This window comes from Yinghuangia seranimata, assembly GCF_029953285.1.
Classification (GTDB): Bacteria; Actinomycetota; Actinomycetes; order Streptomycetales; family Streptomycetaceae; genus Yinghuangia; species Yinghuangia seranimata.
This window is the reverse complement of sequence record NZ_JASAOI010000060.1, coordinates 1-56882: the sequence shown is the minus strand read 5'-3', so window position 1 is coordinate 56882 and position 56882 is coordinate 1. Positions and strand designations below refer to the sequence as shown.

53 protein-coding genes, 1 tRNA gene, 1 other RNA gene, 1 pseudogene and 1 riboswitch (1 of these 57 running past the window's edge) are annotated in these 56882 nt (G+C 73.0%); of the genes and pseudogenes, 44 read left to right on the top strand and 12 right to left on the bottom strand.

Translation table 11 applies throughout. The features are described 5' to 3' along the window. The 4 genes from QI554_RS35315 to ssrA form a co-directional block, all read left to right on the top strand. Window positions 1–1165, top strand: the 3' portion of a protein-coding gene (locus QI554_RS35315) for a murein hydrolase activator EnvC family protein (RefSeq protein WP_281476171.1). 83 nt of this gene lie to the left of the window's left edge; 1165 of the gene's 1248 nt are visible here — the last part of the coding sequence; the start codon falls outside the window, past its left edge; its stop codon occupies window positions 1163–1165. A gap of 158 nt (window positions 1166–1323) precedes the next feature. After that, on the top strand, window positions 1324–2511 hold the full coding sequence (locus QI554_RS35310) for a S41 family peptidase (protein ID WP_281476169.1): 1188 nt from the start codon (window positions 1324–1326) through the stop codon (window positions 2509–2511). 63 nt (window positions 2512–2574) lie between these two features. Next, on the top strand, window positions 2575–3114 hold the full coding sequence (gene smpB, locus QI554_RS35305; protein ID WP_281476167.1) for an SsrA-binding protein SmpB: 540 nt from the start codon (window positions 2575–2577) through the stop codon (window positions 3112–3114). A gap of 124 nt (window positions 3115–3238) precedes the next feature. Next, window positions 3239–3606, top strand: a transfer-messenger RNA (tmRNA) gene (gene ssrA / locus QI554_RS35300). Window positions 3607–4088: 482 nt separating this feature from the next. Here ssrA and QI554_RS35295 read toward each other — a convergent pair. Both QI554_RS35295 and QI554_RS35290 read right to left on the bottom strand, forming a co-directional pair. Then, complete coding sequence (locus tag QI554_RS35295) at window positions 4089–5069, bottom strand: carbohydrate kinase family protein (protein WP_281476165.1); 981 nt, start codon at window positions 5067–5069, stop codon at window positions 4089–4091. Continuing rightward, window positions 5066–6325 (bottom strand): AGE family epimerase/isomerase, encoded by a 1260-nt coding sequence (locus tag QI554_RS35290; protein WP_281476163.1) that lies wholly within the window; start codon window positions 6323–6325, stop codon window positions 5066–5068. Before QI554_RS35290 ends, QI554_RS35295 begins: the two co-directional genes overlap by 4 nt. A gap of 399 nt (window positions 6326–6724) precedes the next feature. Between QI554_RS35290 and QI554_RS35285 the strand changes: the two genes are divergently transcribed. Beyond that, window positions 6725–8128 (top strand): NAD-dependent malic enzyme, encoded by a 1404-nt coding sequence (locus tag QI554_RS35285; RefSeq protein WP_281476161.1) that lies wholly within the window; start codon window positions 6725–6727, stop codon window positions 8126–8128. 333 nt (window positions 8129–8461) lie between these two features. Next, a complete protein-coding gene (locus QI554_RS35280) occupies window positions 8462–8743 on the top strand; it encodes an HU family DNA-binding protein (protein ID WP_235057057.1) in 282 nt (93 codons plus the stop codon). 206 nt (window positions 8744–8949) lie between these two features. Here the strand turns inward: QI554_RS35280 and murA are convergent, their stop codons facing one another. Further along, entirely contained in the window at window positions 8950–10293 is a 1344-nt protein-coding gene (gene murA / locus QI554_RS35275) for a UDP-N-acetylglucosamine 1-carboxyvinyltransferase (protein WP_281476157.1), read from the bottom strand. 275 nt (window positions 10294–10568) lie between these two features. Between murA and QI554_RS35270 the strand changes: the two genes are divergently transcribed. The 6 genes from QI554_RS35270 to QI554_RS35245 all read left to right on the top strand — a co-directional run bounded on the left by QI554_RS35270 (window position 10569) and on the right by QI554_RS35245 (window position 18652). Next, window positions 10569–11126, top strand: coding sequence for a YqgE/AlgH family protein (locus QI554_RS35270; protein ID WP_281476155.1), 558 nt, complete (start codon window positions 10569–10571; stop codon window positions 11124–11126). A gap of 98 nt (window positions 11127–11224) precedes the next feature. After that, window positions 11225–11515, top strand: a complete 291-nt coding sequence (locus QI554_RS35265; protein WP_281476153.1) for a DUF3039 domain-containing protein — start codon at window positions 11225–11227, stop codon at window positions 11513–11515. Between the two features lie 144 nt (window positions 11516–11659). Continuing rightward, window positions 11660–12490 (top strand): FAD binding domain-containing protein, encoded by an 831-nt coding sequence (locus QI554_RS35260; RefSeq protein WP_281476151.1) that lies wholly within the window; start codon window positions 11660–11662, stop codon window positions 12488–12490. Next, the gene (locus tag QI554_RS35255) at window positions 12487–14730 is read left to right on the top strand and encodes a (2Fe-2S)-binding protein (protein WP_281476149.1); all 2244 of its coding nucleotides are present in this window, start codon (window positions 12487–12489) and stop codon (window positions 14728–14730) included. The genes QI554_RS35260 and QI554_RS35255 overlap by 4 nt, the downstream gene beginning before the upstream one ends. Further along, entirely contained in the window at window positions 14727–16967 is a 2241-nt protein-coding gene (locus tag QI554_RS35250; RefSeq protein ID WP_281476147.1) for a xanthine dehydrogenase family protein molybdopterin-binding subunit, read from the top strand. The genes QI554_RS35255 and QI554_RS35250 overlap by 4 nt, the downstream gene beginning before the upstream one ends. Window positions 16968–17218: 251 nt before the next feature. Further along, complete coding sequence (locus tag QI554_RS35245) at window positions 17219–18652, top strand: MFS transporter (RefSeq protein WP_281476145.1); 1434 nt, start codon at window positions 17219–17221, stop codon at window positions 18650–18652. 4 nt (window positions 18653–18656) lie between these two features. Here QI554_RS35245 and QI554_RS35240 read toward each other — a convergent pair whose 3' ends face one another. Further along, window positions 18657–19328 (bottom strand): NADPH-dependent F420 reductase, encoded by a 672-nt coding sequence (locus QI554_RS35240; protein ID WP_281476143.1) that lies wholly within the window; start codon window positions 19326–19328, stop codon window positions 18657–18659. Between the two features lie 119 nt (window positions 19329–19447). Here QI554_RS35240 and QI554_RS35235 point away from each other — a divergent pair, with 119 nt between their 5' ends. From QI554_RS35235 to QI554_RS35215, 5 genes are all read left to right on the top strand, one after another. Further along, on the top strand, window positions 19448–19852 hold the full coding sequence (locus QI554_RS35235) for a winged helix-turn-helix transcriptional regulator (protein ID WP_281476141.1): 405 nt from the start codon (window positions 19448–19450) through the stop codon (window positions 19850–19852). Window positions 19853–20057: 205 nt separating this feature from the next. Continuing rightward, the gene (locus QI554_RS35230; protein WP_281476139.1) at window positions 20058–21161 is read left to right on the top strand and encodes an outer membrane protein assembly factor BamB family protein; all 1104 of its coding nucleotides are present in this window, start codon (window positions 20058–20060) and stop codon (window positions 21159–21161) included. A gap of 115 nt (window positions 21162–21276) precedes the next feature. Further along, complete coding sequence (locus tag QI554_RS35225; protein WP_281476137.1) at window positions 21277–23058, top strand: DEAD/DEAH box helicase; 1782 nt, start codon at window positions 21277–21279, stop codon at window positions 23056–23058. 436 nt (window positions 23059–23494) lie between these two features. Continuing rightward, the gene (locus QI554_RS35220) at window positions 23495–24208 is read left to right on the top strand and encodes an IclR family transcriptional regulator (protein WP_281476135.1); all 714 of its coding nucleotides are present in this window, start codon (window positions 23495–23497) and stop codon (window positions 24206–24208) included. 7 nt (window positions 24209–24215) lie between these two features. After that, window positions 24216–25001: a S16 family serine protease gene (locus QI554_RS35215; protein ID WP_281476133.1), complete on the top strand. Its 786-nt coding sequence runs from the start codon at window positions 24216–24218 to the stop codon at window positions 24999–25001. 31 nt (window positions 25002–25032) lie between these two features. Here the strand turns inward: QI554_RS35215 and QI554_RS35210 are convergent, their stop codons facing one another. Then, window positions 25033–25470, bottom strand: coding sequence for an SgcJ/EcaC family oxidoreductase (locus QI554_RS35210; protein WP_281476131.1), 438 nt, complete (start codon window positions 25468–25470; stop codon window positions 25033–25035). A 41-nt stretch (window positions 25471–25511) separates the two neighbouring features. Here QI554_RS35210 and QI554_RS35205 point away from each other — a divergent pair, with 41 nt between their 5' ends. Continuing rightward, on the top strand, window positions 25512–26510 hold the full coding sequence (locus tag QI554_RS35205; protein ID WP_281476129.1) for a sigma-70 family RNA polymerase sigma factor: 999 nt from the start codon (window positions 25512–25514) through the stop codon (window positions 26508–26510). On the opposite strand, the gene QI554_RS35200 is transcribed toward QI554_RS35205, so the two are convergent. Next, window positions 26489–26980, bottom strand: coding sequence for an Lrp/AsnC family transcriptional regulator (locus QI554_RS35200; protein WP_281476127.1), 492 nt, complete (start codon window positions 26978–26980; stop codon window positions 26489–26491). The genes QI554_RS35205 and QI554_RS35200 overlap by 22 nt on opposite strands. Window positions 26981–27162: 182 nt before the next feature. Here QI554_RS35200 and hppD point away from each other — a divergent pair, with 182 nt between their 5' ends. The 5 genes from hppD to QI554_RS35175 all read left to right on the top strand — a co-directional run bounded on the left by hppD (window position 27163) and on the right by QI554_RS35175 (window position 34277). Next, window positions 27163–28296, top strand: coding sequence for a 4-hydroxyphenylpyruvate dioxygenase (gene hppD / locus QI554_RS35195; protein WP_281476126.1), 1134 nt, complete (start codon window positions 27163–27165; stop codon window positions 28294–28296). Window positions 28297–28447: 151 nt separating this feature from the next. Next, window positions 28448–29869 carry an FAD-binding oxidoreductase gene (locus QI554_RS35190; protein ID WP_281476124.1) on the top strand — a complete coding sequence of 474 codons (1422 nt, stop codon included), beginning with the start codon at window positions 28448–28450 and terminating at the stop codon, window positions 29867–29869. A 57-nt stretch (window positions 29870–29926) separates the two neighbouring features. Then, a complete protein-coding gene (locus tag QI554_RS35185; RefSeq protein ID WP_281476122.1) occupies window positions 29927–30841 on the top strand; it encodes an RDD family protein in 915 nt (304 codons plus the stop codon). Window positions 30842–30946: 105 nt separating this feature from the next. Then, on the top strand, window positions 30947–31642 hold the full coding sequence (locus QI554_RS35180; protein ID WP_281476120.1) for an RDD family protein: 696 nt from the start codon (window positions 30947–30949) through the stop codon (window positions 31640–31642). Between the two features lie 673 nt (window positions 31643–32315). After that, window positions 32316–34277 (top strand): immune inhibitor A domain-containing protein, encoded by a 1962-nt coding sequence (locus QI554_RS35175; RefSeq protein ID WP_281476118.1) that lies wholly within the window; start codon window positions 32316–32318, stop codon window positions 34275–34277. A gap of 52 nt (window positions 34278–34329) precedes the next feature. On the opposite strand, the gene QI554_RS35170 is transcribed toward QI554_RS35175, so the two are convergent. After that, window positions 34330–34965 (bottom strand): isochorismatase family protein, encoded by a 636-nt coding sequence (locus QI554_RS35170; protein ID WP_281476116.1) that lies wholly within the window; start codon window positions 34963–34965, stop codon window positions 34330–34332. Window positions 34966–34985: 20 nt separating this feature from the next. Continuing rightward, the gene (locus tag QI554_RS35165) at window positions 34986–36290 is read right to left on the bottom strand and encodes a nicotinate phosphoribosyltransferase (protein ID WP_281476114.1); all 1305 of its coding nucleotides are present in this window, start codon (window positions 36288–36290) and stop codon (window positions 34986–34988) included. 171 nt (window positions 36291–36461) lie between these two features. Between QI554_RS35165 and clpS the strand changes: the two genes are divergently transcribed. The 12 genes from clpS (at window position 36462) to QI554_RS35105 (ending at window position 45069) form a co-directional block, all read left to right on the top strand. Then, complete coding sequence (gene clpS / locus QI554_RS35160; RefSeq protein ID WP_425528112.1) at window positions 36462–36752, top strand: ATP-dependent Clp protease adapter ClpS; 291 nt, start codon at window positions 36462–36464, stop codon at window positions 36750–36752. 10 nt (window positions 36753–36762) lie between these two features. Next, window positions 36763–37359 (top strand): DUF2017 domain-containing protein, encoded by a 597-nt coding sequence (locus QI554_RS35155; RefSeq protein ID WP_281476110.1) that lies wholly within the window; start codon window positions 36763–36765, stop codon window positions 37357–37359. Window positions 37360–37474: 115 nt separating this feature from the next. Continuing rightward, complete coding sequence (locus QI554_RS35150; protein ID WP_281476108.1) at window positions 37475–37900, top strand: M67 family metallopeptidase; 426 nt, start codon at window positions 37475–37477, stop codon at window positions 37898–37900. A 135-nt stretch (window positions 37901–38035) separates the two neighbouring features. Then, window positions 38036–38146, top strand: a complete 111-nt coding sequence (locus tag QI554_RS35145; protein WP_343230845.1) for a putative leader peptide — start codon at window positions 38036–38038, stop codon at window positions 38144–38146. Between the two features lie 142 nt (window positions 38147–38288). Then, window positions 38289–38567 (top strand): MoaD family protein, encoded by a 279-nt coding sequence (locus QI554_RS35140; protein ID WP_281476106.1) that lies wholly within the window; start codon window positions 38289–38291, stop codon window positions 38565–38567. Window position 38568: 1 nt separating this feature from the next. Beyond that, window positions 38569–39519: a PLP-dependent cysteine synthase family protein gene (locus QI554_RS35135; protein ID WP_281476105.1), complete on the top strand. Its 951-nt coding sequence runs from the start codon at window positions 38569–38571 to the stop codon at window positions 39517–39519. Between the two features lie 176 nt (window positions 39520–39695). Beyond that, window positions 39696–40508: a glutamate racemase gene (gene murI, locus QI554_RS35130; protein ID WP_281476103.1), complete on the top strand. Its 813-nt coding sequence runs from the start codon at window positions 39696–39698 to the stop codon at window positions 40506–40508. Then, window positions 40505–41251, top strand: a complete 747-nt coding sequence (locus QI554_RS35125) for an MBL fold metallo-hydrolase (protein WP_281476102.1) — start codon at window positions 40505–40507, stop codon at window positions 41249–41251. The genes murI and QI554_RS35125 overlap by 4 nt, the downstream gene beginning before the upstream one ends. A gap of 63 nt (window positions 41252–41314) precedes the next feature. Further along, window positions 41315–42046, top strand: coding sequence for a ribonuclease PH (gene rph / locus QI554_RS35120; RefSeq protein ID WP_281476101.1), 732 nt, complete (start codon window positions 41315–41317; stop codon window positions 42044–42046). A gap of 163 nt (window positions 42047–42209) precedes the next feature. Further along, a complete protein-coding gene (locus QI554_RS35115; RefSeq protein WP_281476099.1) occupies window positions 42210–42596 on the top strand; it encodes a hypothetical protein in 387 nt (128 codons plus the stop codon). 54 nt (window positions 42597–42650) lie between these two features. After that, on the top strand, window positions 42651–43259 hold the full coding sequence (rdgB, locus tag QI554_RS35110) for an RdgB/HAM1 family non-canonical purine NTP pyrophosphatase (RefSeq protein WP_281476097.1): 609 nt from the start codon (window positions 42651–42653) through the stop codon (window positions 43257–43259). 145 nt (window positions 43260–43404) lie between these two features. Further along, window positions 43405–45069: a molybdopterin-dependent oxidoreductase gene (locus QI554_RS35105; protein ID WP_281476096.1), complete on the top strand. Its 1665-nt coding sequence runs from the start codon at window positions 43405–43407 to the stop codon at window positions 45067–45069. Window positions 45070–45196: 127 nt separating this feature from the next. Here the strand turns inward: QI554_RS35105 and QI554_RS35100 are convergent. Together QI554_RS35100 and bcp are read right to left on the bottom strand one after the other, a co-directional pair. Continuing rightward, window positions 45197–45271, bottom strand: a tRNA-Leu gene (locus tag QI554_RS35100). Between the two features lie 88 nt (window positions 45272–45359). After that, window positions 45360–45833 carry a thioredoxin-dependent thiol peroxidase gene (bcp, locus tag QI554_RS35095; RefSeq protein ID WP_281476094.1) on the bottom strand — a complete coding sequence of 158 codons (474 nt, stop codon included), beginning with the start codon at window positions 45831–45833 and terminating at the stop codon, window positions 45360–45362. Window positions 45834–46042: 209 nt separating this feature from the next. Here bcp and QI554_RS35090 point away from each other — a divergent pair. The 8 genes and pseudogenes from QI554_RS35090 to QI554_RS35055 all read left to right on the top strand — a co-directional run bounded on the left by QI554_RS35090 (window position 46043) and on the right by QI554_RS35055 (window position 52633). Beyond that, a pseudogene (locus QI554_RS35090) lies at window positions 46043–47227 on the top strand (energy-coupling factor ABC transporter permease). A gap of 34 nt (window positions 47228–47261) precedes the next feature. Further along, window positions 47262–48029, top strand: a complete 768-nt coding sequence (gene cbiQ / locus QI554_RS35085) for a cobalt ECF transporter T component CbiQ (protein ID WP_281476092.1) — start codon at window positions 47262–47264, stop codon at window positions 48027–48029. A 164-nt stretch (window positions 48030–48193) separates the two neighbouring features. After that, window positions 48194–49015, top strand: a complete 822-nt coding sequence (locus QI554_RS35080) for an energy-coupling factor ABC transporter ATP-binding protein (protein WP_281476090.1) — start codon at window positions 48194–48196, stop codon at window positions 49013–49015. A 150-nt stretch (window positions 49016–49165) separates the two neighbouring features. Further along, window positions 49166–49570: a DUF3618 domain-containing protein gene (locus QI554_RS35075; protein ID WP_343230844.1), complete on the top strand. Its 405-nt coding sequence runs from the start codon at window positions 49166–49168 to the stop codon at window positions 49568–49570. Window positions 49571–49725: 155 nt separating this feature from the next. Further along, window positions 49726–50028 carry a GroES family chaperonin gene (locus QI554_RS35070; RefSeq protein ID WP_281476230.1) on the top strand — a complete coding sequence of 101 codons (303 nt, stop codon included), beginning with the start codon at window positions 49726–49728 and terminating at the stop codon, window positions 50026–50028. 228 nt (window positions 50029–50256) lie between these two features. Continuing rightward, a riboswitch (guanidine-III (ykkC-III) riboswitch) is annotated at window positions 50257–50323 on the top strand. A 14-nt stretch (window positions 50324–50337) separates the two neighbouring features. Beyond that, window positions 50338–50664: a DMT family transporter gene (locus QI554_RS35065; protein ID WP_281476088.1), complete on the top strand. Its 327-nt coding sequence runs from the start codon at window positions 50338–50340 to the stop codon at window positions 50662–50664. A 159-nt stretch (window positions 50665–50823) separates the two neighbouring features. Beyond that, window positions 50824–51492, top strand: coding sequence for an RICIN domain-containing protein (locus tag QI554_RS35060; RefSeq protein ID WP_281476086.1), 669 nt, complete (start codon window positions 50824–50826; stop codon window positions 51490–51492). A 493-nt stretch (window positions 51493–51985) separates the two neighbouring features. Further along, complete coding sequence (locus tag QI554_RS35055; protein ID WP_281476084.1) at window positions 51986–52633, top strand: LysE family transporter; 648 nt, start codon at window positions 51986–51988, stop codon at window positions 52631–52633. Window positions 52634–52652: 19 nt separating this feature from the next. Here QI554_RS35055 and QI554_RS35050 read toward each other — a convergent pair whose 3' ends face one another. Both QI554_RS35050 and QI554_RS35045 read right to left on the bottom strand, forming a co-directional pair. Continuing rightward, window positions 52653–53603: a S1C family serine protease gene (locus QI554_RS35050; RefSeq protein WP_281476082.1), complete on the bottom strand. Its 951-nt coding sequence runs from the start codon at window positions 53601–53603 to the stop codon at window positions 52653–52655. Between the two features lie 109 nt (window positions 53604–53712). Then, a complete protein-coding gene (locus tag QI554_RS35045; RefSeq protein ID WP_281476081.1) occupies window positions 53713–54159 on the bottom strand; it encodes a Fur family transcriptional regulator in 447 nt (148 codons plus the stop codon). 329 nt (window positions 54160–54488) lie between these two features. Here QI554_RS35045 and QI554_RS35040 point away from each other — a divergent pair, with 329 nt between their 5' ends. After that, window positions 54489–55544 carry an LLM class flavin-dependent oxidoreductase gene (locus QI554_RS35040; RefSeq protein ID WP_281476079.1) on the top strand — a complete coding sequence of 352 codons (1056 nt, stop codon included), beginning with the start codon at window positions 54489–54491 and terminating at the stop codon, window positions 55542–55544. The last annotated feature ends 1338 nt before the right edge of the window (window positions 55545–56882 follow it).

Genomic DNA, 56882 nt, shown 5'->3' with positions numbered 1-56882 from the left:
CGCCGACGACGACCCGCGGACCGAGAAGACCAAGGTCGAGGGGCAGGTCCGGGACGTCCGCGCGGACCTGGACGGCGCCGTCCGCCGGCTCGCCGACGCCGAGAACGCGTACGCCGACGCCGACGCGCGCCTGCCCGGCGCCCAGGCCGCCCTCGCGACGGCCCGCGACCGGCTCGCGGCCGCGCAGACGAAGGACGCCGACCTGCGGCGCCGCCTCGACATCGCGGTCGGCGACGAGGCCGCGGCGCAGCAGCAGGTCCGCGACCTGGACGGGGCGCTCGCGCAGGCCCGCGACGCGCTCGGCACGGTCGCGCGGCACGCGTACGAGCACGGCGACCTGGCGGCGCTGTCCGTCGTCATGCAGGCCGAGACGCCCGCCCAGCTGCTCAGCCGCCTGGAGGGCTACCACTCGCTGATGCGCGCCGACGACGCCGTGCTCAGCCGGCTGCGGCAGATCCGCCAGGAAGCCGACGGCCGCCAGAAGGCCCTCGCCGCCGCGCGCGACCAGGTCCGCGCCGACCGCGAGGCCGCCGCGGCGCAGCTGACCGAGGTCCAGGCCCTGGAGACCGCCGCGCGCACCGCGTCCGACGAGGTCGAGCGCCTCGTCGCGCAGCGCCGCGGAGCGCTGGAGACCGCGCGCCAGGAGAAGTCCGCCGACCAGCAGCGCTACGAGTCCCTGCTGGCCGAACAGCGGCGGCTCACCGAACTGGTCAACCGGCTCAACGCGCCCTCCCCAGGCCGCCGCCCGGGCGCCGAGGCCCGCGGCCAGGACGGCGCGCTGTCCTACCCGCTCGACGGGCCGGTCACCTCGCCGTTCGGCATGCGGTTCCACCCCGTACTCGAGTACGTGAAGCTGCACACCGGAACCGACTTCGGCGCCGTCGAGGGCACCCCGGTGCACGCCGCCCGCGAGGGCACGGTCATCTCGGCGGGCTACAACCCGGCGTACGGGTACCGCGTCGTGGTCTCGCACGGCCAGGTCGGCGGCGTCGCGCTGACGACGACGTACAACCACCTGTCGCGCATCGACGTCGGCGAGGGCCGGCGCGTCAAGCGCGGCGGCACCGTCGGCCTGGTCGGCAACACCGGCTACTCGACGGGCGCGCACCTGCACTTCGAGGTCCTGGTGGACGGCGAGTTCGCGGACCCGCTGACGTGGCTGTGACGCCGGGCGGGCGCCGGGGCCTCGTCGCTTAGCCGTTCGGGGCGTCGGCGGTGGGGGCCTCGCCGCCCGCGCCCCGCGGCCGATGCGATCAGCACACCGATCGCGGCGCCCGGCCCAACCGGAACCCCCGCCTCACGGCGCTGCCCTATGCTCGCGCCATGAGCTCGGGTCGAGTGCGCCGAAGAGCCGCGCTGGCCCTGGTGTTCGGCGCCGCGCTGACCACCGGGGCGGCGACGGGTGCGTGGCACGACCCGCCGGGCCCCGGGGACCGGCCGCCCGAGGTGCGGCCGCGCTTACCGCAGCCCGTCGGGCCCGCCGCCGGAGTCCCGCTGCCCGCACCGCGTACCGGAGGGTCCGGCGTCCCCGACGGCACCGCGCTCGACGCCGCCGCCGCACGCGACCTCCTGTCGGTGCTCGACGACCGGTGGGCCGCCTACTACCCGCCCGAGACCGCCGGCGAGTACCGCGAGACCGTCGACGGGGCCTACCCCGGCGTCGGGCTGACGGTCAGTCAGGCATCGGGCGCGATGCGCGCCACCTACGTCTCGCCGAACGGGCCCGCCGCCCGCGCCGGCATCGCCGCGGGCGACGCCCTCGTCTCCGTGGACGGCGCCCCGACCGACGAACTCGGCACGGCCGGCGTCGTCGCCCGGCTCCGCGGCCCCGCCGGGACCCGCACCGAGCTGGTCGTCGTCCGCGACGGCGTGCCGCACACCGTCGGCCTCGTCCGCGAGGTCCTGACCGGCGCCGACGTCACCGCCGAACCCGTCGGACCGGCCGCCGCCCGGCTGCTGTGCGTCCGTGTCACCGGCTTCGGCCGCGGCACCGCCGACCAGGTGCGCGCCGCCCTCGCCACCAAACCCGCGGGCGTCCTCCTCGACCTGCGCGGCAACCCCGGCGGACGCATCGACGAGGCCGCCGCCGTCGCCTCCGCGTTCCTCCCCGGCGGAGTCGTCGTCAGCTACGACGACGGCACCGGAGGCCGCCGCCAGATCACCGTGACCGGCCGGCCCGGCGACGCCGCCACCCCCGTTGTCGTGCTCGTCGACGGCGCCACCGCGAGCGCGGCCGAGGTCGTCGCGGCGGCACTCGGCGACCGGGGCCGCGCCGTCGTCGTCGGCGCCACCACGTACGGCAAGGGCTCGGTGCAGGCGCCGACCACCCTCGCCGACGGCGGCATCCTCAAACTCACCGTCGGCCGCTGGTACACCCCCGACGGGCGCAACCTCGAAGGCCGCGGCATCGACCCCGACATCCCCGTCCCCCCTGGCACCGACCCGGACGCCGCCGCCGCACGGGCCCGCGACGTCCTCGCCGGCCTCGTCGACGCCGGCACGGACGCCTGACCGCGGCGGCCGCCGGGAACCCCGTGGCCCGACGCCCCGCCGATGGGCGAGAATGCAGAGATCATGGCGAAGCGACCAACCATCGTGCAGATCCCGGGCAAGCCGACCAAGTCCAAGAAGGCGCAGGCGGCCCCCAAGCGCAAGCTCATCGCGCAGAACAAGAAGGCCCGGCACGACTACCACATCGACGACACGCTCGAATGCGGCGTCGTGCTGACCGGCCCCGAGGTCAAGTCGCTCCGGCAGGGCAGGGCGTCCCTCGTCGACGGCTTCGCGACCATCGACAACGGTGAGGTGTGGCTGCGCAACGCGCACATCCCCGAATACCTCGAGGCGACGTGGAACAACTCCGCGCCGCGCCGGCCCCGCAAGCTGCTGCTGCACCGGCTGGAGATCGCCAAGCTCATGAACAGGCTGAACGACTCCGGCACCACGCTCGTCCCGCTGAGCATCTACTTCAACGAGGACGGCCGCGTGAAGGTGGAACTCGCGCTCGCCCGCGGCAAGAAGCTGTACGACAAGCGGCAGGCCCTCATGGAGGCCCAGGGCAAGCGCGAGGCCGACCGCGCCATGAGCGCCGCCATCCGCAGGCAGACGCGCTGACGGCGGAATGAAGTGGACCCCTCCGGGGGTTGAACCGTACGATGACACCGGCGGTCATCCGGTCAGGCATGTTCCGGACGGCGGCCGTCAAGCGGCAGCTTGTACGACGCTTGAAAACTCAATAGGGGGTGATCGGTTTCGACTGGAGATGTCGGAGCAGAGGAAGCGAGCCGAGGAAGCGGCAATGATCTCGTTAACCATATGCCGAAACCTATAATCGCCGATAACAAGCGCGATTCCTTCGCCCTCGCCGCCTGAGCGAGCTTCGAAGGTGTCAGACCGGGCGCGTCCCCGTCCCGGATCCTGGCATAATCAAGGGGACTCCACCGTCCTACCCGGTTACGGGGTAGTCCGGAACATTTAACAGTAACTGAGCCCGTCGGCGACTTGTCCGCGTGATTGCCGGGGCTGAGAAAAGCACAGCGGACTGCGCTCGGAGAAGCTCTGGTCTCGCACTTCAGGACGCGGGTTCAATTCCCGCCACCTCCACCCCTTTATTAGCGAAAACCCCGTCCGCAAAAAGCGCGGACGGGGTTTTCGCTTGTGCGGCTCCGCCGCGGCGGGGGCTACGCCACCCCGCAACAAAGCCCGCACCGCACCCCAAGCGAACCGCGCCCGGCAGCGCGACGAAGCCGAGCAACGAACCCGCACCGCTTTCCATGATCATCAGAACCAGATGGACACCAGGTGTCCATCTGGTTCTGATGATCATGGATATCCACCACACGCGCACGGCAGCCCGGCGGGAAAACGCGACGAAGCGCGTCCACACCCCGCGCCCCTCCCGCTAGGTGCGAGGTAGTTAGCGCGGACGGCTCGCGGGTCAAGGCGCCTCCCGAACCCCGGGACAGGTCACCTGAGCCGCGTCAGAGACATCGCGCCTTGACGCGCGAGCCGTCCGCGCGAAAAGCAAAAAGCGGGAGGGGCGTCAGGCCGCTGCCGAAAGCCAGGTCGGGAACGGTGCAGGCCGAGAGTCAGGCCACTGCGGTGATCCAGGCGTCGAGTTCGGTGCCGGTCGGGGGGTCGGCGCCTGGGCGGGTGCAGGTGTAGGAGGCGGCTGCGGCGGCGTATTCGAGGATGCGGCTCAGGTCGTCGGGGGCGATGGTGCGGAGGGCGCCTACGCGTTCACCGCCCAGGAGGTTGCGGGTGTCCAGGCCGTGGAGGAGGGCGCCCATGAAGGCGTCGCCGGCGCCTACGGTGTCGGCGACGGGGACGTCGGGGGCGGCGACGGCGACGGCCTGGTGTTCGAGGACGGCGGTGGCGCCGTGCGGGCCCTGGGTGACGACGACGAGCGCGGGGCCCGAGTCGCGCCAGAGGCGGGCGGCCTCGACCGGGGGGAGGTCGGGGTAGAGGTGGGTGAGGTCGTCCTCGCTGGCCTTGACGACGTCGCACAGCGGGACGAGGGCTTCGAGGCGGCGGAGGACGGCGGCGAGGTCGCCGGCGATGTCCGGGCGGATGTTGGGGTCCAGTGTGAGGGTGACCGCGCCGCGGGCGTGTTCGCGCAGGATCATGCGGAGCAGGGCCGTGCCGCCGGGTTCGAGGTGGAGGGCGACGGAGCCGACGTGCAGCGCGAGGACGTCCGGGTCGAGCGGGTCGGGGAGTTCGCTGCCGGACCATTGCGCGTCCGCAGTGCCGGTGAACCAGAAGTCGTAGGACGCGCGCCGGTGTTCGTCGAAGTCGAGGACGGCCAGGCTGGAGGGTTCGCGGGCGTCGACGAGATAGCGCGGGGAGACTCCGTCGGCGGCGAGCCGCTCGCGGACGCGACGGCCGAAGGCGTCGGCGCCGATGCGGGCGATGAGCGCGGCGGGGGTGCCGAGGCGGGCCGCGGCGATGGCGGTGTTGGCGGGGCTGCCGCCGGGGACGGCGCGGTAGGTGTCGGGTGCGTCAGGGGTCGGGACGAGGTCGACGACGTTCTCGCCGGCGACGGCGACGCGGGCCCGGTCGGTCCCGGTCACGCGGGGCCGTCCAGGCGGGCCCGCAGGGCCGCGGCGGGGCCGGGGGCGAGCGGCAGCTGCGGGAGCAGGGTGGCCTGGTAGGCGTGGTAGACGTCCGGTTGGCCGGCCCAGACGGTGGCGGACGGCCGGTTGTCGGGGCCGAGTTCGTGGTGCCAGCCGCCCGCGGGGTCGACGACGTGCTGCGCGGTGTAGTCCCACCACAGTCGGTACCAGTGCTCGTAGACGAGGTCGCCGGTGCGCTGGTGGAGTGCGGCGGCGGCCGCGATCGCCTCGGCGGCGACCCAGTGCATGCGGGCGCGCACGACGGGTTTGTCGTCGGCGTCGACGGTGTAGACGAAGCCGGGCCCGCCGTCGGCGTTCCAGCCCTGGCCGACGGCGGCGACGAACAGCCGGCCGGCCGCGTCGGCGAGCCAGTCGGGCGGATCGGGCAGCGTCGCCTCGAGGTTGAGGAGGAGCCGGGCCCATTCGAACGAGTGCCCGGGCGTGGTGCCGTAGGGCCGGAAGGGGTCGGCCTTGGCGTCGGCGTTGTAGTCCGGCAGCGGGAACCCGTCGGGGGTGAAGTGCTCGGGGACCCGCCACCCCTGGCCGCGGGCGATGTGGTGGACGAAGAAGTCCGCGACGCGCAGCGCGCGTTGCCGCCACACGGGGTCGCCGGTGGCGTCGGCGACGGCGAGGAACGCCTCGACGGTGTGCATGTTGGCGTTCGCGCCGAGGTACGCCTCGGGCTCGGTCCACGCTCGGTCCCACGACTCGCGGGCCCAGCCGTGCTTGTCGTCCCAGAAGCGTTCCTCGAAGACCGCCGTCGCGTCGGCGAGGAGCGTTTTCGCGCCGGGCCGCCGGGCCTGGACGAGGGTGGCGGCGGCCAGGAGGACGAACGCGTGCCCGTAGGCCTCCTTGCGCGTGCCCTGGGGGCCCGTGTGCGGCCCGGGGACGGCCGGATACCAGCCCCCGTCGGCGGGGTCGCGCAGCGGGCCGCAGAGGGCCGCCAGGCCGTGGTCCGCGAGCGGCGCCGCCCCCGGTACGCCGCGCAGCGCGGCCAGACCGAACACGTGGGTCATCCGGGTGGTGATCCACAGCTGCGTCCCGCGGGCCGGATCCGGCGACCCGGCGGCGTCGAGCCACCCGAAGCCGCCCTCGGGCAGGCGCGCGCCGGCCGCGAAGCGCAGCAGCCGGTCGGCCTCGGTGTCCAGCCATGCGCGGTGCGTGTCCAGCGCGACCCAGGAGCCGGCGCGTGACCCGTGGTGTGAGGCGTTCATCGCCCTCATGGTCCCACCGCGGGGGCACGAATCCGGGCACGCGACGCACCGCGACACGAGGGGGAGGACCCGGGGGAATCAGGCGGAAAACGAACCGGCGGCCCCGAAGGGCCGCCGGTTCCGACGCTTACGACACCGACCCGCCAATGCTCGCCTCTCGGCAAGTGGTCCCTCGTAGGGACTAATGGTTGGGCCCGGGGGCTTGGATCGAGCCGGTGCCATGAACAGAGTAACCGACCGCGCGGGAAGCGGAAGGGACGCGGATCACAGTTTGCGCGGCGCCGCCGCGGACGTAGCGCGGGCCCTTGAGGGGTGGGTGTGGCGCCGTCCGCCGGACCGAAGTGAGACGATCGGTGCGGTGCCGTGCCATGGCACCGAGCCTGTTGAGGAGACTGCTTCATGCCCGCAGCGCCGAGCGCTTCGTACTCGATCACCGCACGCCTCGAGGTCCCCGCAGGGGGCCGGGTCGTCAGCCAGCTCACCAACGCCGTGGAGTCCGCGGGCGGTTCGGTGACCGGCTTGGACGTCACCGCGTCGGGGCACGAGCGGCTCAGGGTGGACGTGACCATCGCGGCGTCGTCCACCGACCACGCGGACGCGCTCGTGGACGCGCTGCGCGGCATCGAGGGCGTCGCCCTCGGCAAGGTGTCGGACCGCACGTTCCTGATGCACCTCGGCGGCAAGATCGAGATGCAGGCCAAGCACCCGATCCGCAACCGCGACGACCTGTCGATGATCTACACCCCGGGTGTGGCGCGCGTCTGCCTGGCGATCGCGGAGAACCCGGACGACGCGCGCCGCCTGACGATCAAGCGCAACACGGTCGCGGTGGTCACGGACGGTTCCGCCGTGCTCGGCCTCGGCAACATCGGGCCGAAGGCCGCGCTGCCGGTCATGGAGGGCAAGGCGGCGCTGTTCAAGCGCTTCGCCGGCATCGACGCGTGGCCGATCTGCCTGGACACGCAGGACCCGGACGAGATCGTCCGCGCGGTCCAGATGATGGCGCCGGGATTCGCCGGCATCAACCTCGAGGACATCTCGGCGCCGCGCTGCTTCGAGATCGAGCGGCGGCTGCGCGAGACGCTCGACATCCCGGTCTTCCACGACGACCAGCACGGCACGGCGATCGTCGTGCTCGCCGCGCTGACCAACGCGCTGCGCGTGGTCAACAAGAAGATCTCCGACGTGCGCGTGGTCATGTCCGGTGCGGGCGCGGCCGGCACGGCGATCCTCAAGCTGCTGCTCGCGGCCGGTGTCGCGCACGCGGTCGTCGCGGACGTGCACGGTGTCGTGCACGCCGGCCGCGACGACCTGGGCGAGGACCTGCGCTGGGTCGCGGAGCACACCAACTCCCAGGGCCTGACCGGCACTTTGAAGGAAGCGGTGGTCGGCGCCGACGTCTTCGTCGGAGTGTCCGCGCCGAACGTCATCGACGGCGACGACGTCGCCCGGATGGCCGACGACGCGATCGTGTTCGCGCTGGCGAACCCCGAGCCGGAGATCTACCCGGCGGTCGCGCAGGAGCACGCGGCCGTCGTGGCGTCCGGGCGCAGCGACTTCCCCAACCAGATCAACAACGTGCTGGTGTTCCCGGGGGTGTTCCGCGGCCTGGTCGACGCGCAGAGCCGGCACATCACGACCGACATGCTGCTCGCCGCGGCGCGCGCGTTGGCGTCGGTCGTGACCGACGAGGAGCTGAACGCGAGCTACATCATTCCGAGTGTGTTCCACCCGGAGGTGTCGAACGTGGTGGCGGCGGCGGTGCGTGACGCGGTGGTCGCCGACCGCCAGGCCGGAATGTGACCATCCGGTTGTACGTCCGTCAGGCCGGGGGCGGTGCAGCGGCAGCGCCACGATGGGGCGAAGATACGTGAAGATGGGGGCCGGGAACGGTGCGCGACACCGGGCCCGCGGGCTCGCCGCGCGGTGTGACGAACGTACGTGATGGTCGTCGTATGGTCGGTGCGTGGCGGGGCGTGCGGGGCCCGGTTGGGGCCCGTAATCTGCCACGAACCGCCAAATCACGGGGCTTTCCGCGTGATTCGGCGTGTCCCTGATTAGGTTCCGGGCCCGGATACGTGCAGGATTCGTCCCCGGGGCAAGAACAGCGAGTTGGAAAGACCACGGGAGATACACATGAACCGCAGTGAGCTGGTGGCCGCCCTCGCGGAGCGGGCCGACGTCACGCGCAAGGACGCTGACGCCGTGCTGAACGCCTTCGCCGAGGTGGTCGGGGAGATCGTCAGCAAGGGCGACGAGAAGATCACCATCCCTGGCTTCCTCTCCTTCGAGCGGACCCACCGCTCGGCGCGCACCGCGCGCAACCCGCAGACCGGCGAGCCGATCGAGATCCCGGCCGGCTACAGCGTCAAGGTCTCCGCGGGTTCGAAGCTCAAGGAAGCCGCCAAGGGCAAGTGAGCCCCACACCCGCGCGGGTGAGGGAGCAGGACGACCGTGGTGCCGTGCCCGGCACGACGGATGACTCGTTCGAGCGAACTTGCCGGTGCGGGCGGCCCCGCCGGTGACCGGCCGGGCCACCGCAGTGAACGCCGAAGGGCGGTTCCCCTCTTCCGGGGGAACCGCCCTTCGGCGTCGCTGCGACCGCCGGGGCCGCGCGGAGCGTGTCAGGCCACCACGGACTGGGCTTCGGCCGGGAGTTCGACGTGCGCGCCGAGCGCCTCGAGCTTCCCGAAGAAGCCCTCGTAGCCGCGGTTGATCAGGTCGATGCCGTGCACGCGCGAGGTGCCCTCGGCTGCCAGGGCCGCGATCAGGTACGAGAAACCGCCGCGCAGGTCGGGGATCACCAGGTCCGCGCCGTGCAGCTTCGCCGGACCCGAGATGACCGCCGAGTGCTGGAAGTTGCGCTGCCCGAACCGGCACGGCGTACCGCCCAGGCACTCGCTGTAGAGCTGGATCGTGGCGCCCATCTGGTTCAGCGCCGAGGTGAAGCCCAGCCGGCTCTCGTACACCGTCTCGTGCACGATCGACAGGCCCGACGCCTGCGTCAGCGCGACCACCAGCGGCTGCTGCCAGTCCGTCTGGAAGCCCGGGTGCACGTCCGTCTCCAGCGCGATCGCGCGCAGCCGCCCGCCGGGGTGCCAGAACCGGATGCCGTCGTCGTCGACGCTGAACGCGCCGCCGACCTGCCGGAAGACGTTCAGGAACGTCATCATGTCCAGCTGCCGCGCGCCGCGCACGTACACGTCGCCCTGCGTGGCCAGTGCGGCACACGCCCACGACGCGCCCTCCAGGCGGTCCGGCAGGGCGCGGTGCGTGTAGCCGCCCAGCCGGTCCACACCGGTGATCCTGATCACCCGGTCGGTCGCCACGGAGATGATCGCGCCCATCTTCTGCAGCACGCAGATGAGGTCTATGATCTCCGGCTCCACGGCCGCGTTGCGCAGCTCGGTGGTGCCCTCGGCGCGCACCGCGGTCAGCAGCACCTGCTCGGTCGCGCCGACGCTCGGGTACGGCAGTTCGATCTTGGTGCCGCGCAGCCCGTTCGGGGCCTCCAGGTAGAGCCCCTCGGGCCGCTTGTCGACGGTCGCGCCGAACTCGCGCAGCACGTTCAGGTGGAAGTCGATCGGCCGGTCGCCGATCCGGCAGCCGCCCAGGTCGGGGATGAACGCGCGGCCGATCCGGTGCAGCAGCGGGCCGCACAGCAGGATCGGGATACGGCTCGACCCGGCGTGCGCGTCGATGTCCGCGACGTTCGCCAGCTCCACCGACGACGGGTCCATGACCAGCTCGTCGGGCTCGTCGCCCTGGTACACGGCGACGCCGTGCAGCTGCAGCAGGCCGCGCACGATGTGCACGTCGCGGATGCCCGGCACGTTGCGGAGCCGGCTCGGCTCCTCGCCGAGCAGTGCGGCGACCATCGCCTTCGGCACCAGGTTCTTGGCGCCCTTGACGCGGACCTCGCCCTCGAGAGGGGAACCACCATGAACGGACAACACGTCGTCTTGCATATATCTCGCGATCTCGCGTTCTCGGACGGGGGGTCGGGGGAGAACCTGCGGGACCCGCGCTGTCTGGGCTGCTGAGCGCGGGCAACAGCGACCCACGGTACGCGCTCCCCGGCGCGGAACACGCATCGTCCGCGCGGGGGAGGGGAACAGGATCTTGGACGGGCGCGTCCGCCCGCGAAAGGGGGGTGGTGCGTGATGACCGGATCCATGAGGGCGCACCACGGGGATCGGGCCGAGCCCCGGACAGCGCCGTCGGCATGCAGGATCATGGGCCCATGACCGAGGTCTCGCTCACCGGACGCCTGCTCGTGGCGACGCCCGCGCTGACCGACCCGAACTTCGACCGGTGCGTGGTGCTCGTGCTCGACCACGACGAGGAGGGCGCGCACGGCGTCGTCCTCAACCGGCCCACGCCCGTCGACGTCCACGACGTGCTGGTCGGCTGGTCCAAGGCGGTGACCGCGCCCGCCGTGGTGTTCCAGGGCGGGCCGGTGTCGATGGACTCGGCGCTCGCGATCGCGTCCGTTCCGGGCGGCGGGGAGCCGGTCGGCTGGCGGCGGGTCTTCGGCGGGCTGGGACTGGTCGACCTGGACGCGCCGCCGGAGCTCGTGGCGTCGGAGTTCGGCTCCATGCGGGTGTTCGCCGGCTACTCGGGGTGGGGCCCCGGGCAGCTGGAGGCCGAGCTCGCGGAGGGCGCCTGGTACGTCGTCGAGAGCGAGCCGGGGGACGCGTTCAGCGCCGAGCCGGAACGGCTGTGGCGGGCGGTGCTGCGGAGGCAGCGGGGCGAGCTGGCGATGGTCGCGACGTACCCCGAGGACCCGTCGCTGAACTGAGTACAAGAGGCGGGAGCGAAGCGACTCGAACATGGGCGGTGGGGGGCGACGGGCGGGCCGAACGGGTGGCTTGCCCGGCCCCGCTTAGAATCGGACACATGACCACTCCGCAGGACTACCCGGAGCCCGAGCGCGGTACCGGCACCGGGACGCTCATCGAGGAGACCCCGCAGGTCTCCCACGGCGACGGCGACCACGAGCGCTTCGCGCATTACGTCCAGAAGGACAAGATCATGGAGAGTGCCCTGTCCGGCACCCCGGTGATCGCGCTGTGCGGGAAGGTCTGGGTGCCGGGCCGCGACCCCAAGAAGTATCCCGTCTGCCCCATGTGCAAGGAGATCTACGAGACCATGGGCCCGGGCGGCGGCGACAAGGGCGGCGACAAGTAGCCCCACCGCACGCCACGCGGGTCCGGGAGGCGCCGGGGAACACGGTTCCCCGGCGCCTTCGGCGTTCCCCGCGGGCACCCCGCCCGGGTTCGTATGGCAACTCGGCCGCGCGTCCCCCGGGTGGCGCAGTAGCGTTGTCCCGCTGTGAACGATGCGATCTTGCTGCCGCACTCGCTCGACGAGGCCGTGGACGCGCTGGCCCGCGAGCCCGCCGCGCTGCCCGTAGCGGGCGGCACCGACCTGATGCCGCGCGTGAACGCCGGAATGCTCCGGCCGCGCGCGCTCCTCGGCCTGGCCGGGATCGGCGAGCTGCGCCAGTGGCAGTTCGAGGGCCGGCACGCGCTGATCGGCGCCTGCGTCACGTGGGCGCGGCTGGCCGGCCCCGACCTTGCCGCGCTGGTGCCCGCGCTGGCGACCGCCGCCCGGCAGGTCGGGACGCCGCAGATCCGCATGATGGGCACGCTCGGCGGCAACCTGGTCGCCCGCACCCGGGAGGCCGACGCGGTGCCCGTGCTGGCCGCCCTGGAGGCGACCGTGCTGGTGCGCTCCGCGGGCGGGGTGCGTGAGTTCGTGTGCGACGGCGAGCCCGGTGCGCAGCTGCGCGCCGGCGAGCTGATCACGGGTGTGCGGGTGCCGGTGCTGCACGGGCCGCAGGAGTTCCTGAAGGCGCGGGTGTCGGCCGGCTTCCATGCGACGCTGGCGCTCGTCGTCGACCCGGGCGCGCGTACGGTGCGCTGCGCGGTCGGCGGGATCCGCCCCGGGGCTGAGCGGCCGACCGCCGCGGAGCGGTGGCTGAGCGGGCGCCTGGACCCGGCGTCGGGCCACCCAGTGGACGCGCGGGACGCCGCCACGTTCGGGGCGATGGTCGCCGACGGCCTGTCGGCGGGAGACGGCCCGCGCCCGGCGCGGGCCCATGAACAGCGCGTCGTCGCCGCACTGGCGCGGCGTGCGGCGGAGAGGGCGTTCGCGGCGTGAGCGTGGAGGACGGGGGGTCGCCCCCGAAAGGGACGTGGCCACCGGGGTTCACCCGGGACGAGGGCCATGAGGAAGCGCGCCCCGAGGGGTATCCGGCGCGGCCGGGTGCCGGCGGTGCGCCCGGCACGCCGGGGGTGCCGCCGGACGCCGGGGGCGTCGTCAGCCTCGGTTCGGCCGGCCTCGGCGAGGCCGCGCCGCTGCCGGACGCGCTCCCGTACGGGTTCGGCGACGCGTCGGCGTACGGCAACGAGTCCGGGTTCATCGCCGCCGTGCGGGCGGACGCGCTGCCGCCGACGAGCGGGGGATGGCCGCCTCAGCCGCCGGTCGTGCCGCCCGTCATCCCGCCTGTTGTCCCGCCCGTGGTGCCTCAGCAGCAGCCCGGCCTCCCCGTCGACCTCGAAGGACTGCCCGTCACGGGCCCCGGGGACGTCTACGCGCCGGTGCACAGCCACGGCCACGGGCCCGCGGACGCGCCCGTATTGGTACCCGGGGGCGGCTACCCCCAGGGGCCGCTGAACGCGCCTGTGGTGCCCCACCAGGCGCCGCCCGGCGGGCCTGAGGCGTGGGGGTACCCCGCGCACGAGGCCGCCCCGGCGCAGGCGCCCGAGGCGTTCCAGTCGGGGTTCTTCTCGGCGGTGCTGCCCGAGGCGCCGCACGCCCCCGACCCCGACCCGGCGCCGATGCCGACGCCCGCGTCCGGGACACCGATCGGACGGCTGCCGATCGGGCTCGGGCAGCCCGTGCCCGGCCCGCCGCCGGTGTTCGACGACGTCGTGCCGCCGGTGGAGGCCCATCCCGCGTTCCACGCACCGTTCCCGGCCGACGGGGGCGATGCCGGGGGCTACGTGAACTTCGTTCCGGCGGACGTCGATCCGGCGCCCCCGGCCCCGGCCCCGGACCCGTTGACGGATCCGATCCCGGCCCCGCCGCCGTTCGCCGAGCCCGCCCGGCACCCCGAGGCCGCGCCCGAACCGCCGCCGTTCGCCTCGGGGTTCTACGCGGCGGTGCTGCCGGAGCAGGTCGCCGAGCCGCGGCCCGACGCGTTCGCGCAGCGGTGGGCCGAGCCCGCGGCGGAGCCTTTCGCGGGACCGGCTGTCGAGCCGTTTGCCGAGCCGGTCCCGGAGCCGGTCCCGGAGCAGTTCCCCGAGTACGTCCGCGAGCCGTACGCCGAGCCGGTCGCGCAGGAGACCTACGCCGAGCCCGTCGCGCCGGAGGCGTCGTACGCCCCGCCCGCGCCGGAGACGTACGCCGAACCCGTCGCGGCCGGCGAACCGGCGGCCCCGCCCGCGCCCCGCGCGACGGCCTCGGTCTCCGACACCGGCATGCTCTCGATCGCCGGTGCGACGCTCGGCGAGTTCGCCGTGGCCGCCTCGCAGGCCGCCGAGGTGCAGGCGCGTGTGGAGGAAACCCCGTCGGCTGACGGGGAGTTCGCGCCCGAGCCGGCGGTCGTCGACCCCAGGTCCGCGTACCGCCGCGCTGCGGAACCGTTCCCGCAGCCGGCCGACCCGTACTTCGACGCCCCGCCCGCCCGGGACCCCGCCGCCGATCCCGGCCCGCCGCGGCCGCCGGTCGTCTCCGTCGAGGCCCTGCCCGCGCCCGGTCCCGCGACCGACCCGGCGCCGTTCGGCATCCCGGGAACTCCCCTGGGGGAGACGGCCTTCGGTCCTCCGGACGTCCCCGCCCCCGCCGGGCCGGACGTTCCGGTCGTCACGTACCCCATGCGCGTCAACGGCGTCGTGCAGGTCGTCGAGAGCGCCTGGATCGGCGAGAGCCTCCTGTACGTGCTGCGGGAACGCCTCGGCCTCCCCGGTGCGAAAGAGGGCTGCGGGCAAGGCGTTTGCGGCGCCTGCACGGTGCTGGTCGACGGCGCCCCGGCGGCCGCGTGCCTGGTGCCGGCCGCGACGGTCGGCGGCCGCGACGTCACGACCGTCGAGGGCCTGGCCGAGCACGGCGTGCCCACCGCGATCCAGCGGGCGCTGGCCGAACACGGCGCCGTGCAGTGCGGGTTCTGCATCCCCGGCGTCGTCGTGAGCGCGCAGGCGCTGCTTGCGCGCATACCGCACCCGGACGAGGCGACGGTGCGCCGCGCGCTCGCCGGGCACCCCTGCCGCTGCGCGGGTCCGAACCGCATGGTGGCCGCGGTGTGCGCGGTCGCGGCGGAGCGTCCGGCGGACGTGGTCGACGCGGCGGGCTCGGTGTTCGAGCCTGCGCCGCACGCGGGTGCGGAGGGCCGGCCGTGACGGTGGTCGAGGGGGCCTCGGTGCCCGAGGCGCGGCGCTCCCGTGTCGAGCGGCCGGACGCGTTGGCCAAGGCGCAGGGCCGGTTCACGTACACGGCCGACCTGTGGGCGCCCGGCATGCTGTGGTGCGTGCTGGTGCGTTCGCCGCACGCACACGCGCGTGTGCTGGGCATAGAAACGTCGGCGGCGTACGCCGTGCCGGGCGTGCACGCGGTGCTGACGGCCGCGGACCTGCCCGGCGACGCCTACCACGGCTCGGTCGTCGCCGACCGGCCCGTGCTCGCCTCCGACGTCGTGCGGTTCGCCGGCGAGGCGGTGGTCGCGATCGCCGCCGAGACCCCGCACGCGGCCCGGCGCGCGGCCGAAGCGGTGCGCGTCGACTACGAGCCGCTCGACGCCCGCCTCGACCCCGAACACGCCTTCGCGAGCGCGCCGTTGCACCCCGACGGCAACGTCTTCCGGCACATCGCGCTGCGGCACGGCCGCCCGGTGCAGCGCCGCCCCGACGGAACTCCGGTGCAGGAGATCGTCGTCGAGGGGCTGTACGAGATCGCCGCGCAGGACCAGGCGAACCCCGCGACCGACGCCGTGCTCGCGCTGCCGTGCGCCGACGGCGGCGTCGAACTGCACGTCGCCACGCAGTGGCCGCACTCCGACCGCGACCAGGTCGCCCAGTGCATCGGGTTGGCGCCGGGCGCGCTGCGGCTCATGCCCGCGGGTGTGGGCGGATCGTCGGGCACACGCGAGGACATCGGGCTGCTGGCGGTGGTGGCGTGGCTTGCCGCGCGTACCGGACGGCCCGTCAAGTCCGTTGTGGAGCGCGCCGACGCGCTCACCGGCGGCGGGCACCGGCACGCGGCGCGGCTGAAGTACACGCACCGGGCCGACAGCAACGGGCGGTTGCTCGCCGTCGAGGCCCAGATCCTGCTCGACGGCGGTGCGTACGCGACGAGTTCGCCCGAGGTCGTGGGGCGGCTCGCGGGCTGCGCGACCGGGCCGTACATGGTGCAGCACGCCGCCGTGGACGTGTGGGCGGTGCGCACCAACAACCCGCCGGCCGGCACGATGCGCGGGCCGGGCGCGACGCAGGTGTGCTTCGCGTACGAGGCCCAGATGGACAAGCTGGCGGCCGCGCTCGGCATGAACCCCGTCGAGCTGCGGCTGCGCAACGCGCTCAGCACCGGGACCATGCTGACCACCGGCCAGATCCTGGACGGGCCCGCGCCCGCGGGGGAGTTGCTGCGCGCGGTGGCCGAGGCGTCGGAGCCGCCCGAGCCGCCCGCGCCGGGTCTTCGGCGGGGTGTCGGGTACGCGGTCGGGCTGGTGCCGCTGCTGGGCATCGAGGGCGCGGACGAGGCGTCGACGGCGACGGTGCGGCTCGACCACGGCGTCGTCACCGTGACCTGCGCGGCGGTCGAGGTCGGGCAGGGCTTCACGCTGCTGGCCCGGCAGATCGTCGAGCGGGCGCTCGGTATCCCGGACGCCATCGTCCTGCCGGCCGGCACCGCGCTGCCGAGTGCCGGACCGCCCGGGCTCGGCCGGCACACGATGCTGACCGCGGGCGCCGTCCACCAGGCGGTGCGGGAGATCCGGACGCGGCTGCTGGCGCCGATCGCCGCCCGGTACGGCATGACGGCGGCGCTGCTCGACGTGCGCGACGGCCGCATCGTGTCGTACGACGGCCTGGTCGACCTGCCGGCCTCGGTCATGACCGAGGGCCAGGAGGTCGCCGCCACCGCCGGCGCGGCGCGCGCCCGGCACACCGAACCGCTGGACGACGCGGGCCAGGGCGACGCCTACCCGGTCCTCGCCTTCGCGGCCTGCCGCGTGGTGGCCGACGTCGACCCGGACACCGGCGCGGTCCGGATCGCCGACGTGACCGGCGCCTACGACGCGGGCCGTGTCCTGGACCCGGTCCAGGCGCTGTCCCGGGTCGAGGGCGCCGTCGCCCTCGGGGTCGGCCTGGCGCTCGTCGAGGACCTCGGCGCGGCCCGCCTCCACGGCCCGGTCGCGTGGGCCCAGCCCGGAGCCCTCGACCTCCCGCCGGTCCGCGTCGCCGCCTGGCACGAGGACCCCCAGCCCGACGTCGACCTGGGCGCCAAGGGCCTCTCGGACGCCGCCGCCGTCCCGGTCCCCGCCGCCATCGCCGCCGCCGTCCGCGCCGCCACCGGAGCCGAACTCCCGACCCTCCCCCTCCGCCCCCGCGACGTCGCCGCAGGAGCAGCCCCGACGAACTGACGCGAGCGGCGCGGCTGAACTACTGCTCACCCGGTCGGCCAAGGCGCTCGACGCGTCGTCGGCGATCGACCTGGACGGCGACGACGCGACCTTCGTCTTCACGGCGCACAGCCCTGATGCCGGGGGTGACGCCGCCGAGGGCGGGCGTAGCTCCGTCGCCTGAGCGCGCGGGCTCGGGCGATGCCGGTGATCGAGAATGATCGATCTCTGACCGGTTAAATCCGGTTGCGGGGCGCACTTAGGCTGTCCGGGTGACTTTGCTGGACAAGGGTGAGGAATCCACAGGCGCCGCCGCCTCCGTCGACGCGTCCGCCGGCGCGACCCCGTCCGGCGCGGCGGCGCCCGGGGTGCTCACTCCGCCGTACCGGGCGCTCACCCTCGGCATCGTCTGCGTCGTGCTGCTCATCGCGTTCGAGGCGATGGCCGTCGGCACGGCGATGCCCGACGCGGTCAAGGCGCTCGACGGGGTGTCGCTCTACGGGCTGGCCTTCTCGTCGTACTTCACCACCAGCCTCGTCGCGATGGTGTTCTCCGGGCTGTGGTGCGACGCGCGCGGGCCCCGGGTGCCGCTGCTCGGGGGGATCGGCGCGTTCGCGGCCGGGCTCGTGGTCTCCGGCACGGCGCAGAGCATGTGGCCGTTCGTGCTCGGGCGCGCGGTTCAGGGCTTCGGCGGGGGGCTGGTCATCGTCGCGCTGTACGTCGTCGCGGGCCGCGCCTACCCGGACTCGATACGCCCGAAGGTCTTCTCGGCGTTCGCGTCCGCGTGGGTGCTGCCGTCGATCGTCGGGCCGCCCGTCGCCGGCGTCGTGACCGACAACCTGGGCTGGCGCTGGGTGTTCCTCGCGATCCCGGCGCTCGTCGTGCTGCCGCTGGCGGCGATCGTCCCGCAGCTGGGTCGCCTCGAGGCCCCGGACGCCGACGGCCCCAAGCGCCTCGACCGCGGCCGCCTGCTCGCCGCCACCGCCGCCGCGGCCGGTGCGGGACTCCTCCAGTACGGCGGCCAGCACCTGACCGTCCTCGGCGGCGTCCTCCTCGCGGCGGGCCTCGCGATCATGATCCCGACCGTCCCGAAGCTGCTGCCCCGCGGCACTCTGCGCGCCGCCCGCGGCCTGCCCGCCGTGATCCTGTCGCGCGGCGTGCTGGCCGGGGCGTTCTTCGCGACCGAGTCGTTCGTCCCTCTCATGCTCGTGAACGAGCACGGCTTCTCGTTGACGAAGGCCGGTGTCACGCTGACGACCGGGGCGCTGTCCTGGGCGACCGGGTCGTGGCTGCAGGGCCGCACGTCGGCGGCCCGCCGCCCGTACCTGGTCACCGTCGGGTTCGTGCTGGTGGCGTGCGGGATCGGCGGGGCGACACTCGCCGTGGTGCCGGGCGTCACCCCGTACATCGTGATGCCCGCCTGGCTGGTCGGCGGCCTCGGCATGGGCCTGGCGATGTCGGCCGTCGGCACGCTGACGCTCGAGTTGTCCGCCCCCGAGGAGGCGGGCGGGAACTCGTCGGCGCTCCAGGTCTGCGACGCGCTCGGCAACATCGTCCTCACCTCGCTCGGCGCCGCGTTGTTCGCGGCGCTCCGGCACGGTGAGGGGCACGACTCCCGGGCGTTCGCCGTCATCTACCTGACGATGCTCGGCGTCGCGCTGCTCGGCCTGTTCGTCGGGCCGCGCGTGCGCCCGAAGGCGGCGTAGCCGCTCAGTCGACCTCGGCGAACGCCGCCTCCAGCGGCGGGAAGGCCGCCCGCGCGTCGTGCCCGCCGAACCACAGGCCGACCACGAACACCGACGTCGCCTCGAGGTACTTCGCGCGGGCCAGCCCGCCCGCCGGCAGCGGGTCGAGGCCCAGGTCGCGGGCCAGGCCCGCGACCCTCGACACGGCGTCCGGGGCGTCGCCGCACAGCGGCACGGCGAGCGCCCGGCCCTCGAAGTCCCGTCGCGGGCCCGCCCACACCTCGGCCGCGCACAGGTTGAACGCCTTCACCACGTCGGCGCCCGGCACCAGCCGGGCGACCCGCTCGGCCACCGCGTCCTCCGACAGCACGAACGACACCGGCCCGCCCTCCGCCGCGGCCTCGTCCGGCACGAACGCGTTCGTGCAATCGACGACCGTGCGGCCGTCCAGCACGCCGTCGGCCGCGCCCGCCGCGGCCAGCACGTCCGCTGTCGCCGATGTCGGGACCGCCAGCAGCACGACGTCGCCGAACCCGGCGGCCTCCCGCAGCGTCCCGGCCCGCGCCCCGACGCCCGCCGCGAGCTCCGCGGCCCGCTCGGCGTCCCGCGCGCCGATGAGCACCTCGTGGCCCGCCTTCACCCAACCGCCGCCGAGCGCCTCCGCCATCGCGCCCGCGCCGAGGATTCCCACTCGCATGATGTCCACTCCGTACGTCCGTTCCGCGCACGGCGGTTGCCCCGCCGCGCCTCGCAGAGCACGGTAGGAAAGCCGACAGGCACCCCAAGGTGCGCAACGGGAGAGGCAGAGTGGGACGCATGGACGACGAACCCGCGCCGCGGCCCACGGAGCCGGCCCCCTACGGCGACTTCGAGGCCGACTGCCCCGCCCGGCTCGGCACCGACCTGTTCGCCAACCGCTGGCTGCCGGTCGTCGTCTACATGCTGCGCGACGGCCCTATGCGCCCCGGCGACCTGCGCGTCCGGATCGGCGGCGTCAGCCAGAAGATGCTCACCCAGACCCTGCGCCGGATGGAGGGCATGGCCCTGGTCGAGCGCCGCCGCTACGCCGAGGCCCCGCCCCGCGTCGAGTACGGGCTGACCGAGGCGGGACGGGACCTGCTGGTCCCGATCCTCGCCCTCGGCGACTGGGTCGACCGCCACGGCGCCGCCGTCGCGGCCGCGATGGACGAGGCGGAGGCGCGGGCCGGCCGTTCGGCGTGAGCGCCGGCGCAGACTGTCCGGTTGACGCGGAGCCCGCCCCACGCCGCAACCGCCCCGCGCCCCGACCCCGTCTGATACTTCGTCAGGTCCGCGAGGCGCCGTGCCACGGCATTTCGGCGAAACGGCGGTGCGCCTCCCGGCTGTTTGGAAGCATCAGTGGCGAGCGGCCGGGCTGTCCGCCGGGTCGCAACCGGGGGAGGCCTGGGTGACCAGTGGGGTGGGGCGGCGGCTTCTGCTGAAGGGCGCGCTGGGGGTCCTCGCGGCGGACCTCGTGGTGACGTCGTGCGGGGACAGCCGGGAGACGAAGCGCACGGCGCCCGCGGCGTGGTTCTACGCCGACGGGGTCGCGTGGGTGTCACCGGTCGTGGTGGGCGGTGTCCTGTACTACGGCAGCAGCGACTACAACATCTACGCCGTGGACGCGGTGACCGCGAAGGAGCGGTGGCACCAGGAGACGCTCGGCGTGGTCTACGGCGCGCCCGCGGTCGCCGACGGCGGCGTGTACATCGGCAGCGACGACGGCAACCTGTGGGCGCTGGACGCCGCGAGCGGCGGCGTGAAGTGGCAGTTCGACACCGACCGGTGGATCGACGCCTCGCCCGCCGTCGCCGGGGGAGCGGTGTTCTTCGGCAGCCGCGACGCGAACGTCTACGCCGTCGACGCGGCGACCGGCCGGCAGCGGTGGCGGTTCGGCGTGTCGGGCGAGGTCCGCGCCACGCCGACGGTCGTCGACGGCGTGCTCTACGTGGGCGGCGTCGACGGAACCCTGTACGCCCTCGACGCGGCCTCCGGCACGCCCCGCTGGCGCGCCCAGCCCGGCGGCGCGCTGCGGGCGTCCCCGACCGTCGTCGACGGGACCGTGTACGTCGGCGGCGACAACCAGGTCCTGGCGCTGCGCGCCGACACCGGTGCCCAGAAGTGGGCCTACCCCCTTCCGAACGCGAGCGGCTCGTCCCCGGCCGTCGCCGACGGCACGGTCTACGCCTGCAGCCGCACCGAGGGTCTGCACGCCGTCGACGCCGCCACCGGCGCCGCGAAGTGGCACTTCGCCGGGTCGGGCTGGATCGACGCGTCGCCGCGCGTGGCAGGCGGCACGGCGTTCGTCGGCACGTCCGAGCACCTCCACGCCGTCAACACCACGACCGGCAAGGAGCGCTGGCGCTTTCCGCAGGCCGCGGAGGAAACCGCCGACCAGGCCGTCGCGTTCCGCTCGCCCGTGCTCGTCGACACGCGGGTCTACGCCGGCACGAACGCCGGTGCCCTGTACGTCGTCGAGGCCGCCACCGGAAAGGCCGTGCACCGTGTGTGACGGCCGTCCGGGGGCGGGCCGGGGGGACGCGTCGTGCCCGGGATCCGGATGAGGCTCGGGTAGGCTCGGGGGTTCGTGCCTGTCCCGACGTACGACCCGGAGCTCTTGTCTCGCAGTGAGTACTTCAGCCGCGTCTCATCTGTCCCCGGCCTTCCCCGCCCGTGCCCCCTGGGGTACCGCGGGCAAGCTGCGCGCTTGGCAACAGGCAGCGCTCGACGAGTACTTGGGGCGGCAGCCGCGTGACTTCCTCGCGGTGGCGACCCCGGGCGCGGGGAAGACGACGTTCGCGCTGCGGATCGCCAGCGAGCTGCTGCAGCGCCACATAGTCCAGCAGCTCACGATCGTGGCGCCGACCGAGCACCTGAAGAAGCAGTGGGCGGAGGCGGCGGCACGGATAGGCATCCGGATCGACCCCGAGTACTCGGGGTCGTCCGGGCCGGTCAACCGCGAGTACCACGGTGTCGCGGTGACGTACGCGGGCGTCGGGGTGCACCCGATGCTGCACCGCAGGCGCGTGGAGAACCGCAAGACGCTGGTGATCCTCGACGAGATCCACCACGCGGGCGACTCGAAGTCGTGGGGTGACGCGGTCTTCGAGGCGTTCGAGCCCGCGACCCGCCGGTTGGCGCTCACCGGGACGCCGTTCCGCTCGGACACCAACCCGATCCCGTTCGTGTCGTACGTGGCCGGCTCCGACGGGATCCGGCGCAGCGCCGCGGACTACACCTACGGCTACGGCCACGCGCTGGCCGACCACGTCGTCCGGCCCGTGATCTTCCTGTCGTACTCGGGCGACATGCGCTGGCGCACCAAGGCGGGGGACGAGGTCGCGGCGACGCTCGGCGAGCCGATGACCAAGGACGCCATCAACCAGGCCTGGCGCACCGCCCTCGACCCGCAGGGCTCGTGGATGCCGCAGGTGCTGCGGGCGGCCGACAAGCGGCTGACCGAGGTGCGCAAGGCGATCCCCGACGCGGGCGCGCTGGTGATCGCGACCGACCACGAGTCGGCGCGCGCCTACGCCCGGATGATCCGGGAGATCAGCGGCACCGGCGCGACGATAGTGCTGTCCGACGACACGGGGGCGTCGAAGAAGATCGAGGACTTCAGCGCGGGCGACTCGCGCTGGATGGTCGCCGTGCGCATGGTGTCCGAGGGCGTGGACGTGCCGCGCCTGGCGGTCGGCGTGTTCGCCACCACGATCTCGACGCCGCTGTTCTTCGCGCAGGCGGTCGGCCGCTTCGTGCGCGTGCGGCGGCGCGGCGAGGTCGCGTCGGTGTTCCTGCCGAGTGTGCCGACGCTGCTGCAGCACGCGAACGAGATGGAGGTCGAGCGCGACCACGTGCTCGACCGGCAGAAGAAGGGCGAGGGCCTCTACGACTCCGAGGACGCCCTCATCGCGCAGGCCAACCAGGAGAAGGACACCCCCGGCGAGCAGGAGCAGTTCTCGTTCGAGGCGCTGGAGAGCGAGGCGCGCTTCGACCGGGTGCTGTACGACGGGGCCGAGTTCGGCCTCCAGGCGCACACCGGCAGCGAGGAGGAAGAGGAGTACCTCGGCATCCCCGGCCTGCTGGAGCCCGACCAGGTGCAGATGCTGCTGCAGAACCGGCAGGCCCGGCAGCTGGCGCGCAGCCGCCGGAAGCCCGACGCGGAGGCCGACCTGTCGGAGAAGCCGGCGGCGCAGCGGCCGGTCGTGACGCACCGGGAGTTGTCCGGATTGCGCAAGGAGCTCAACACGCTGGTGGCCGCGTGGCACCATCGCAGCGGTCAGCCGCACGGAGTCATCCACAACGAGCTGCGCCGGGTGTGCGGCGGCCCGGCGACCGCACAGGCGTCGGCGGGGCAGTTGCAGGACCGGATCAGCAAGATCCAGCAGTGGGCGACGTCGGCGCGCTGAGCCCGCGCCGCTCCGGATACCGGACAAAAAGGGGGCCTCGCCGCACAGGGGGCGTCCGTATACCGAGATCAACAATTCATGTTGCACGTGTCACGGTGTGAGATCTTGTCCGTTTTGGCCAGATTCATAGGCATTTGGAGCTGGGATCTTGCTGGGAATCCGTCCACATTCCGGAAACTTGCTTACTAGCAGGCCTGCCCCTCATTACCGTTATTGACATCGGAAGGCCAGGACAAGAGCCTAGCCCTTCGACTGACTGCCCGATCCTGTCCTCGGGCAGCTCAAGACGAGTTGTACGCGCAACCACGACCTGGCGCCGCGCAGCAGCATCGTGACCCCGGCGTCCGCCACCAGGCCGCGCTCGGAGTCGCGCCTGTAGGGGGACCGGGGATGTGTTTCCCGGGAATGCAGAGCACGCGTGCAAGGGAGGCTTCTCGTGGCCGCGGAGACATCACAGACCCTGGACCGAGGGCTCAAGGTCCTTGAACAACTCGCCGACGCCCCCGAGGGCTTGACCGTGCCGGAGATCTCCGCGGCACTCGGCGTGAACCGAACCGTCGTGTACCGGATCCTGGCGACGCTGGAGCAGCACGGGCTGATCCGCCGCGACGCCGGCGGCCGGACCCGGCTGGGCCTCGGCGCCCTGCAGCTCGCCCGCCGCGCGCACCCGCTGGTGCGCGACGCCGCGGTGCCGTGCCTGCGCCGCCTGGCCGAGGAGACCGGCGCCACCGCACACCTGACCATCGTCGACGGACTCGACGCGCTGGCCGTAGCGGTCGCCGAGCCGACCTGGACCGACTACCACGTCGCGTACCGCGTCGGCTCGCGCCACCCGCTCGAACAGGGCGCCGCCGGCCTCGCCATCCTCACCGCCCGCCGGGTGCGGGCCGGCCTGGACCCGGCCGTGCCGTACGTGCACGTACCCGGCGACGGCCACCGCTCCGCGCCGGGGATCGCCGCCGCGGTGCCCGCGCTGGCCGGGGTCGAGGCCAGCGTCGGCGTCGTGTCGTTCAGCGAGCTGGACAGCGAGCGGTTCGGCCCGCGGGTCGCGGAGGCCGCGCTGGAGCTGGCCGAGACGCTGGGCGGCGGACCCAAGGTGCCGAGCCCCCGGGAGAGTGTGCGCGAGGAGGAAGGCGCCGCACTGCTTTAATCCTGGGGTGGCCCGTTCCAAGCGCACCCTCGTCGTGTCCGTCCTGCTCGTCGTGATCCTCGGCGTGCTCGGCTTCACGGTTCCGCTGCCGTACACGGTCATCACGCCGGGGGACACCGCCGACACGTTGGGCACGGTGAACGGGCAGCCGGTCATCGCCGTCGAGGGGGCCGTGCCGCAGCCGACCAACGGCGAGCTGCTGCTGACCACGATCCGCGCGGTCGACCCGGACCAGAAGCTCTACCTGACCGACCTGCTCGACTCGTGGTTCAACGACGACGAGGCGGTGCGGCCGAAGCAGGCCGTCTACCCCGCGGACAAGTCCAAGAAGCAGATCGAGGCCGAGGTCACGAAGCAGATGGCCGAGTCGCAGTCCAGCGCGGTGACGGCGGCGATGGCCTACCTCAACGCGCACTACGACGACAAGTACAAGAAGGAACCGGTCACGGTCACCCTGCACCTGGACGACGTCGGCGGTCCGAGCGCGGGCCTGATGTTCTCGCTCGGCATCGTCGACAAGCTGGGCACCGTCAACCTCACCGGCGGCAAGGTCGTCGCCGGCACCGGGGCGATCAAGGACAACGGCGAGGTCGGCGAGATCGGCGGCGTCGAGATGAAGGTGAAGGCCGCCAAGCGGGACGGCGCCACGGTGTTCCTGCTGCCCAAGCAGGAGTGCAAGGCGGCCGACCCGGCGGCCCCCGAAGGCCTCCGACTGGTGCCCGTGGAGAGCCTGACCCAGGCCGTCGACGCCCTCACGGCGCTCCAGAACGGCGGTAAGGTGCCGTCCTGCTGACGGTGGATCAGGCCCTCCGCGGGCGGTCCGGTCAGCGACCCGGCGCGATCTCCGGGCAGTTGTGGTACGACGCGGCCAGCCAGCGCCCGTCGCGGCGCACCAGCGTCCACGTCGCCAGGATGTAGCGGGAGTCGGGCACCTCGGTCTCGCCCGCGAACAGGATCGCGCCGCGCGCGGTCACCACGGCGGTGTCCGGGGCCGGGAAGCGCACGTCGCGGACCTCGTCCACGACCGTCGACCCCTTGAGCACCCCCTCGAAGCCCACCGCCATGTGGTGGCGGATCTCCGAGCGGTCGCCCCGGTAGGAGCCCGGCAGCGTCGAGACCGCGTCCTCGGTGAACGACGCGACGAACGCGTCGGCGTCGTTCGCCGCCCACGCGACGTACACGTCGGTCAGCACCTGCTTGACCTCCTTGACCGCCGCCTCGGTCCCGGCCTGCGTCGACGATTCGTTGGTGTTTGTCAGCATTTCTCTGCCCTTTCGGCGCGTGCGTGTGTACGGTCGTCGGTATGTACTCGGCCGAGACCACGGATTCATCGGTCGGCGCGGAATTCGCCGCCCGCGTCGAACCGCACCGCCGCGAACTCCTCGCGTACTGCTACCGCATGCTCGGTTCGACGCACGACGCCGAGGACCTCGTGCAGGAGACCGTGGTGCGCGCGTGGCGGGCCCGCGACCGCTACGACGCGTCGCGCGCGAGCCTGCGCACGTGGCTCTACCGGATCGCCACCAACGCGTGCCTGACCGCGCTCGACGCACGCGCCAGGCGCCCGCTCCCGGCCGAGATCGTCGCGGTCGGGACCGACCCCGGGGAGCCGTTCCGGCCGGGCTTCGAGGTCCCGTGGCTCGAACCGTTCCCGGACGCCCGCCCGCACGACCCCGAGGCGGCCGCGCTCGCCGGCAGCGGCCTGCGCCTGGCGTTCGTGGCCGCCATGCAGGTGCTGCCCGCGCGGCAGCGCGCCGTGCTGATCCTGCGCGAGGTCCTCGAACTCCCCGCCGCCGAGGTCGCGGAGACCCTGGAGATGACCCCGGCCGGGGTCAACAGCGCCCTGCAGCGCGCCCGCGCGCGGCTCGGCCCGGACGGCGTCGCCGAGGACGCCGTCGACGAACCCTCGGACGCGGAGCTGCGGTTGCTCCTCGACCGCTACGTCAAGGCCTTCGAGAAGGCCGACGTCCCGGAGCTGAAGCGGCTGTTGGCGCACGACGTCGTCATGGAGATGCCGCCGTTCCTCAACTGGTACGTCGGCACCGACCACTACGGCCGGTTCATGGAGCGGGTGTTCGCGATGAACGGCACCGACTGGAGGATCCGCGCGACGACCGCGAACGGCGGGCAGCCGGCGCTCGCGGCGTACCTGCGCGCGCCGGGCGAGGCGGACTACAAGGCCCACACCTTCCAGATCTTCGAGGCGTCCCGCGACGGCATCACCCGCAACACCGTGTTCCCCCTGGACGCCGCGCTGCTGGCCGGCTTCGGGCTGCCGGCTCAGCTCTCCGCGGACGGCTGAGCCGGGTCCTCGACCGCGGCGTCGACCAGCGGCAGCACCCGGTACGGCACCGGGTTCTCCAGCGCGATCGTGGTCGACGCCCGCACGATGCCCTGGAACGCGACGACGCGGTCGATGACCCGCTGCAGGTCGGCGTTCGACCGCGCGACCAGCCGGCACAGCATGTCGCCGCGGCCGGTGATGGTGTGCAGCTCGAGGACCTCCGGGATGGACGCCAGGTGCGCGCGCACGTCCGGGCCGTTGCCCTGGCGGATCTCCAGCGTCGCGAACGCCGTCACGCCGTACCCGAGCGCACCCGGGTCCAGGTGCGGTCCGAAGCCGCGCACCACGCCGCGCGCGTGCAGCCGGTCGAGCCGGGCCTGCACCGTGCCGCGGGCGACGCCGAGGCGCCGCGAGCACTCCAGGACGCCGAGCCGCGGCTCCTCGTCGAGCAGCCGGATGAGCGCTGCGTCCAGACGGTCGATCGCCACGGCGTAAATCCTCATGTGGTGAAGGCGGCGGGGAACGCTGGGCAGGCTGCCCAGCAGGGCGGTCATATCGTCCCCCTGGTTGTGCAGATTGTCCACCTGAAACCGGACCTGTTGCACAACCTGTCGGTCAGAGTGAGGCTTCGCTTATCGAACCGACCAAGTGAGCGCCCCCGGGAGTCGTCATGACCGACATGCTGCACCGCGCCGACGCCGACACCCCGGCGCACGACCCGTTCCCCGTCCTCGGCATGGACGCCGTCGTCTTCGCGGTCGGCAACGCCCGCCAGGCCGCGCACTGGTACTCCACCGCCTTCGGCTTCCGCTGCGTCGCCTACTCGGGCCCGGAGACCGGCAACCGCGACAGCGCGTCCTACGTGCTCGAGTCCGGCACCGCCCGCTTCGTGGTGACCGCCCCGATGCGCCCGGGCACCGCGCTCGCGAAGCACATCGCCGAGCACGGCGACGGCGTCGTCGACCTGGCGATCGCCGTCCCGGACGCGCGCGCCGCCTACACCTTCGCCACCGCGCACGGCGCCCCCGGCCTCGAGGAGCCCACCGAGCTGCGCGACGACAACGGCGTCGTGGTCCGCTCGGCGATCGGCACGTACGGCGTGACCCGCCACTCGCTGGTCGACCGGCACGACTACACCGGACCGTACCTGCCCGGCTACGTCGCCCGCGGCCCGCTCGCGCCGGCCCCCGAGAAGCAGTGGATCACCGCGATCGACCACTGCGTCGGCAACGTCGAGCTCGGCAAGATGAACGAGTGGGTCGAGTTCTACCACCGCGTCATGGGCTTCACGAACATGCGCGAGTTCGTCGGCGACGACATCGCCACCGACTACTCGGCGCTGATGTCCAAGGTCGTCGCGGACGGCACCCGCAAGGTGAAGTTCCCGATCAACGAGCCGGCGATCGCGAAGAAGAAGTCGCAGATCGACGAGTACCTCGAGTTCTACGGCGGCCCGGGCGTGCAGCACATCGCGCTCAACACCGACGACATCGTCGCCACCGTGCGCGCGATGCGCGAGGCCGGCGTCGAGTTCCTGGCCACCCCGGACACCTACTACGACACCCTCGGTGAGTGGGTCGGCGAGACCCATGTCCCGGTCGAGACGCTGCGCGAGCTGAAGATCCTCGCCGACCGCGACGAGGACGGCTACCTCCTGCAGATCTTCACCAAGCCGGTCCAGGACCGCCCGACGGTGTTCTTCGAGATCATCGAGCGGCACGGCTCGCAGGGCTTCGGCCTCGGCAACTTCAAGGCGCTGTTCGAGGCGATCGAGCGCGAGCAGGAGAAGCGCGGCAACCTCTGACGGTCGCCGGCTGACAGACCACCACCCGTATGACGGTGACGGCCCCGGGTCCCCAACGACGTGGACCCGGGGCCGTCGTCGTGTCCGGACGCCGGAAAATCGGCCGGTCAAGGCCCTGATCACCGCACCCGGCCGGGGATACCCTGCGCATATGAGTGAAGCGGGCGCCCCCACCGCCGAACACGACGCCGCACGCGCCGACCGCGTCGTCGCCGAGCTGCGCGCGGTCCTGCCCGCCCGGACGGTCGTCGCGGACCCCGACGTCGCCGCCGCGTACGCGCACGACATGGCCGCGCTGTGCGCCGCCGGGCGGCCCGCGGCCGTGGTGCTCGCCGAGGACGTCGACCAGGTGCGGGACGTCATGCGCGTCGCCACCCGGCTGCGTGTGCCCGTCGTGCCGCAGGGCGCCCGCACCGGCCTGTCCGGGGCCGCGAACGCCATAGACGGCTGCATCGTGCTGTCCCTGACCCGCATGGACCGCATCCTGGAGATCAACCCGGTCGACCGCGTGGCCGTCGTCGAACCGGGCGTCGTCAACGCCGACCTCTCCAAAGCGGCCGCCGAGTTCGGGCTCGCCTACCCGCCGGACCCGTCCAGCTGGGAGACCTGCACGATCGGCGGCAACATCGGCACCGGCGCGGGCGGGCTGTGCTGCGTCAAGTACGGCGTGACCGCCGAGTACGTGCTCGGCCTCGACGTCGTCCTGGCCGACGGCGAGCTGCTGCGCACCGGGCGGCGCACCGCAAAGGGCGTCGCCGGCTACGACCTGACCCGGCTGTTCGTGGGCGCCGAGGGCACGCTCGGCGTGGTCGTCCGCGCGACCCTCGCGCTGCGCCCGGCGCCGCTGCCCGCGCTCGTCCTGGCCGCACAGTTCGGCAGCACGGCCGCGGTCGGGCGCGCCGTCGCCTCGATCATCGAGGCGGGGCACGTGCCGTCGCTGATGGAGCTCATGGACGCCACGACGGTGCGCGCCGTCAACGACATGGCGAAGATGGGCCTGCCGGAGGAGACCGCCGCACTGCTGCTGGTCGCCCTGGACACCCCCGACCCGCGCGCCGAGCTCGCCGCGATCGGCGAACTGTGCGCCGCGGCGGGCGCGTTCGAGGTCCTGGCGGCCGAGGACTCCGAGCAGTCCGCGATGTTCCTGACCGCGCGCCGGCTCGCGCTGCCCGCGCTGGAGCGGCTCGGCACGTGCATGATCGACGACGTCGCGGTCCCGCGCTCGCGGCTGGCCGACATGCTCGACGGCGTCGCGGAGATCTCGACCGCGTACGACACGGCCGTCGGCGTCTGCGCGCACGCGGGGGACGGCAACACCCACCCGATCGTCATCTTCGACGCCGCGGACGCCGGGGCCACCGAGCGGGCCCGCGCCGCGTTCGAGGCGATCATGGCCCTCGGCCTGGAGCTCGGCGGCACCATCACCGGCGAGCACGGCGTCGGGACGCTCAAGCGCGACATGCTCGCGCGCGAGCTCGGCGACATCGGCCTGCGCACGCACCGCGCGGTGAAGGCCGCGCTGGACCCGCTGAACATCCTCAACCCCGGCAAGGTGTTCGAGCCGGGGCGGTAGGCCGCCAAGTGTGGGGGAGCGCCGACGGCCGGGCGCGGCGTACGGCAAGATTCGGGCATGTCCTCGAACGCGTCGATTCCCGTTCCCGGGTGGTATCCGGATCCGGAGTACCCCGGGTATGTCCGTTACTGGGACGGTGCCGCCTGGGTGGCGGACTCCAGTCGTCCCTCAGGGGAGTTCGAGCAGCCCTCGGCGACGCCCGGCGACCCCCGGGGGCACGCGGGCGGCACGGCCGACGCCGGCGGCGGGGACCCGTCGTTCCAGGCCCAGGGGCGGGTCATCCAGGGCGAGGTGATCGCCGCGCAGTCGGTGCCGATCGACCCGAACGCGCCCGCTCCCGGGTTCCCCGGGCAGCCGGCGGCCGAGCCGGCGTGGGACCCGCGGGTCAGCGCCGCGGCGGCCGCCGCCTCGGGCGCGCCGGCCGCGGCCAAGCCGGCGGACGCGTTCATCCCGCCGCCCCGCAACGACCTGTTCGCGACGGCGTCGCGCTCCCCGGCGCCGCTCGTGCGCCGGCTGCTCGCGCGGATCGCCGACCTGCTGGTCCCGATCGCGGTGGGTGTCGGCGTCGCCATCGTCATGGTGCCGCCCGCGATCGACCATCTGCGCGACCGCGTGCACCGCATCCGCTACGAGGGCCGCACCGAGACCGTGTGGCTGCTCGACGGCCGCACCGCGCTGGCGGGCGGGGCCGTGGTCGGCTCGGTCCTGCTGGCCATGCTGGTGTACGAGGCGCTGCCGACGTGGCGGTGGGGCCGCTCGCTCGGCAAGACGCTGTTCGGCCTGCGCGTCGTGGACATCGACAGCCACGACCTGCCCGGGTTCCGGCAGTCGCTGATGCGGTGGCTGGTGTTCAGCGTGCCGGGGCTGCTGGTGGTCGGCGTCATCGGGATGGTGCGGGCCGCGTTCGACAAGCCGTGGCGGCAGGGGTGGCACGACAAGGCGGCGCGGACGTTCGTCGCGGGGGACGGCTGACCTTCGGCGGAATGGCTGACGGCGCGTCACCCGTGGCCCGGCGCGCCATGCCCTCTTTCGGACCAATACCGATAAAAGTACTAAAGCTCACTTTTACTGTGCGGTATGAGCAGCAGCGAACCGCCTCCGCCCGACCCGTTCGGGAAGCCGCAGGAGCCGGGGCGGCAGCCGCCGTACGGCGGTGAGCAGCCGCCTTCCTACGGCCAGCCGCCACCGGGCCAGGAGCCGCCCCCGGGCGGACCGCAGCCGCCGTACGGCCAGCCGCCGCCCGGCGGTGCGCCTCCGCCCGGCGGCCAGCCTCCTTACGGCGGCGGCCCCTACGGCCAGATGCCGCCCCCGCCCGGCGACTACAGCCAGTACCAGGCCGGGCCGACCCTCGCGGGCAGCGGCAAGCGGTTCGTCGCGCGGCTGGTCGACTTCGTCGTGTTCTTCGTGATCGAAGTGGCGGTCTTCTTCGCGTTCGTCGGCAGCGACACCGACAACGTGAGCTTCGGCAAGGAGATCGGCGCGGGCACCGTGGCCCTGCTCCTGTACTTCCTGTACGAGGGCTCGATGCTCAACTACAACGGCCAGACGCTCGGCAAGATCGTGATGCACATCCGCGTCGTGCGGGTCGCCGACGGCGGCTCCATCCACGGCTCGCCCGCCTGGACCCGCGCCGCGGTGTACTCGCTGCCGCCCATCGTGCCGTGCGCGGGCATCGTGTTCTGGATCGTCGACCAGCTGTGGCACACGTGGGACCAGCCGTGGCAGCAGTGCCTGCACGACAAGGCCGCGAACACGACGGTCATCCGGATCTGACGGGGGAGGAGCCCGTGGGTCCGACCGGAAAACGACCCTCGTGGGCCCGGGAACGCGGTGTGCCGGACCGCTGGGCGGCCCGGCACACCGGTCGAAACCCAGGGCGCGACGCGCCCGGTGACACTAGCGCCGGCGGTCCGGCGGCGCAGCGTCCCGGTTGCGAAGGGTCCTGGGGCGCACCGGAGTCCGTGTCCGGCGCAGGGTAGTGAGCGTCCCGAGGACGATGCCCAGCGCGGCCGCCGCGGCGGCACCGCCCGTGGACCTCGTCCCGGAAAGCACTAGGAAGAGTGCGGTCGCGGTAATCGCAACCAACGCTCCGAACGACAGATGGGTGATGTCGAGTCGGTTCACGGCCGGCCCACCTCCCCGCCTCGGCCGGGTCCTCGTCGCCCGGGCCCTCGGGCCACGGTACTGCGCACGCACGCGAGGCGCGTCCCACGGGAGGAGTACGCGCCAACTCCGCCGGGTGGCGGCGGGAGCGGGGCGCCGCCCGTGGATCCGGCCGGGATCCGTGGTGATCGGGCGGACGGTTGTCCGCTTGCCGTAGGCGTTCCCCACCGCGGCGCAGAACGAACACGGAGGCGACATGGGCTCCTTGGGCAGAGACCCGGGACAACCCCCCGACGGCGGACGGCGCCCGCGGCGGCGCGGCCGACGGCGGACGGCGCGCGCCGTGGCCGTGGCGGCGGTCGCGGGACTCGCCTGCTGCCTGCTGGCGGTGCCGGGCCTGGAGTCCGACGACGACGTGCGCGCCACCAGCGGCCAGGACGGCGGGGACCTGCCGGGCGTCGTGCAGGGCTCGCGCGGGTACTGGGACGCACGGGCCCGCGAGGCGGCGCCCGTCCCGCAGCCGGGGCCGAGGACGCCCGCCGCGGCCGCCGGACCCGGTACCCCCGGCGACGACCTGCCGGGCCCGTTCACCGACCGCCGCAAGGCCCGGCGCGCCGCGGCGGTCAACTCCGTCATGCAGTCGTCCCAGAGCCGGGGCGCCGGACCCCACACGGCCCCGGACGTCGTCACCCTGCCGGGCGGGCCCAAGGTGGAGCTGCGGCCGCCGACGCGGGCCAAGGTGTTCGTGATCCTGGTGGAGTTCGGCGACCGCGTCGACGGCAACACCACCAACGCCTCCGACGGCTCGGACGGGTCCTCCGCGGGCCGCGGCGGCCAGGCCACCTACGGCGGCGTGCCGGGGCCGCGGCACGACACCATCCCCGCGCCCGACCGCAGCGTCGACCACAACACCGTGTGGACGCGGCACTTCGACCGCGACTACTTCCGCAACGTGTTCTTCGGGGACGGCTCGAAAGGGCCCTCGCTCGTCACCCATTACCGGGCCCAGTCGTCCGGGCGTATGGAGGTCGAGGGCAATCTCACCGACTGGGTCCGCGTGCAGTGGAACGAGGCCCGCTACGGCAGCAACTACTGCGGCGCCGTGGTGTGCACCAACGCCTGGGACCTCGTCCGCGACGCGATGAACCAGTGGTACGCCGACCGCGTCGCCGAGGGGCTGACGGACAAGCAGATCGCCGACGCCCTGGCGCCCTACGACGTATGGGACCGCGACGACCACAACCACAACGGCAAGTTCGACGAACCCGACGGGTACATCGACCACCTGGAGATCGTGAAGGCCGGTGTCGACGAGGCCGCGGGCGGCGGCGCGCAGGGCACCAACGCGCTCTGGTCACACCGCTGGTACGCGTACGGCGACCAGGCCGGCCGCGCCGGTCCGCCCGGAAACCTCGCGGGCGGCACCCGCGTCGGCAACAGCAACATGTGGGCCGGCGACTACACCCTCCAGGCCGAGAACGGCGGACTCGGCGTCATCGCCCACGAGTTCGGCCACGACCTCGGCCTGCCCGACCTCTACGACCGCAAGGACACCTCAAGTGGCTCCCCGGTCGCGTTCTGGTCCCTCATGGGTCTGTCCGGCTACCTCAGCGACGGCAAGTCGGGCCTGGGCACGGCCCCGGGCTCGCTGTCGGCGTGGGACCGGCTGCAACTGGGCTGGCTCGACTGGATGATCGCCGACCCGACCGCGACCACGTCGATAATGCTGGCCCCGTTGCAGTCGACCGGCGACCCGCAGGCGATCGTGATCCCGCTCCCGGGCCGCAAGGACTCGGCGAAGGCCCGCTGGTACGTCGTCGAGAACCGCCAGTACCTGGGCACCGACGCGTCCCTGCGCACCGGCCCCTACGACGGCCAGGCGTCGACCCCGGAATCGGGCTACTTCCCGTACGGCAGCGGCGTCCTCGTGTGGCTGTGGGACACCTCCTACGAGGACAACGACGTCGCCGACCACCCGGGCGAGGGCCTGATCCTGCCGGTCGACGCCCACTCCGAACCGCTCCTCGTGGACGACGCCGCCGCCCGGGCCCGCCTCGCGCTCTTCGACGCCCCGTTCACAGCCGCCACCGACAGGACCGACCCGATCCTCCTGAACCAGGCCGGCGGCCAGGCGCCCCTCCCGGCCCGCCCCGGCAACCCGGTCTTCGACGACCGCACCCCGTACTGGTCCCCCCGAGCCCCCCTCGCCGGCGTCAAGGTCGCCGAGGCCGGCATCCACATGACCGTCGACACCCCGGCCCGCACCGGCGACGCGGTGAGACTGACGATCGGCCCGAGCCACTGACCCGACGAGCGCGGGCCCGACGACGCGCCCGCGCCGTCGGGCCCGGACCGGGTCAGGCGGTCGGGACGACGGGGTCGCCCGTCAGAGCGACGCCTGCTGCCCGGAGTTCCTCCAGGGCGCGGGTCGTGGACTCGGCCGCGACACCCGCGGTCAGGTCGAGCAGCACGCGGGTCGCGAAGCCCTCCCGGGCCGCGTCCAAGGCGGTGGCGCGGACGCAGTGATCCGTGGCGATGCCCACGACGTCGACGTCCGTCACGCCGCGGGCGCGGAGCCACGTCGTGAGCCCCGTGCCGTCGTCGGTCGCCCCCTCGAAGCCGCTGTAAGCGGCCGCGTGGGCGCCCTTGGAGAACACGGCCTCGATGTGGCCGTCCTCGACCGCCGGGGCGAACTCCGGGTGGAACTCGGCGCCTTCGGTGCCCGCCACGCAGTGCGGCGGCCAGGTGTCCACGTAGTCAGGCGCCGCGGAGAAGTGCGAACCCGGGTCGAGGTGGTGGTCGCGCGTCGCGACGATGTGGGCGTACGCCGGCGCGTCGGGCCGCTGGTGGACCGGGTCCGGCGGCTGCTCGGCCGCGTTCCCCGCAACGTGCGCGCGGATCGCCGCGGCGACGGCCGCGCCTCCTTCGACCGCCAGGCTGCCGCCCTCGCAGAAGTCGTTCTGCACGTCGACGACGATCAGTGCTCGGGTCATGCCGTCCACTCCTCGTTCCGTCACTCGTAGATGGTCGGGATCACCGCGTCGCCGCGGGACAACTGGGTAGCGGACAGCGGAAGTTCCGCACGCACCCGCTCGTGCCGGTCGCGGGCCTCGTCGAGCGGCTCGCGGCCCACGACCTCGCCGCCGACGACCAACGGCACGAGCAGTTCCCGCAGTTCGGGACCGATCGGCCCGGTCGCGCCGGTCCGCAGCACCTCGGCCTCCGCCACACCGTCCGCGTCGTAGGACCGCAGCGCGGTCTTGCGGCCGCCGTGGCTCGGCTTGCCGGGGGACTTCTTCGCGACGGAGACCAGCGGCGCGTCGGGGTCGTCGCCGACCGCGCGGGCGACCAGCTTGTAGACGAGGGACGCCGTCGGGTGGCCGCTGCCCGTCACGAGCTGCGTGCCCACGCCGTACGCGTCCACCGGCGCCGCCCGCAGTGCCGCGATCGCGTACTCGTCGAGGTCGCTGGTGACCACGATGCGCGTCCGGTCGGCGCCGAGCTCGTCGAGCTGCCGCCGGACCCGGTGGGCGAGCAGCAACAGGTCGCCGGAGTCCAGCCGCACCGCGCCCAGTTCGGGGCCGGCGAGCTCGACCGCGGTGCGCACCGCCTCGGCGACGTCGTACGTGTCGACCAGCAGCGTCGTGTCCTTGCCGAGCGCGGCGATCTGCGCGCCGAACGCGTCGCGCTCGTTGTCGTGCAGCAGCGTGAACGCGTGCGCGCTGGTGCCCAGCGTCGGGATGCCGAACGCCTGCCCCGCGCGAAGGTTGGACGTGCTCGCGAAGCCCGCGATGTACGCGGCGCGCGCCGCGGCGACGGCGGACTGCTCGTGGGTGCGCCGGGACCCCATCTCCACGCACGGCCGCCCGGCCGCCGCGGACGTCATACGGGAGGCCGCCGCGGCGACGGCGCAGTCGTGGTTGAGCACGGAGAGGATCAGCGTCTCCAGCAGCACGGCCTCGGCGAAGGTGCCCTCGACGACCAGGATCGGCGAGCCGGGGAACCAGCACTCGCCCTCGGCGTAGCCGTGGATGTCGCCGCGGAACCGGTAGTCGGCGAGGAAGGCGAGGGTCTCGGGCCCGACGACGCGGCGCTCGGCCAGGAAGGCCAGCGTCTCGTCGTCGAACCGGAACGCCTCGATCGCGTCGAGGAGGCGGCCGGTGCCGGCGACGACGCCGTAGCGGCGGCCCTCGGGCAGCCGGCGCGCGAAGACCTCGAACACCGAGCGGCGGTGTGCCGCGCCGCTGCGCAGCGCGGCCTCGACCATGGTGAGTTCGTAGTGGTCGGTCAGCAGCGCGGTGGTCCCCAGAGCGTTCATACCGCGAGGATAGCACCACTACTCGTCAGAGTGACGATTAATCCGGGGGGTGTTTCACGGCACACTCGCGGGGCCTGAGGGGCGGGCGCGAAGCGCCCTCGAATATGGGCGGTGGGGGGAGACGGGTGGGCAGGTTCGCCGCACATCCCGGCTGATGGGAGCATGGGGGTCATGAGCGTCGCGCCCATCGAGGTCGAGAAGCCTGAGTCGGACGAGGTCCTCCTGCCCGACACGCCATGGGTCTGCATCGTCTGGAACGATCCGATCAACCTCATGTCCTATGTGACGTATGTGTTCCAGAGCTACTTCGGTTACCCGAAGAAAAAGGCCGAGAAGCTGATGCTCGACGTCCACAACAAGGGGCGCGCGGTGGTCTCCAACGGCACCCGCGAGGAGATGGAACGCGACGTCTCGGCGATGCACGGCTACGGCCTGTGGGCCACCGTGCAGCACGACAAGTGACGGGAGCCCGGTGAACGGCCACTTCGTACGCGGACGCAAGTCGGGCCGCCCCGAGATCGTCCTCGACGAACTGCACGGCGAACTGCTCGCGGACCTGTGCCGCCAGGTCATCGACCTGGTCGCGCCCGAGCCCGCGGCGGACGCCGCGAGCGACGACCCGCTCGCCCGCGAACTCGGCCTCGACGGCCTCGACTGGGGCGGCCTCGACGCGCCGGACACCCCGCCGCCGGCCACGCCGGACGACCCGGTGCTGGCCCGTCTGCTGCCGGACGCCTACCAGGACGACCCGGGCGCCGCCGCCGAGTTCCGCCGCTTCACGGAGAACGACCTGCGCCAGCGCAAGTGCGCCAACGCGCGCACCGTGCGCACCGACATCGCCGCGGCCGGCGCCGAGGGCCACATCGTGCTCGACGAGCAGCACTCCCAGGCGTGGCTCGGCGCGATCAACGACCTGCGGCTCGCGCTCGGCACCAACCTGGGCGTCACCGAGGACCTGGACGAGTACGCCCGCGGTCTGCACGAGGACGACCCGCGCCTCGCGGTGCTCGCCGTCTACCACTGGCTCGGCATGCTCCAGGAGACCCTCGTCGAGTCGCTGACGCCCTGACGGGCCGCCGGCGCCGTCCCCGCGGGCGCAGGCCGCCGGGGACGGGCGGCGCCGCGCGGGCGCGCCGTGCCGCCCTGGTGTGCCGCGGCCGCCGGGGCGCGCATACCCTTCGGGCATGCTGAGGATCACCACCGAACTGCGCGACGCGATCGTCGCGCACGCCCGCGCGGACCACCCCGACGAGGCCTGCGGCGTCGTCGCGGGCCACGAGGGCAGCGACCGGCCCGAGCGGTTCATCCCGATGCTGAACGCGGCGCGCTCGCCCACGTTCTACGAGTTCGACTCGGGCGACCTGCTGGCGCTCTACCGCGAGATGGACGACCGCGACGAGGAGCCGGTGGTCATCTACCATTCGCACACCGCGACCGAGGCGTACCCGTCGCGCACCGACGTCTCCTACGCGTCCGAGCCGAACGCCCACTACGTCCTGGTGTCGACCCGCGAGACGGGGAACGAGCCGGGGCCGTTCGAGTTCCGTTCGTACCGGATCGTCGACGGCGTCATCACGGAAGAGGACGTCGAGGTCGTCGAGTCGTACTGATTCGCGGCCGTACGAGGCCTTTCTCCCTTCGCCCCGTCTCGGCATTCGGAACTCATGGTTCCAGCATGCGAGAGGGGAGCGATTCGCCCGCCCCGGAATGGCTAGCATGACGATATGCGTTACGCAGGCATGGACATGACGAGCGAGGGCCCGGGCACCGCACCCGGCGCGCTCCTTGTCGCGCGCCTGCACGTCGATCTCTGCCGGCTGTCCAGCGCGCTCTGTCGCGCCGTCCCCCTGGGCTGAGCGCCCCGCCGGACCCGCCGCCGCACCGGAGCGGCGCGGGCCCGTGCCGCGCCCGAGCCGGCCCGACCCCGTCGCGACCCCTGGCCCCGGCCCGGAGCGACCCCTGCCTGCAGTCACGTAACCCGCATTCTTGGAGCGCCCCATGGCCATCGAGGTCCGCATCCCGACCATCCTGCGCGAGTACACCGGCGGCGCGAAGGCCGTCGAGGGCAACGGGAAGACGATCGACGAGCTGATCGTCGACCTGGAGTCCCGGCACGCCGGGATCCGCAACCGCCTGGTGGAGGAGAACGGCGAGCTGCGCCGTTTCGTCAACGTCTACCTCAACGACGAGGACGTCCGCTTCATCGACGGCATCGCCTCGGCGCTCGACGACGGCGACTCCGTCACGATCCTCCCGGCCGTGGCCGGCGGCGCCTGACATGCGCTACGAGTCGCTGATCGACGCGGTGGGCCGCACCCCGCTGGTGGGCCTGCCGCGGCTGTCTCCGTCGCCCGAGGTACGGGTGTGGGCGAAGCTGGAGGACCGCAACCCGACCGGCTCGGTCAAGGACCGTCCCGCGCTGCACATGATCGAGGCCGCCGAGCGCGACGGCCTGCTCACGCCCGGCTGCACGATCCTGGAGCCGACCAGCGGCAACACCGGCATCTCGCTCGCGATGGCGGCCCGGCTCAAGGGCTACAAGATCGTCTGCGTCATGCCGGAGAACACCTCCGAGGAGCGCCGCGAGCTGCTGCGCATGTGGGGCGCCGAGATCATCTCGTCGCCCGCCGCGGGCGGCTCCAACACCGCGGTGCGCGTCGCCAAGGAGCTGTCCGAGCAGCACCCGGACTGGGTGATGCTCTACCAGTACGGCAACCCGGCCAACCCCGAGGCGCACTACGCGACGACCGGCCCCGAGCTGCTCGAGGACCTGCCGACGATCACGCACTTCGTGGCGGGCCTCGGCACCACCGGCACCCTCATGGGCGTCGGGCGCTACCTGCGCGAGAAGGTCCCGGGCGTGCAGATCGTCGCCGCCGAGCCGCGCTACGACGACGTCGTGTACGGCCTGCGCAACCTGGACGAGGGCTTCATCCCCGAGCTGTACGACGCCGACGTGCTGACCACGCGCTACTCGGTCGGCTCCGCGGACGCCGTCCGCCGCACCCGTGAACTCCTCCAGCTGGAGGGCATCTTCGCGGGCGTGTCGACCGGCGCCGCCCTGCACGCCGCGCTGGGCGTCGCGCGCAAGGCGGTCAAGGCCGGCGAGCGCGCCGACATCGCGTTCGTCATCGCCGACGGCGGCTGGAAGTACCTGTCGACCGGCATCTACACCGCCGAGTCGACCGAGGCCGCGGTCGAGGCGCTGCACGGCCAGCTCTGGGCCTAACCGCACCGTACCGGCCGGCCCGCGCGGGTCGGCCGGGTCGTGGCGCGGCGGTCTTCGGCGGGATCCTCCGCCGGAGGCCGCTTCCGCGTGCCCAGGCCGTGTTTCCCGGGTGATTCCCGACACAGCGGGGGTGAGCCCTCCGGGCTGGGCGGGAGCCGGAACGTACCCTCCTGTATGTGGCAGACCTCGGCGACGCGCCCATCGGCATCTTCGACAGCTCCTTCGGGGGGCTGACCGTGGCGCGCGCCGTGCTCGACCAGCTGCCGCACGAGCCGGTCCTGTACCTCGGCGACACCGCGCGGCAGCCGTACGGGCCGCGCCCCATCGCCGAGGTCCGCGCGTACGCCCTCGAGTGCCTCGACCGGCTCGTCGACCAGGGCGTGAAGGCGCTGGTCATCGCCTGCAACAGCGCCAGCTCCGCGATGCTGCGCGACGCCCGCGAGCGGTACTCGGTGCCGCTCGTCGAGGTCGTGCACCCGGCCACCCGCCGCGCCGCCGCGGCGACCCGCAACGGCCGGGTCGGCGTCATCAGCACGGCCGCGACCAAGCAGTCCATGGCGTACAACGACGCGTTCGCCGCGGCCCCGCACATCGAGGTGTTCTCGCAGGCCTGCCCGCGCTTCGTCGAGTTCGTCGAGGCCGGCGTCACCGGCGGCGACGAACTCCTCAAGGCCGCCCACGAGTACCTCGACCCGCTCATCACCGCCGAGGTGGACACGCTCATCCTCGGCTGCACGCACTACCCGCTGCTGACCGCTGTCATCAGCTACGTCATGGGCGAGCGCGTCACGCTGATCACCAGCAGCGAGGAGACCGCCAAGGACGTCTACCGGGTCCTCGCCGCGAACCGGCTGATGCGCGACTCCACCCGGCCCGAGCCCGAGCACCGCTTCCTCACCACCGGCGACCCCGCGCAGTTCCGGGACATCGGCCGGCGCTTCCTCGGACCCGAACTCACCCACGTCGACGCCCTGGGGGCCGCCGTATGAAGCTCACCGTCGTCGGCTGCTCCGGCAGTTACCCCGGCCCGCAGGCGCCCTGCTCGTGCTACCTCGTCGAGGCGGACGGCGTCCGGATCCTGCTCGACCTCGGCAGCGGCGCGCTCGGCGCGCTCCAGCACCACACCGACCTCGGCGCCGTCGACGCGGTGGTGCTGTCGCACCTGCACGCCGACCACTGCCTCGACCTGTGCGGGTACTTCGTCTACCGCAACTACCACCCCGAGGGCCGGCTGCCGCTGCTGCCGGTCTACGGGCCGCAGGGCACCGCGGACCGGCTGGCCCGCGCGTACGACATACCGGGTGAACCGGGTCTGACGGAGGCGTTCGACTTCCGCACCGTGACGCCCGGGGTGTTCGAGGTCGGGCCGTTCCGGATCACCGCCGGGCACGTCAACCACCCGGTGGAGTCGTTCGCGTTCCGCATCGAGGCCGACGGCCGGACGCTCACCTACTCCGGCGACACCGCGGACAGCGACACACTGGTCGACCTCGCGCGCGACAGCGACCTGCTGCTGTGCGAGGCGTCGTTCGTCGACGGCCGCGACACCTACCCGGACGTGCACCTCAACGGCCGCGAGGCCGGCGAACACGCCGACCGGGCCGGGACCCGCCGCCTGGTGCTCACCCACATCCCGCCGTGGACCGACGGGGAGCGCAACCTCGCGGACGCGCGCAAGGCGTACGCCGGGCCCGCGGAACTCGCCCGCTCGGGCGCCGTCTACGAGCTCTGAGCCCGCCCCACGCGCGCGTCGGCGGGGCCGGGAGCGGGACGGCGAACGCATAGGGTGGTGGCCATGTCACGAGCAGACGGCCGCACCCCCGAACAGCTTCGCCCGATCGCCTTCCACCGCGGATGGCTCGACCACGCCGAGGGCTCCGTCCTCGTCGAGTTCGGCCGCACCCGCGTGCTCGTCGCGGCGAGCGTCACCGAAGGCGTCCCGCGCTGGCGCAAGGGCAGCGGGCTCGGCTGGGTCACCGCCGAGTACTCGATGCTGCCGCGCGCTACGCACACCCGCGGCGACCGCGAGTCCGTCAAGGGCCGCATCGGCGGGCGCACGCACGAGATCTCCCGGCTCATCGGGCGCTCGCTGCGCGCCGTCATCGACTACAAGGCGCTCGGCGAGACGACCATCCAGCTCGACTGCGACGTGCTCCAGGCGGACGGCGGCACGCGCACCGCGGCGATCACCGGCGCGTACGTCGCCCTCGCCGACGCGGTCGCGTGGGCCCGCGCGCACAAGCTGGTGAAGGCCACCGCGCAGCCGCTCACCGGGTCGGTCGCGGCGGTCAGCGTCGGCATCATCGACGGCGTCCCGATGCTCGACCTGCCCTACGAGGAGGACGTCCGCGCCGAGACCGACATGAACATCGTCTGCACCGGCGACGGCCGCTTCGTCGAGGTCCAGGGCACCGCCGAGGGCGAGCCGTTCGACCGCGACCTGCTCAACCAGCTGATCGACCTCGGCGCCGCCGGCTGCGCGGAACTGACGCTGCTTCAGCAGATCGCGCTGGAAGAGTCCCGGTAGCCCTCGGAGGGCGGCGCGGGTAACGCGTGGGACGCGTTCGTCACGAGACGGCAACCGACCAGCGGTGAAACGACGACCGACCCCGGCAACGGCCGCCGGGCTCCGCTACCTTCTGATCACCGGTCAGCGATCGGAAGCACTCGTCCCCCTCTTGAGGAGCATCATGTTCCGTGCCCACCGCGCCGTGCGTACGAGCGTCGCCGCCGTCGCCCTCGCCGCCGCCCTGTTCACGGCGACGGCCTGCTCCGAGGCGCAGAAGGCGATCGACTGCGCCAAGCTCGGCGTGCAGTTGACCAACGACGTGTCGACGCTGCAGAACGTCATCAACGACCCCGCGGCCGCCACCCAGGCGCTCGACAGCATGAGCAAGACGCTCACCAAGGCGGCCGGGAACATCGACTCCCAGGAAGTCAAGGACGCGATCGCCAAGATGAGCACCGAGGTCGCCGACCTCAGCAAGCAGATCGCGAACAACGAGACGCCGTCCGTCGACGCCATCGGCCTGCTGCGCACCAGCGCCACCGCGATCGGCAGCGCCTGCACCTCCTGACCCCGCGCGAACGCCTGGGGCCCGCCCGCCGGGGCAGGCCCTAGGCTGGCCGGTATGAGCCGTCTCGTACTCGCCACCCGCAACGCGCACAAGGTCACCGAGCTCCAGCAGATCCTCAAGGGAGCCGGGCTCGACGTCGAACTCGTCGGCGTCGACGTTTTCCCGGATGTACCCGACGTACCGGAGACCGGTCTCACGTTCGCCGCCAACGCGCTGCTGAAGGCGCACGCCGTGGCGAAGGCGACCGGTCTTCCGGCCGTCGCGGACGACTCCGGCCTGTGCGTCGAGGCGCTCAACGGCATGCCGGGCATCTTCTCCGCGCGCTGGGCGGGCCGGCACGGTGACGACCGCGCGAACCTCGAACTCCTGCTCGCGCAGCTGTCCGACATCGCGGTCGAGCACCGCGCCGCGTACTTCGCGTGCGCGGCCGCGCTGGCCCTCCCCGACGGCACCGAACGCGTGGTCGAGGGCCGCCTCAACGGCATCCTCACCTTCGCCCCGCGCGGCACCGGCGGCTTCGGCTACGACCCGGTCCTCCAGGTCGACGGCGACAGCCGCACCACCGCCGAGCTCACCCCCGACGAGAAGAACGCGATCAGCCACCGCGGCCGCGCGTTCCGGGCGCTCGTGCCGATCGTCGAGGAGCTCGCCACCGGCCGGTGAGGCCCGCCTGCCGCAGGAATCCCCCGCGGCACCCGGCCCACGCGCCGGTTGTCACCGATCGGTAAGCCCGCGAACAGCGCTTTCCGCAGCCTCCGGCGGCATGATGAGGGCACCATCAGCGTGACAACGCGTGAGGAGTAGTCGCGTGCCCCTCTCACCGGTCGCCCGGCGGATCGTGCGGACCCACGTACCGGCCGCCGTCAACGGCGTCGTCGCGGGCGGAGTCGCCGTCGCCGCCGCCGAGTTCGCGGCCGCGTTCGTGAGGCGCGAGGCCGCGCCCCTCGTGACCGTCGGGCAGTCCGTCATCGACCAGACGCCGCACGCGCTGAAGAACTACGCCGTACGGCAGTTCGGCACGCACGACAAGGCCGTGCTGCAACTCGCGGTCGGCGTCGGCCTGGTGGTGTTCGCGGCGGTCATCGGCATCGTGGCGCGCCGCTGGCTGTGGGCCGGCCTCGTCGGCGTCGGGCTGCTCGGGGCGGTGACGGTCGCCGCCGCGGTCTCCCGGCCCGCCTTCCGCACCTCCGACGTGATCCCCGCCCTGGTCGGCGCCCTCGTGGGGGCATTGGCGCTCATCGCGCTGACCAGACCCGAACTGCTTCGGCGCGGCGGCCGGGTGGCCGCCGAGCACGCGGCGGAACCTGGGGCGGGGGCCGCGGGGACCACGGGGACCACGGAGGTCGCGGATGCCGCGCCGCCGCGGCTCGACGTCGCGACCAGGGCACCCGAACCGGGGGCGTCCGGGTCCGCACCGGACCGCCGCACGCTGCTCCTCGGCATGGTCGTCGGTGCGGCGGGCGTCGCGGCGCTCGGCCGCTGGCTCCAGAACGTCCGTTTCGACGTCTCGAAGTCGCGCGAGAACGTCGTGCTCCCGGCCCCGGCGGCGCCCGCGCCCACACCGCAGCCCGGCATCGAGCTCGGGGTCCCCGACCTCAGCCCGCACATCACGCCGAACAAGGACTTCTACCGCATCGACACCGCCCTCGTCGTCCCGGAAGTGCGGGCCGAGGACTGGAAGTTGCGCATCCACGGCATGGTCGACCGGGAGATCGAGATCGACTTCAAGACGCTGTCCGCGCGTCCGACCATCGAACGCGACATCACCCTGTGCTGCGTCTCCAACGAGGTCGGCGGCCCGTACATCGGCACCGCCCGCTGGCTCGGCGTCCCGCTCGCCCCGCTGCTCGCCGAGGCCGGCGTCCACCCGGACGCCGACCAGCTCGTCAGCCGCTCCCACGACGGCATGACCATCGGCACGCCCACCGCCGTCGTCACCGACGGCCGCGACGCCATGCTCGCCATCGGCATGAACGGCGAACCCCTGCCGATCAACCACGGGTTCCCGGTCCGCATGGTCGTGCCGGGCCTGTACGGCTACGTCTCCGCCTGCAAGTGGATCGTCGAGATCGAGGCGACCCGCTTCGCCGACTACGACGCCTACTGGGTGCCGCGCGGCTGGTCCGCCCAGGGCCCGATCAAGACCGAGTCGCGCATCGACACCCCGACGAACATGGCCAAGCTCCCGCGCGGCCGCATCCCCGTCGCCGGCGTCGCCTGGGCGCAGCACAAGGGCATCGACGCGGTCGAGGTCCAGATCGACGACGAGCCCTGGCAGAAGGCCACCCTCGCCGTCGAGGACAGCATCGACACCTGGCGCCAGTTCGTCTGGTACTGGGACGCCCGCCCGGGTCCCCACCGCATCCGCATCCGCGCCACCGACCGGACCGGCCAGACGCAGACCGAGAAGGAGGCCACCGTCGACCCGGACGGGGCGACGGGGTGGCACACCATCTCGGTCGTGGTGACCTGATCTTCGACGGGTCCCGGTCGCCGAGGACGACGCGGACGACGCGGACGACGCGGACGACGTGGACGACGTGGACGAGTGGACGACGTGAGGGCGGGCACCTGTCGGTGCCCGCCCTCACGTGTGTGCGTGGCGTCGACGGGACTCGAACCCGCACTGATGCGGACCTAAACCGCATGCCTCCTGCCAGTTGGGCTACGACGCCAGCGACAGGCTACCCCGCCCGCGCGCCTGGGATCAGCGAGGCTGATGTTCCGTCCGGGTCGTGCGGCCGAGGCGGTGCGGCGGCGGTCTCAGGCGGCGATCTTCAGGTCCTTCAGGAGCTTGGCCACGTGGCCCGTCGCGCGGACGTTGTACCAGGCGTGCTCGATCTTGCCGTCCTCGTCGACGACGAACGTCGAGCGGATCACGCCGGTGACCTTCTTGCCGTACATGGTCTTCTCGCCGAAGGCGCCGTAGGCGGTCAGCGTGGCCTTGTCCGGGTCGGAGAGCAGGGTGACCTTGAGCTCCTCCTTGTCCCGGAACCTGCCGAGCTTCTCCGGCTTGTCGGGGGAGACGCCGAGGACGTCGTAGCCGGCGTCGGCGAGCAGCGCCAGGTTGTCGGTGAAGTCGCAGGCCTGCTTGGTGCAGCCGGGCGTGAGGGCCGCCGGGTAGAAGTACACGATGACCTTGCGGCCCTTGTGGGACGCCAGGGAGACCTCGTTGCCGTCGGCGTCCTGGAGGTTGAACGCGGGGGCGGTGTCGCCCGGCTGGAGTCGCTCGCTCACTCTCGGCCTCTTCTCAGGGGTTCTGGGGGAGTCGTCTCGGTCAACCAGGCCACGCTAGGCCCGGCTCCGAATCCCGGCAAACGACGGTGCCGCTCGCAGGTGACACACCTCGCTAATTGCACATCTTTTGCAAGTGCGATCCGTCTTCATATTATTGGGCGGTTCGGTGGCTCGGCGGCCGCATCCAGATCGTCCCGGGGGAGGTCCCCATGCACGTGCCTGATGGGTTCATCAGCGCACCCGTCTCGGTCGCGGCCGGGGTGGTCGCCGCCACAGGCGTCGCGGTCAGCCTGCGCGGCGCGCGGCGTGAGCTCGACGAGCGGGCCGCGCCGCTGGCCGGGCTGGTCGCGGCGTTCATCTTCGCCGTCCAGATGCTGAACTTCCCCGTCGCGTCCGGCACCAGCGGGCACCTGCTCGGCGGGACGCTCGCCGCGGTGCTGGTCGGGCCGTTCACCGCCGTGCTGTGCATGTCGGTCGTGCTGCTCATGCAGGGCGTGTTCTTCGCCGACGGCGGCCTGACGGCGCTCGGCGTCAACATCACCGTCATGGGCATCACGACCACGCTCGTCGGCTACGGCCTGTTCAAGGTGCTGGTGGCCGCGCTGCCGCGCACCCGGCGGTCGGTCTCCGGCGCGGCGTTCGTCGGCGCGCTGGTGTCGGTCCCCGCGGCGGCCTGCGTCTTCACGCTGATCTACGCGGTCGGCGGCACGACGGACGTCGCCCTGGCGAAGGTGGCCGGCGCCATGATCGGCGTCCACGTGCTGATCGGCATCGGCGAGGCGCTGATCACCGCCGCGACCGTGTCGAGCGTGCTGGCGGTGCGCCCGGATCTGGTGCACGGCGCGCGAGGGCTGGCCCGGACGCTGGAGCTGCGGGACGGCGCCTTGCCCACGGCATCGGCCGCGCCCACCGCACCGGCCGCGCCCACCGCTTCGTCGACGACTCAGGCCTGAGGGAGGGGCACGGTCATGCCGATCGTCGGTACCCGCACACTGCCGAAGATCCGTACCCGCACGCTGCTCATCGCGGGCGCGCTGCTCGCGCTCCTGCTCGCGGGCTTCGTCAGCTACTACGCCGACAAGAACCCCGACGGCCTGGAGAAGGTCGCCGCCGACAAGGGCATCGACGCCAAGGAGAAGGACCACGCGACGGCCGACGGGCCGCTCGCGGACTACTCCGTCAAAGGCGTCGACAACCAGCGCCTGTCGGGCGGCCTCGCGGGGGTGCTCGGCGTCGGCGCGACGCTGCTCGTCGGCAGCGGGGTGTTCTGGATCGTGAAGCGGCGCGGCGACGGCGGCGTGGGTGACGTCGACGGTGCGGGCAGTGCGGGCAGTGCGGGCAGTGCGGGCGGTCTGGGCGGCGACGCCGCGGCGTCGGTCGCGGACCCGTCGTGAGGACGCGCACGGCGGCCCGCCCGGGGCCGCGCTGATGGGCGCCGGGCACGCGCACGACCTGTACCGGCACGCCGACACACCGCTGCACCGGCTGCCGCCGCAGTGCAAGCTCGTCGCGGTCCTGCTGTTCGTGCTCGCGGTGGTCGCCACGCCGCGCGACCGGTTCTGGGCGTTCGGCGTGTACGCGCTGCTGCTCGCCGCCGTGGCCGCGGTCGGCCGGGTCCCGGCGGGCTACGTCTTGCGCCGCGTCGTGGTCGAGATCCCGTTCGTGGTGTTCGCGTTCGCGCTGCCGTTCCTGGCGTCTGGGCCGACGGTCGACGTGCTGGGGGTGGACGTCAGCCGCGACGGTCTTTACGGCGCCTGGAACATCCTGGCCAAGGGCACCCTCGGTGTCGTCGCGTCGATCCTGCTCGCCGCCACGACGCCGCTGCGCGACCTGCTGCTCGGCATGGAACGCCTGCGCATGCCGCAACTGCTCGTGCAGATCATGCAGTTCATGCTCCGCTACTCCGAGGTCATCAGCGGCGAGACGGGCCGCATGAAGGTGGCCCGCGAGTCGCGCGGGTTCCAGGCCCGCGACGTCCGCCAGCTGCCGGTCGTCGCCAAGTCGGCCGGTGCGCTGTTCATCCGCTCGTACGAGCGCGGCGAGCGCGTCCACCTGGCGATGCTGAGCCGGGGCTACACCGGCACCATGCCCGTGGTCACCGACGTGCGCGCCAGCGCCGCACAGTGGGGCGTCAGCGCCGCCCTTCCGGCGGCGGCAGCGTTGGCCTGCGCGGTGGCGTGGCTGGCGGGTGCGTGAGGATGGAGCACATGTCCGACGCCGTGAAGCCGCCTGTTTCGGGTGGGAACGAGTCCAGGAGCGAGTTCGGGGCTCCGTCTGGGGTTGTGTCTGGGGCTCCGTCGGGGGCTGTGTCTGGGGCTGCGTCTGGGGTTGTGTCTGGGGTTGTGTCTGGGGCTGCGTCTGTGGTCGCCCCGCCGCTGTCGCTTGACGTTGAGGGCCTGGCCTTCGCGTACCCCGACGGCCACCAGGCGCTGTTCGGCGTCGACCTGCGCATAGGGCGCGGCGAACGGGTCGCTCTGCTCGGGCCGAACGGCGCCGGCAAGACCACGCTGGTCATGCACCTCAACGGCATCCTGTCCGCTGACACCGGGACCGGGCGCGGCACCGTCAAGGTCGCCGGGCTGCCGGTCGCCAAGGCCAACCTCCCCGAGATCCGGCGACGCGTCGGCATCGTCTTCCAGGACCCCGACGACCAGCTGTTCATGCCCACCGTCCGTGAGGACGTCGCGTTCGGCCCGGCGAACCTGGGGCTGCGCGGCGCGGAGCTCGACGCCCGCGTCGACGAGGCGCTCGAGCAGGTCGGCATGGCCGGGTTCGCCGACCGGCCGCCGCACCACCTCAGCTTCGGGCAGCGCCGCCGGGTCGCGGTCGCCACGGTGCTGGCGATGCGGCCCGAGATCCTGGTGCTCGACGAGCCGTCGTCCAACCTCGACCCCGCGTCGCGCCGCGAGCTCGCCGAGATCCTCGACCGGCTCGACGTGACGGTGCTGATGGTCACGCACGACCTGCCGTACGCGCTCGAGCTGTGCCCGCGGTCCGTGGTGCTGTCGGGCGGGGTCATCGCCGCGGACGGGCCGACCGCGGAGCTCCTCGCCGACCGCGCGCTGATGGACGTCCACCGGCTGGAGCTGCCGTACGGGTTCGCGCTGCCGGACTGCGAGCGGTGCGCGCCTGTGGACCGGCGGCGTGGCCGAGTACCTTCGGACACCTCCGAACAGGGTTGAGGACCACCCGGATGCCGCACCACCGGGGGGATACCTGCTTGACTTGGGGGCACACGCGGGAAACCGCGTGGACGAGTACGGGATGAACACGAGACGAGCAGGTGGACGAGCCTGCGACGACGCAGCGACGCGGGACCGAGAGGACGGGCTGTGGGCGAGAACGGGCACGGCGGGCCGGAGCGTTCCCCGGCGGACCTGGAGCGGGCCGGACGGGCCGCGCTGGGACGTCCGGTGACGGTCCAGGCGGAGCACTCCCGCGTGGAGCCGGCCGGCGGCTCGGCGGGGGTCGAGGAGAAGCCCGCGCCGCCGCGCACCCCGCAACAGATCGAGGCGGACATCGAGGCGGCCCGGGCCAACCTGGCGGCCACCCTCGACGAGCTGGTCGACCGGGTGAAGCCGGCCAACGTCGCGCGACGCACCTCCGAGCAGATCCGCGCCCAGTTCATCGACAGCGACACCGGTGCGCCGCGCATGGACCGCATCGTCCCGGTCGCGGGTGCGGTCGTGGGTGTGCTGGTGGTCGTGGGGCTGCTGCGGCGGCGGCGCGACAAGTAGGCGGGGCGGTCGGTTCCGTTCGACGGATCGGCGCCCTGGTGTCACACAACCGGCGCCGGGCGGGTACGTTTTCATGCGTGAGTTCCGACGCGTCCACGCCCTCCACGCCCCATGACGGCGGCTCGCCGAGCCTCGGTGAGAAGCTGCCCATCCGCATGCTGCACGACCGGGTCCTGGTGCGCCAGGACGCCGGCGAGGGGGACCGCAGGTCCAGCGGGGGGATCCTGATCCCCGCGACCGCGCAGGTCGGCAAACGGCTGGCGTGGGCCGAGGTGATCGCGGTGGGGCAGAACGTCCGCACCGTCGAGCCCGGCGACCGGGTGCTGTACGACCCCGAGGACCGTGCCGAGGTCGAGGTGCGGGGCGTCGCGTACGTCCTGCTGCGGGAGCGCGACCTGCACGCGGTGGCGGCTGAGCGGGTTGAGGCGTCCGGTGAGGCTACCGGGCTGTATCTCTGACGTTCTGGGTTCTGCGTTTTGGCACGCTGAGTTCCGAGTTCTGGGTTCTGGTTCTGGTTCTGGTTCTGGGTTCTGGGTTCTGGGTTCTGGTTCTGGGTTCTGGGCTCGTTCTCGATCGTCTGGGTTCCCGAGGGGGATCAGACGGGTTTCTGACCGCTGCGGTCGGCTGGTGAGTTACCTCACCGGCCGACCGTTTTGTTCTGTGCGGGGGATTTGAGAGGCTGGTTGCGGCAGGCCGGATCTCGGCCTTGCCCCCGACGAGGTGCGACGTACCGGGCCCTGACGACGACGCGTATGAGGTGCGTTGTCATGGCGTGGGTCCTGCTCGGAATCGCCGGCCTGCTCGAGGTCGGCTGGGCGATCGGCCTCAAGTACACCGAAGGCTTCACCCGGCTCTGGCCCAGCGTGTTCACTGCGGGCGGCATCGCCGGAAGCATCCTGCTGCTGTCTCTGGCCGCCAAGTCGCTGCCGATCGGCACGGCGTACGGCGTGTGGGTCGGCATCGGCGCGGTCGGCGCGGGGCTGCTCGGCATCGCGGTGCTCGGCGAGCCGGCGACCGCGGCCCGGATCTTCTTCCTGTGCCTGATGGTGGTCGCGATCGTCGGCCTGAAGTTCACCGGCGGGGCCGGGCACTGACCTGGGCCGGGTGGTCGGTGGTGACCGGCTGCCCGGCCGCTGGTCGTCACGCCGCTGTCCGCCGGTTGTCCGCCGGTTGTCCGCCACCCCCGGCTGTCTGCCAGGATGGCCGCCCTGAGAGGGCGGCCGTCGGTCGGCCCGGGAGGGGAGTCGAGAGCAATGGTGGTGTCTCGCCGGATCGTCATAGCCACGCTGGCGGCTACCGCGTTCTTCGGGCTGCTCATCGGCGGCGTCGCGGGCTTGCTCGGCGGTGGCGGTGGCGGAGACGGCAAGAAGAAGAACGCTGCCGCGACCGCCTCGACCTCTGCGGGGCCTCCGACCAGCGCCCCGCCGCCTTCGGCTGCGCCGCCGTCCGAGTCGCCGTCCGCGAGCGCGTCCAAGACGTCCGCGTCGCCGAGTGCGTCGAAGCCGGCGGGACCGGCGCCCGGGAAGGTCTATGCGGTGGTCTCCGGTGGCGGCGCGATGGATGTGTACGGCGGGGAGAAGGCCGACAACACCCCGGTGATCCTGTACCAACCGGGGGCGGGCAAGCCCAACCAGCAGTGGACCGTGCAGGATGCCGGCGGCGGGTTCGTGAACCTGGTCTCCCGCTCGGCCAACAAATGCCTCGACATGCGCGGGGGGAAGGACGGGCACGCGGTCCTCGACGACTGCGGGCGCGACGGGTCGCAGCAGTGGCAGGCTCAGCCGCGTGGGGCCGGGTTCGTCCTGGTGAGCCGCGACGGGCGGACGGCTTTGGGGCCGGGGCCGCAGGTGCGGGGGGCCACGGGGTTGACGCTGGTTCCGGCGGGGTCCGGGCTGGTTTGGTCGTTTACGCCTGCGTCCTGATGAGCGGTTCTGTGCTGCACCGTTCCTGACCTGGTTTGTGGTTTTGGGCTGACGCCCCTCCCGCTTTTTGATTTTCGCGCGGACGGCCCGCGCGTCAAGCCGTTCCTGGCAGCGCTTGGTCTGGTGGCCTGGTTCGTTGCGGCTTGACCCGCGGGCCGTCCGCGCTGAACCACCTCGCACCTGGCGGGAGGGGCGCGGGGTGTGGACGCGCTTGTTTTGGTTTCCCTGCCGGGCTGCGGTTTCGCTTGGGGTTCCGGGCGGGTTTTGTTGCTTGGTTTTGTTGCGCTGCCGGGGGTCGTTCCAGCATGGGGCCGCGCCCGTTTGAGTCGGTCGGGGGCACGGCCTCGACCCCCCATCACTTTGCCGTCACGTATGCGAATCACCAGAACTCCCTCATTAGGGGGTGTTCGCGTCACACTTGCGTCACCGCGCTGCTTTGGTCTGAACCGTAAATTCGGTGGCTGCTTTCCGGGTCGCGTTGCCAGAGTCGACCATGACCGAAGCTCTCCTGCCGGGGCTGCTGGCGGGCTACGGCATCGCCATGCCTGTCGGTGCCATGACCGTGCTGATCCTGACCCTCTCGGCGCGCAACTCGCTCGCGTACGGGCTCGCAGCCGGGCTGGGGACCGCCACGGCCGACGGGCTGTACGCGCTCTTGGCGGTGCTCGGCGGGGCGGCGCTCGCCTCCGCGATCGAACCGGCCGCGTCCTGGCTCCAGGTGGCGGCGGCTGTTGTGTTGGCGGGGATCGCGGCCAAGGGGCTTGCTGACGCGCTGCGGCAGCGGCGTACGGCCGCCGGGGCGGGGACGGAGGAGGGCTCGCGGCAGCGGGTGGCCGCCGACCGGAGCCTGGGCCGCACGTACTTCGGTGTGCTGGGCCTGACGATGCTCAATCCGACGACGGTGGTCTATTTCGCGGCGCTGGTCATCGGGGGGCAGAGCACCGGCGAGGGCTCGTTCGCGGCGGGTGGGGTGTTCGTGGCGGCGGCGACCGTGGCGTCGGCCAGCTGGCAGGTCATGCTGGCGCTCGGCGGCGCGGCGGTCGGCAGGGTGCTGACGGGGCCGCGTGGGCGGCTCTGGACCGCGCTGGTCGGGAACAGCGTGATCCTGCTGCTGGCGGCGCGCCTCGCGTGGACGGCGTGACCGGGGGTTGGTGTCTGGCTTACGCCGCGCTGTCCTCGCCCGGCACGGCGATCACGTCCACCATCGCGCCGTTGCGTAGCACCGTGATGGCCAGCGGTACCCCGATGGCGTTGGCGAACATGCTGCGCTGCAGGCCCTGGGCGTCGCCCACGGGGTCGCGTCCCACGGTCAGCACCAAGTCGTAGCGGCGCAGGCCTGCCCGGTCGGCCGGGCTGCCCGGCACCACCTCGACGACGCGCAGGCCTCGGCGCTGGCCGGTGCGGCGTGCGACGTCGGCGGGCAGCGGTGCCGGGGTGACCGCGAGGCCGAGGTAGGCGCGGCGGACCCGGCCGTCCTTGATGAGGGACTGCACGATGTGCCGGGTCGTCGCGTTGATCGGCACGGCGAGTCCGATGCCGACGCCGGCGACGGCGGTGTTGACCCCGACCACCTTTCCCGTCGAATCGGCCAGCGCGCCGCCGGAGTTGCCGGGGTTGAGGGCTGCGTCGGTCTGGATGACGTCCTCGACGACGCGTGCGGCGCCGCCGGACCGGGTCGGCAGCGCCCGGCCCAGTCCGCTGACCACGCCGGCGGTGACCGAGCCGGCCAGACCCAGCGGGTTGCCGACCGCGACGACGAGCTGGCCGACGACGAGGTCGTCGGCGTCCCCGAGCACGGCGGGCTCCGGGGTGTCCGCGGACACCCGGACGACGGCGAGGTCGGACAGCCGGTCGGTGCCGACCACGTGGAACGGGGCCGCGCTGCCGTCGGCGAACTCGGCGGTGCCGCCGGACGCGGAGCCGACGACGTGGGCGTTGGTCAGCAGGAAGCCGTCCCCGGTGAACACCACCGCGGAACCGGCGCCGTCGCCGCGTGGGCCCGACACCCGTACGGCCGCGACGCGCGGAAGCAGGTGTGCGGCCACGGCGGCCACAGTGCGTGAATAGGCGTCGAGGGCCTCGGCCCCCGGCGGAACGGCGAGCTCGGACATGGGCACCCCCGGGTCGGTGTGGTGTCATGTCGAACGCGGGGGTGGGGGAGGGGACTTCCCGGGTTCGCCAGGGGCGAAAGCGCGGGGCGTGAGGGCGCCGGGGCCGTCCTCAGGCGCCCGCCTCGGCGGCCGTGGTGCGGCAGGCGGGGCAGCGGCCCCAGAAGGTCACTTCCGCCTCGTCCACCTCAAAGCCGTGCGTGCTGTCGGGTTCCAGGCAGGGGGCCAGGCCGACGACGCAGTCCACGTCCTCGACGGCGCCGCAGTCGCGGCAGACGATGTGGTGGTGGTTGTCCCCGGTGCGGGCCTCGAAACGGGCCGGGTGGTCGCCGGGCTCGATGCGGCGGGCCAGGCCGGCGCGTACGAGCGTGTGGAGGGTGTCGTAGACGGCCTGGGTCGAGACGCTGCCCAGTCGGCCGCGGGCCGCGCGGGCGAGCGACTCCGCGTCGCTGTGCGGCTCGGTCCGGAGCAGGTCCAGGATCGTGGCGCGCGCGGCGGTGACCCGCAGCCCGGCGCGGCGCAGCAGCAGGGGTATGTCGTCGCGGGACGTCCCGGTCATGATGCTCAATATACGAACGATCTGGAACCGCTCAAGAGAACGGCCTTGATCGGAATCCGGAGGAGTGGATCCGTGTGATGTACACGGATGCGCCTGAGGCCTGGAACGGGCGTGGAGACGGCTTCGGAATCGGTCCCGGAACCGGCCCTCGAAATTTCGCCCGGTTGCCTCGCGACCGTCTCCGCAACCTGCCTCGGAACCCGTCCCGGAACCCTGTCTCGGAACCCGTGCTGGGATCTCTTCGAGCCGGCCACGCAACCGCCCCGGCGCCGTAACCCGACCCGACCCACCAAGGAACAACAGCCGACGACCTCCTGTTGGCCTCTGACGTGCCCCTTCACGCGATACCGCTGTCCGTCCTGGACCTTGCGCCCGTCGGCTCCGGCTACACGGCCACCGAGGCCCTCCGCACCAGCACCGAGCTGGCCCGGCGCGCCGAGCGCTGGGGCTTCCACCGGTTCTGGGTCGCCGAGCACCACAACATGCCCGGCATCGCCAGCTCCGCGCCGCCGGTGCTGCTCGCCCACCTGGCCGCGCACACGAGCACGCTGCGGCTCGGCTCGGGCGGGATCATGCTGCCCAACCATGCGCCGCTGGTGGTCGCGGAGCAGTTCGGGACGCTCCAGGCGCTGCACCCGGGGCGTATCGACATCGGGATCGGGCGGGCCCCGGGCACGGACCAGGCGACCGCGCGGGCGCTGCGCCGCAGCGAGGACGCGCTGTCGGTGGACGACTTCCCGCAGCAGCTCGGCGAGCTGATCGGGTTCCTGACCGCGTCGTTCCGCGAGGGACACCTGTTCGAACGCATCAGGGCCGTGCCGGGGCCGGTGTCCGGCATCGCCCCGGGTGGTGAGTGGGAGGCGTCGAGGGCGCCGGTCTGGCTGTTGGGTTCCAGCGGCTACAGCGCGCGGCTCGCCGGCGCGCTGGGCCTGCCGTTCGCGTTCGCCCACCACTTCAGCGCGGTGCACACGCTGCCGGCGCTGGCGCTCTACCGCGAGCACTTCACGCCGTCGGAGGACCTCGACAAGCCGTACTCGATGATCGCCGCCGGCGTGATCGCGGCCGACACCGACGAGGAGGCCCGCCGCTACGCCCTGGCCCAGGCCCTGGCGATGCTCCGCCTACGCACGGGCCGCCCAGGCCTGCTCCCGAGCCCCGACGAGGCCGAGCAACACCCGTGGACCGAGGCCGAACGAGACTTCGTCCGCACCTACCAGGCCGACCACATCATCGGCGGCCCAGCCACGGTCCGCGCCGGCCTCGACGAACTGGTCTCCCGCACAGGCGTCGACGAACTGATGGTCGTCAGCAACGTCCACGGCCACGACGCCCGCCTGCGCTCCTACGAGATCATCGCCGAACAGTGGGGCCTGCCGGGCGTGTGACCGCTCTCCGACTGCCGAGCCCAACCGCCCCGCCTACGCCTACGACGCTCCGCGTGTGGAGGCTCTTGCACTTGAGCTCGCTCCACACGGCGCAGGTCTGACGGTGGCGCGGCGCGGCAAGTGGCCGCGCCGCGCTCAGAACCTCGGACACGGTGGGCTGGTGGGTGGTGTACGCCCACGACCCTGCGCGCGTGAGGCGTAACAGGGCCTACGGCGGCGACCGTTCAGCTCACGACCGCACACAGTTGCCCAGCCCGGCCCAGCCGTCGGGTTCCGCGCCGTACCCACGATCCGCAGCGCGTTCGGTACCTCGGACGCGGCGGCCGGTTGGTGCTTGCGTACGTCCACGACGCTTCGCGCGTGAGGCGGCACGCTCCTGCGCTGGAGCTCGTCTCAGCATGGTGCACGTTGGACGGTTGCGCGGCGCGGCCACGGCTCGCGCCGCGCCAAAACCCTATGGCTACAACCGGGTTGGGGGTCCGTGTGCGTCGACCGGCATGCGCGGGGTCGTTCGATTTCCGCGCCGCGCCCGTGGGGCGCGGCGCGGCAGATACCCCCGCTCCATCGTGTGTACGCCCACGACGCTTGGACCGTGAGACGTGACGCTCGTGTTGTCGGCGGTCGTTCGACGCGGGGCAAAAGCGCCTCGTGGCGCGGCGCGGCAGTGTGCCGCGCCGCGCCAAAAGCACACGCCTGGCGATGAATTGGCCACGAGCGTCGGTGCGCACGCGACCTGGGTTGTTCGATGACGGTGGTTGTACGGCGGGCGGCGCATCCATGGGCCGCGCCGCCGTAGCACGGGGTCGTGCTGAAGGTGTTTGGGCGCGACTCGAGGGTGGTTGGGCGTATGGAGTTCCGCGCGGCGCCGGTGGGCGCGGCGCGGTCAAAGACCCGGTCCTGCGGGTGCTCGGGTACAGCCACGACGCTCGCGTGAGCCGTGTGGGTTCGCTGTTGCTGCGCTCCTGAATCGGGCCCTGGCGGACGGTTGCGCGACGCGGCCGCGAGCCGCGCCGCGCCAAAAGCGCCTGCCTGACCAGGTATTGGCCAGGAACGCCGGCGCACATGCGAGCTGGATTCATTCGGTGGTCGCGGTTGTACGTCGGGCGGCGCGGCCCCGGACCGCGCCGCCCATGGAGCAGGGGCATGCCGAACCTGTTCTGGGCGGTGGATGGGCCGTGCTGGGGTGCGTAGTTCCGCCGCGCCCATGGGCGCGGCGCGCTCAGAACCTCGGCCACGGCGGACTGGCGTTTGCGTCCGCCCCCGACGCTTCGCGTGTGAGGCGTGACGCTCCTGCGCTGGCGCCCGTCGGTACGACGCAGGTTGGACGGTTGCGCGGCG

Coding starts and splice junctions, on each gene's coding strand:
- QI554_RS35310 (WP_281476169.1), top strand. CDS start 1,324: ATGAGCTCGGGTCGAGTGCGCCGAAGAGCCGCGCTGGCCCTGGTGTTC.
- smpB (WP_281476167.1), top strand. CDS start 2,575: ATGGCGAAGCGACCAACCATCGTGCAGATCCCGGGCAAGCCGACCAAG.
- QI554_RS35290 (WP_281476163.1), bottom strand. CDS start 6,325: ATGAACGCCTCACACCACGGGTCACGCGCCGGCTCCTGGGTCGCGCTG.
- QI554_RS35285 (WP_281476161.1), top strand. CDS start 6,725: ATGCCCGCAGCGCCGAGCGCTTCGTACTCGATCACCGCACGCCTCGAG.
- QI554_RS35280 (WP_235057057.1), top strand. CDS start 8,462: ATGAACCGCAGTGAGCTGGTGGCCGCCCTCGCGGAGCGGGCCGACGTC.
- murA (WP_281476157.1), bottom strand. CDS start 10,293: ATGCAAGACGACGTGTTGTCCGTTCATGGTGGTTCCCCTCTCGAGGGC.
- QI554_RS35270 (WP_281476155.1), top strand. CDS start 10,569: ATGACCGAGGTCTCGCTCACCGGACGCCTGCTCGTGGCGACGCCCGCG.
- QI554_RS35265 (WP_281476153.1), top strand. CDS start 11,225: ATGACCACTCCGCAGGACTACCCGGAGCCCGAGCGCGGTACCGGCACC.
- QI554_RS35240 (WP_281476143.1), bottom strand. CDS start 19,328: ATGCGAGTGGGAATCCTCGGCGCGGGCGCGATGGCGGAGGCGCTCGGC.
- QI554_RS35235 (WP_281476141.1), top strand. CDS start 19,448: ATGGACGACGAACCCGCGCCGCGGCCCACGGAGCCGGCCCCCTACGGC.
- QI554_RS35210 (WP_281476131.1), bottom strand. CDS start 25,470: ATGCTGACAAACACCAACGAATCGTCGACGCAGGCCGGGACCGAGGCG.
- QI554_RS35205 (WP_281476129.1), top strand. CDS start 25,512: ATGTACTCGGCCGAGACCACGGATTCATCGGTCGGCGCGGAATTCGCC.
- hppD (WP_281476126.1), top strand. CDS start 27,163: ATGACCGACATGCTGCACCGCGCCGACGCCGACACCCCGGCGCACGAC.
- QI554_RS35190 (WP_281476124.1), top strand. CDS start 28,448: ATGAGTGAAGCGGGCGCCCCCACCGCCGAACACGACGCCGCACGCGCC.
- QI554_RS35185 (WP_281476122.1), top strand. CDS start 29,927: ATGTCCTCGAACGCGTCGATTCCCGTTCCCGGGTGGTATCCGGATCCG.
- QI554_RS35180 (WP_281476120.1), top strand. CDS start 30,947: ATGAGCAGCAGCGAACCGCCTCCGCCCGACCCGTTCGGGAAGCCGCAG.
- QI554_RS35170 (WP_281476116.1), bottom strand. CDS start 34,965: ATGACCCGAGCACTGATCGTCGTCGACGTGCAGAACGACTTCTGCGAG.
- QI554_RS35165 (WP_281476114.1), bottom strand. CDS start 36,290: ATGAACGCTCTGGGGACCACCGCGCTGCTGACCGACCACTACGAACTC.
- clpS (WP_425528112.1), top strand. CDS start 36,462: ATGAGCGTCGCGCCCATCGAGGTCGAGAAGCCTGAGTCGGACGAGGTC.
- QI554_RS35150 (WP_281476108.1), top strand. CDS start 37,475: ATGCTGAGGATCACCACCGAACTGCGCGACGCGATCGTCGCGCACGCC.
- QI554_RS35145 (WP_343230845.1), top strand. CDS start 38,036: ATGACGAGCGAGGGCCCGGGCACCGCACCCGGCGCGCTCCTTGTCGCG.
- QI554_RS35140 (WP_281476106.1), top strand. CDS start 38,289: ATGGCCATCGAGGTCCGCATCCCGACCATCCTGCGCGAGTACACCGGC.
- QI554_RS35135 (WP_281476105.1), top strand. CDS start 38,569: ATGCGCTACGAGTCGCTGATCGACGCGGTGGGCCGCACCCCGCTGGTG.
- QI554_RS35125 (WP_281476102.1), top strand. CDS start 40,505: ATGAAGCTCACCGTCGTCGGCTGCTCCGGCAGTTACCCCGGCCCGCAG.
- rph (WP_281476101.1), top strand. CDS start 41,315: ATGTCACGAGCAGACGGCCGCACCCCCGAACAGCTTCGCCCGATCGCC.
- QI554_RS35115 (WP_281476099.1), top strand. CDS start 42,210: ATGTTCCGTGCCCACCGCGCCGTGCGTACGAGCGTCGCCGCCGTCGCC.
- rdgB (WP_281476097.1), top strand. CDS start 42,651: ATGAGCCGTCTCGTACTCGCCACCCGCAACGCGCACAAGGTCACCGAG.
- cbiQ (WP_281476092.1), top strand. CDS start 47,262: ATGGGCGCCGGGCACGCGCACGACCTGTACCGGCACGCCGACACACCG.
- QI554_RS35070 (WP_281476230.1), top strand. CDS start 49,726: ATGCTGCACGACCGGGTCCTGGTGCGCCAGGACGCCGGCGAGGGGGAC.
- QI554_RS35065 (WP_281476088.1), top strand. CDS start 50,338: ATGGCGTGGGTCCTGCTCGGAATCGCCGGCCTGCTCGAGGTCGGCTGG.
- QI554_RS35060 (WP_281476086.1), top strand. CDS start 50,824: ATGGTGGTGTCTCGCCGGATCGTCATAGCCACGCTGGCGGCTACCGCG.
- QI554_RS35055 (WP_281476084.1), top strand. CDS start 51,986: ATGACCGAAGCTCTCCTGCCGGGGCTGCTGGCGGGCTACGGCATCGCC.
- QI554_RS35050 (WP_281476082.1), bottom strand. CDS start 53,603: ATGTCCGAGCTCGCCGTTCCGCCGGGGGCCGAGGCCCTCGACGCCTAT.
- QI554_RS35045 (WP_281476081.1), bottom strand. CDS start 54,159: ATGACCGGGACGTCCCGCGACGACATACCCCTGCTGCTGCGCCGCGCC.